This window comes from Serratia sp. 506_PEND, assembly GCF_001076875.1.
Lineage (GTDB): Bacteria > Pseudomonadota > Gammaproteobacteria > Enterobacterales > Enterobacteriaceae > Serratia > Serratia marcescens.
Genome location: NZ_JVEL01000036.1, coordinates 1 through 52,527 on the forward strand (window position 1 = coordinate 1; position 52,527 = coordinate 52,527).

The 52,527-nt window shown below is 60.4% G+C and carries 47 protein-coding genes and 1 pseudogene; 31 read left to right on the top strand and 17 right to left on the bottom strand.

The features are described from left to right. The 4 genes from leuD to leuA all read right to left on the bottom strand — a co-directional run. Positions 1 to 319: 3-isopropylmalate dehydratase small subunit (gene leuD / locus ADK28_RS00950; RefSeq protein ID WP_048794667.1), on the bottom strand; the 319-nt coding region annotated here is incomplete at its 3' end. Positions 320 to 328: 9 nt separating this feature from the next. Then, on the bottom strand, positions 329 to 1,729 hold the full coding sequence (gene leuC / locus ADK28_RS00955; RefSeq protein ID WP_033637093.1) for a 3-isopropylmalate dehydratase large subunit: 1,401 nt from the start codon (positions 1,727 to 1,729) through the stop codon (positions 329 to 331). A gap of 1 nt (position 1,730) precedes the next feature. Beyond that, entirely contained in the window at positions 1,731 to 2,822 is a 1,092-nt protein-coding gene (leuB, locus tag ADK28_RS00960; protein ID WP_048794652.1) for a 3-isopropylmalate dehydrogenase, read from the bottom strand. Positions 2,823 to 2,824: 2 nt separating this feature from the next. After that, complete coding sequence (gene leuA, locus ADK28_RS00965; RefSeq protein WP_016929098.1) at positions 2,825 to 4,399, bottom strand: 2-isopropylmalate synthase; 1,575 nt, start codon at positions 4,397 to 4,399, stop codon at positions 2,825 to 2,827. An 875-nt stretch (positions 4,400 to 5,274) separates the two neighbouring features. Between leuA and leuO the strand changes: the two genes are divergently transcribed. From leuO to cra, 5 genes are all read left to right on the top strand, one after another. Further along, entirely contained in the window at positions 5,275 to 6,222 is a 948-nt protein-coding gene (gene leuO, locus ADK28_RS00970; RefSeq protein WP_048794653.1) for a transcriptional regulator LeuO, read from the top strand. Positions 6,223 to 6,687: 465 nt separating this feature from the next. Next, positions 6,688 to 8,496 carry an AMP-dependent synthetase/ligase gene (locus tag ADK28_RS00975; RefSeq protein WP_033641253.1) on the top strand — a complete coding sequence of 603 codons (1,809 nt, stop codon included), beginning with the start codon at positions 6,688 to 6,690 and terminating at the stop codon, positions 8,494 to 8,496. Positions 8,497 to 8,812: 316 nt separating this feature from the next. After that, positions 8,813 to 10,531 (top strand): acetolactate synthase 3 large subunit, encoded by a 1,719-nt coding sequence (ilvI, locus tag ADK28_RS00980; RefSeq protein WP_033641254.1) that lies wholly within the window; start codon positions 8,813 to 8,815, stop codon positions 10,529 to 10,531. A gap of 2 nt (positions 10,532 to 10,533) precedes the next feature. Further along, positions 10,534 to 11,025, top strand: coding sequence for an acetolactate synthase small subunit (ilvN, locus tag ADK28_RS00985; RefSeq protein WP_004932806.1), 492 nt, complete (start codon positions 10,534 to 10,536; stop codon positions 11,023 to 11,025). 218 nt (positions 11,026 to 11,243) lie between these two features. Beyond that, positions 11,244 to 12,248, top strand: coding sequence for a catabolite repressor/activator (gene cra / locus ADK28_RS00990; RefSeq protein WP_016929094.1), 1,005 nt, complete (start codon positions 11,244 to 11,246; stop codon positions 12,246 to 12,248). Between the two features lie 39 nt (positions 12,249 to 12,287). On the opposite strand, the gene ADK28_RS00995 is transcribed toward cra, so the two are convergent. Next, the gene (locus ADK28_RS00995) at positions 12,288 to 12,728 is read right to left on the bottom strand and encodes an L-alanine exporter AlaE (RefSeq protein ID WP_004932798.1); all 441 of its coding nucleotides are present in this window, start codon (positions 12,726 to 12,728) and stop codon (positions 12,288 to 12,290) included. A gap of 861 nt (positions 12,729 to 13,589) precedes the next feature. On the opposite strand from ADK28_RS00995, the gene mraZ reads away from it, so the two are divergent. The 16 genes from mraZ (at position 13,590) to lpxC (ending at position 31,441) form a co-directional block, all read left to right on the top strand. Next, positions 13,590 to 14,048, top strand: coding sequence for a division/cell wall cluster transcriptional repressor MraZ (gene mraZ, locus ADK28_RS01000; RefSeq protein ID WP_004932796.1), 459 nt, complete (start codon positions 13,590 to 13,592; stop codon positions 14,046 to 14,048). A gap of 2 nt (positions 14,049 to 14,050) precedes the next feature. Continuing rightward, the gene (gene rsmH / locus ADK28_RS01005; protein WP_004932794.1) at positions 14,051 to 14,992 is read left to right on the top strand and encodes a 16S rRNA (cytosine(1402)-N(4))-methyltransferase RsmH; all 942 of its coding nucleotides are present in this window, start codon (positions 14,051 to 14,053) and stop codon (positions 14,990 to 14,992) included. Continuing rightward, positions 14,989 to 15,309, top strand: a complete 321-nt coding sequence (ftsL, locus tag ADK28_RS01010) for a cell division protein FtsL (RefSeq protein WP_015376645.1) — start codon at positions 14,989 to 14,991, stop codon at positions 15,307 to 15,309. Before rsmH ends, ftsL begins: the two co-directional genes overlap by 4 nt. Positions 15,310 to 15,351: 42 nt before the next feature. Further along, entirely contained in the window at positions 15,352 to 17,115 is a 1,764-nt protein-coding gene (locus ADK28_RS01015; protein WP_004932790.1) for a peptidoglycan glycosyltransferase FtsI, read from the top strand. After that, a complete protein-coding gene (gene murE, locus ADK28_RS01020; protein ID WP_048794654.1) occupies positions 17,102 to 18,589 on the top strand; it encodes a UDP-N-acetylmuramoyl-L-alanyl-D-glutamate--2,6-diaminopimelate ligase in 1,488 nt (495 codons plus the stop codon). The genes ADK28_RS01015 and murE overlap by 14 nt, the downstream gene beginning before the upstream one ends. Next, entirely contained in the window at positions 18,586 to 19,947 is a 1,362-nt protein-coding gene (gene murF / locus ADK28_RS01025; protein WP_048794655.1) for a UDP-N-acetylmuramoyl-tripeptide--D-alanyl-D-alanine ligase, read from the top strand. The genes murE and murF overlap by 4 nt, the downstream gene beginning before the upstream one ends. Beyond that, on the top strand, positions 19,941 to 21,023 hold the full coding sequence (gene mraY / locus ADK28_RS01030) for a phospho-N-acetylmuramoyl-pentapeptide-transferase (protein ID WP_004932782.1): 1,083 nt from the start codon (positions 19,941 to 19,943) through the stop codon (positions 21,021 to 21,023). Before murF ends, mraY begins: the two co-directional genes overlap by 7 nt. Before the next feature lie 2 nt (positions 21,024 to 21,025). Beyond that, positions 21,026 to 22,345, top strand: a complete 1,320-nt coding sequence (murD, locus tag ADK28_RS01035) for a UDP-N-acetylmuramoyl-L-alanine--D-glutamate ligase (protein WP_048794656.1) — start codon at positions 21,026 to 21,028, stop codon at positions 22,343 to 22,345. Continuing rightward, on the top strand, positions 22,342 to 23,544 hold the full coding sequence (gene ftsW / locus ADK28_RS01040; RefSeq protein WP_015376649.1) for a cell division protein FtsW: 1,203 nt from the start codon (positions 22,342 to 22,344) through the stop codon (positions 23,542 to 23,544). Before murD ends, ftsW begins: the two co-directional genes overlap by 4 nt. A gap of 3 nt (positions 23,545 to 23,547) precedes the next feature. Beyond that, positions 23,548 to 24,612 carry an undecaprenyldiphospho-muramoylpentapeptide beta-N-acetylglucosaminyltransferase gene (gene murG, locus ADK28_RS01045; RefSeq protein WP_028127853.1) on the top strand — a complete coding sequence of 355 codons (1,065 nt, stop codon included), beginning with the start codon at positions 23,548 to 23,550 and terminating at the stop codon, positions 24,610 to 24,612. 84 nt (positions 24,613 to 24,696) lie between these two features. Further along, positions 24,697 to 26,172 (top strand): UDP-N-acetylmuramate--L-alanine ligase, encoded by a 1,476-nt coding sequence (gene murC / locus ADK28_RS01050; protein WP_028127852.1) that lies wholly within the window; start codon positions 24,697 to 24,699, stop codon positions 26,170 to 26,172. Next, the gene (locus ADK28_RS01055) at positions 26,165 to 27,085 is read left to right on the top strand and encodes a D-alanine--D-alanine ligase (RefSeq protein ID WP_048794657.1); all 921 of its coding nucleotides are present in this window, start codon (positions 26,165 to 26,167) and stop codon (positions 27,083 to 27,085) included. Before murC ends, ADK28_RS01055 begins: the two co-directional genes overlap by 8 nt. 1 nt (position 27,086) lies before the next feature. Beyond that, entirely contained in the window at positions 27,087 to 27,938 is an 852-nt protein-coding gene (ftsQ, locus tag ADK28_RS01060) for a cell division protein FtsQ (protein WP_004932761.1), read from the top strand. Next, complete coding sequence (gene ftsA / locus ADK28_RS01065; protein WP_004932758.1) at positions 27,935 to 29,191, top strand: cell division protein FtsA; 1,257 nt, start codon at positions 27,935 to 27,937, stop codon at positions 29,189 to 29,191. The genes ftsQ and ftsA overlap by 4 nt, the downstream gene beginning before the upstream one ends. A gap of 74 nt (positions 29,192 to 29,265) precedes the next feature. Beyond that, positions 29,266 to 30,420, top strand: a complete 1,155-nt coding sequence (ftsZ, locus tag ADK28_RS01070; protein WP_004932757.1) for a cell division protein FtsZ — start codon at positions 29,266 to 29,268, stop codon at positions 30,418 to 30,420. Positions 30,421 to 30,523: 103 nt separating this feature from the next. Beyond that, complete coding sequence (gene lpxC / locus ADK28_RS01075) at positions 30,524 to 31,441, top strand: UDP-3-O-acyl-N-acetylglucosamine deacetylase (RefSeq protein ID WP_004932754.1); 918 nt, start codon at positions 30,524 to 30,526, stop codon at positions 31,439 to 31,441. A 99-nt stretch (positions 31,442 to 31,540) separates the two neighbouring features. On the opposite strand, the gene ADK28_RS01080 is transcribed toward lpxC, so the two are convergent. Beyond that, on the bottom strand, positions 31,541 to 32,056 hold the full coding sequence (locus tag ADK28_RS01080; RefSeq protein ID WP_004932751.1) for a DUF721 domain-containing protein: 516 nt from the start codon (positions 32,054 to 32,056) through the stop codon (positions 31,541 to 31,543). Between the two features lie 26 nt (positions 32,057 to 32,082). On the opposite strand from ADK28_RS01080, the gene secM reads away from it, so the two are divergent. The 3 genes from secM to mutT all read left to right on the top strand — a co-directional run bounded on the left by secM (position 32,083) and on the right by mutT (position 35,890). Further along, positions 32,083 to 32,613 carry a secA translation cis-regulator SecM gene (gene secM / locus ADK28_RS01085; protein WP_048794658.1) on the top strand — a complete coding sequence of 177 codons (531 nt, stop codon included), beginning with the start codon at positions 32,083 to 32,085 and terminating at the stop codon, positions 32,611 to 32,613. A gap of 82 nt (positions 32,614 to 32,695) precedes the next feature. Beyond that, positions 32,696 to 35,404, top strand: a complete 2,709-nt coding sequence (gene secA, locus ADK28_RS01090; RefSeq protein ID WP_033641260.1) for a preprotein translocase subunit SecA — start codon at positions 32,696 to 32,698, stop codon at positions 35,402 to 35,404. Positions 35,405 to 35,485: 81 nt separating this feature from the next. Further along, positions 35,486 to 35,890 carry an 8-oxo-dGTP diphosphatase MutT gene (gene mutT, locus ADK28_RS01095; protein ID WP_028127851.1) on the top strand — a complete coding sequence of 135 codons (405 nt, stop codon included), beginning with the start codon at positions 35,486 to 35,488 and terminating at the stop codon, positions 35,888 to 35,890. Between the two features lie 39 nt (positions 35,891 to 35,929). On the opposite strand, the gene yacG is transcribed toward mutT, so the two are convergent. Genes yacG through coaE form a run of 3 tightly spaced genes read right to left on the bottom strand, consistent with a single transcriptional unit; the run spans position 35,930 to position 37,545 of the window. Next, positions 35,930 to 36,121, bottom strand: coding sequence for a DNA gyrase inhibitor YacG (gene yacG, locus ADK28_RS01100; RefSeq protein WP_004932737.1), 192 nt, complete (start codon positions 36,119 to 36,121; stop codon positions 35,930 to 35,932). Between the two features lie 51 nt (positions 36,122 to 36,172). Then, a complete protein-coding gene (gene zapD / locus ADK28_RS01105; RefSeq protein WP_016929080.1) occupies positions 36,173 to 36,925 on the bottom strand; it encodes a cell division protein ZapD in 753 nt (250 codons plus the stop codon). Positions 36,926 to 36,930: 5 nt separating this feature from the next. Continuing rightward, a complete protein-coding gene (coaE, locus tag ADK28_RS01110; RefSeq protein WP_048794659.1) occupies positions 36,931 to 37,545 on the bottom strand; it encodes a dephospho-CoA kinase in 615 nt (204 codons plus the stop codon). Between the two features lie 362 nt (positions 37,546 to 37,907). Here coaE and ADK28_RS01115 point away from each other — a divergent pair, with 362 nt between their 5' ends. Next, positions 37,908 to 38,951 carry a GMP reductase gene (locus tag ADK28_RS01115; RefSeq protein ID WP_033641262.1) on the top strand — a complete coding sequence of 348 codons (1,044 nt, stop codon included), beginning with the start codon at positions 37,908 to 37,910 and terminating at the stop codon, positions 38,949 to 38,951. A gap of 52 nt (positions 38,952 to 39,003) precedes the next feature. On the opposite strand, the gene hofC is transcribed toward ADK28_RS01115, so the two are convergent. The 4 genes from hofC to nadC form a co-directional block, all read right to left on the bottom strand. Further along, positions 39,004 to 40,203, bottom strand: coding sequence for a protein transport protein HofC (hofC, locus tag ADK28_RS01120; protein ID WP_016929077.1), 1,200 nt, complete (start codon positions 40,201 to 40,203; stop codon positions 39,004 to 39,006). After that, entirely contained in the window at positions 40,200 to 41,642 is a 1,443-nt protein-coding gene (gene gspE, locus ADK28_RS01125; protein ID WP_048794660.1) for a type II secretion system protein GspE, read from the bottom strand. Before gspE ends, hofC begins: the two co-directional genes overlap by 4 nt. Positions 41,643 to 41,647: 5 nt before the next feature. Next, positions 41,648 to 42,085 carry a prepilin peptidase-dependent pilin gene (gene ppdD, locus ADK28_RS01130; RefSeq protein ID WP_048794661.1) on the bottom strand — a complete coding sequence of 146 codons (438 nt, stop codon included), beginning with the start codon at positions 42,083 to 42,085 and terminating at the stop codon, positions 41,648 to 41,650. A gap of 188 nt (positions 42,086 to 42,273) precedes the next feature. Continuing rightward, positions 42,274 to 43,164, bottom strand: coding sequence for a carboxylating nicotinate-nucleotide diphosphorylase (gene nadC / locus ADK28_RS01135; RefSeq protein WP_048794662.1), 891 nt, complete (start codon positions 43,162 to 43,164; stop codon positions 42,274 to 42,276). A gap of 84 nt (positions 43,165 to 43,248) precedes the next feature. Here nadC and ampD point away from each other — a divergent pair, with 84 nt between their 5' ends. Together ampD and ampE are read left to right on the top strand one after the other, a co-directional pair. Continuing rightward, the gene (gene ampD, locus ADK28_RS01140; RefSeq protein WP_033641266.1) at positions 43,249 to 43,845 is read left to right on the top strand and encodes a 1,6-anhydro-N-acetylmuramyl-L-alanine amidase AmpD; all 597 of its coding nucleotides are present in this window, start codon (positions 43,249 to 43,251) and stop codon (positions 43,843 to 43,845) included. Then, entirely contained in the window at positions 43,845 to 44,699 is an 855-nt protein-coding gene (ampE, locus tag ADK28_RS01145) for a beta-lactamase regulator AmpE (RefSeq protein WP_004932714.1), read from the top strand. The genes ampD and ampE overlap by 1 nt, the downstream gene beginning before the upstream one ends. Positions 44,700 to 44,760: 61 nt before the next feature. Here the strand turns inward: ampE and hemL are convergent, their stop codons facing one another. Next, positions 44,761 to 46,050 carry a glutamate-1-semialdehyde 2,1-aminomutase gene (hemL, locus tag ADK28_RS01150; RefSeq protein WP_048794663.1) on the bottom strand — a complete coding sequence of 430 codons (1,290 nt, stop codon included), beginning with the start codon at positions 46,048 to 46,050 and terminating at the stop codon, positions 44,761 to 44,763. A gap of 174 nt (positions 46,051 to 46,224) precedes the next feature. On the opposite strand from hemL, the gene clcA reads away from it, so the two are divergent. Together clcA and erpA are read left to right on the top strand one after the other, a co-directional pair. Further along, on the top strand, positions 46,225 to 47,664 hold the full coding sequence (gene clcA / locus ADK28_RS01155; protein WP_048794664.1) for a H(+)/Cl(-) exchange transporter ClcA: 1,440 nt from the start codon (positions 46,225 to 46,227) through the stop codon (positions 47,662 to 47,664). Between the two features lie 89 nt (positions 47,665 to 47,753). After that, positions 47,754 to 48,098 carry an iron-sulfur cluster insertion protein ErpA gene (erpA, locus tag ADK28_RS01160; RefSeq protein WP_033641269.1) on the top strand — a complete coding sequence of 115 codons (345 nt, stop codon included), beginning with the start codon at positions 47,754 to 47,756 and terminating at the stop codon, positions 48,096 to 48,098. A 126-nt stretch (positions 48,099 to 48,224) separates the two neighbouring features. Here erpA and ADK28_RS01165 read toward each other — a convergent pair whose 3' ends face one another. From ADK28_RS01165 to mtnN, 3 genes are read right to left on the bottom strand one after another with little or no spacing between them, the layout of a single operon-like run. Then, positions 48,225 to 48,839 (bottom strand): TRIC cation channel family protein, encoded by a 615-nt coding sequence (locus tag ADK28_RS01165; protein ID WP_048794665.1) that lies wholly within the window; start codon positions 48,837 to 48,839, stop codon positions 48,225 to 48,227. Beyond that, on the bottom strand, positions 48,839 to 49,624 hold the full coding sequence (btuF, locus tag ADK28_RS01170) for a vitamin B12 ABC transporter substrate-binding protein BtuF (protein WP_048794668.1): 786 nt from the start codon (positions 49,622 to 49,624) through the stop codon (positions 48,839 to 48,841). The genes ADK28_RS01165 and btuF overlap by 1 nt, the downstream gene beginning before the upstream one ends. A 22-nt stretch (positions 49,625 to 49,646) precedes the next feature. Beyond that, complete coding sequence (mtnN, locus tag ADK28_RS01175; RefSeq protein ID WP_004932702.1) at positions 49,647 to 50,348, bottom strand: 5'-methylthioadenosine/S-adenosylhomocysteine nucleosidase; 702 nt, start codon at positions 50,346 to 50,348, stop codon at positions 49,647 to 49,649. Between the two features lie 129 nt (positions 50,349 to 50,477). Here mtnN and dgt point away from each other — a divergent pair, with 129 nt between their 5' ends. Both dgt and ADK28_RS01185 read left to right on the top strand, forming a co-directional pair. Then, a complete protein-coding gene (gene dgt, locus ADK28_RS01180; protein WP_016929068.1) occupies positions 50,478 to 51,995 on the top strand; it encodes a dGTPase in 1,518 nt (505 codons plus the stop codon). A gap of 181 nt (positions 51,996 to 52,176) precedes the next feature. Beyond that, positions 52,177 to 52,527: pseudogene (locus ADK28_RS01185) on the top strand (serine endoprotease); the annotation flags it as partial.

Below are 52,527 nucleotides of genomic sequence, written 5' to 3' on the forward strand. Positions count from 1 at the left end.
CGGCGAAGCTCGGCGCGATCACCACTTTGAACCCGTAGTCGGTCAGCGCCCAGGGGGCGTGTTCGCGCGAAGAGCCGCAGCCGAAGTTTTCGCGCGCCAACAGGATGCTGGCGCCTTTATAGCGCGGTTTGTTCAGCACGAACGCCGGGTTCGGTTGCTGGCCGGCGTCGTCGAGGAAGCGCCAGTCGTTGAACAGGTGCTGGCCGAAACCGGTGCGGGTGACCTTCTGTAAAAACTGCTTGGGAATAATGGCGTCGGTGTCGACGTTGGCCGCATCCAAAGGCACCACTAAGCCGGTATGTTGAGTAAATTTAGCCACGTTAGCCCCTTAGTGAATATCACGGATGTCGGCGAAGTGACCGGCGACGGCGGCCGCGGCGGCCATCGCCGGGCTGACCAGGTGGGTGCGCCCGCCGCGGCCCTGACGCCCTTCGAAGTTACGGTTGCTGGTGGACGCGCAGCGCTCGCCCGGATTCAGACGGTCGTTGTTCATCGCCAGACACATTGAGCAACCCGGCAAACGCCATTCGAAACCGGCTTCGATAAAGATTTTGTCCAACCCTTCGGCTTCCGCCTGGGCCTTCACCGGGCCGGATCCCGGCACCACGATGGCCTGCACGCCGCTGGCGACCTTGCGCCCCTTGGCGATAGCCGCCGCCGCGCGCAGATCTTCGATGCGTGAGTTGGTGCAGGAGCCGATGAACACTTTGTCGATCGGCACGTCGGTCAATTTGATGCCCGGCTTCAAATCCATGTAGGCCAGCGCTTTCTCAGCGGAGGCGCGCTCGACCGGATCGCTGAACGATTCCGGCGCCGGGATCGCCTGATTGACGGCGATCACTTGGCCGGGATTGGTGCCCCAGGTGACCTGCGGCGCGATCTCTTCGGCGCGCAGCGTCACCACGGTATCGAACTGGGCGTCGGCGTCGGACTTCAGCGTGCGCCAATAGGCGACCGCCTGCTCCCAGTTTTCGCCGGTCGGTGCGAACTGACGCCCCTTCAGGTAGGCGAAGGTGGTGTCGTCCGGCGCGACCAACCCGGCTTTGGCACCCATTTCGATCGCCATGTTGCACAGGGTCATGCGGCCTTCCATGCTCAACGCTTCGATCGCCTTGCCGCAGAACTCCACCACGTGGCCGGTGCCGCCGGCGCTGCCGGTTTTGCCGATCACTGCCAGCACGATGTCTTTGGCGGTGATGCCCTCGGCGGCGTCGCCGGTGACTTCAATCTTCATGGTCTTGGCGCGGCCCTGTTTCAGGGTCTGGGTCGCCAGCACGTGTTCCACTTCGGAAGTGCCGATGCCGAACGCCAACGAGCCGAAAGCGCCGTGGGTGGCGGTGTGCGAGTCGCCGCAGACGATGGTCATGCCCGGCAGCGTCATGCCTTGCTCAGGCCCGATCACGTGCACGATGCCCTGGAACGGGTGATTCAGGTCATACAGCGAAACGCCGAATTCCGCGCAGTTCTTGATCAACTCCTGCATCTGGATGCGCGCCATTTCGCCGCTGGCGTTGATGTCTTTGGTTTGGGTCGACACGTTGTGATCCATGGTGGCGAAGGTTTTGCCGGGCTGGCGCACCTTGCGGCCCATGGCGCGCAGGCCGTCGAACGCCTGCGGCGAGGTGACTTCGTGCACCAGGTGACGGTCGATATACAGCAACGGCGTTTCGTTCGGCGCTTCGTGCACCACGTGGGCGTCGTACAGCTTCTGGTATAAGGTCTTGGCCATGTTATGCCCCCTGAGCTACAAAGCGGGCGATGATGTCGCCCATTTCATCGGTGCTGACGGCTTTGCCGTCACCGGCCAGATCGGCGGTGCGGTAGCCCTGTTCCAGCGCCTGGTTGATGGCGCGCTCCACGGCGTCGGCCGCTTCATCGGCGCCCAGGCTGTAACGCAGCAGCAGGGTGGCGGACAGGATCTGCGCAATCGGGTTGGCGATGCCTTTGCCTGCAATATCCGGCGCGGAACCGCCCGCCGGTTCGTACAGGCCGAAGCCTTGCTCATTCAGGCTGGCGGACGGCAGCATGCCCATCGAGCCGGTGATCATCGCGCACTCGTCGGACAGAATGTCGCCGAACAGATTGGAGCACAGCAGCACGTCGAACTGGGACGGATCCTTGATCAACTGCATGGTGGCGTTGTCGATATACATGTGCGACAGCGACACGTCCGGGTAATCCTTGGCGACCTGATTGACCACTTCACGCCACAGAATGGAGCTTTGCAGCACGTTGGCCTTGTCGATCGACGTCACTTTGTGGCGGCGCTTGCGGGCGGATTCGAAGGCGATGCGCGCGATGCGTTCAATCTCGAAACGGTGATACATCTCGGTATCGAAGGCGCGTTCCTGCATGCCCTGGCCTTCGCGGCCCTTCGGCTGGCCGAAATAGATGCCGCCGGTCAATTCGCGCACGCACAGAATGTCGAAGCCGCGGGCGGCGATGTCGGCGCGCAGCGGGCAGAATGCCTCCAACCCTTGATACAGGCGCGCCGGGCGCAGGTTGCTGAACAGTTTGAAGTGCTTGCGCAGCGGCAACAGCGCGCCGCGTTCCGGCTGCTCGGCCGGCGGCAGGTGTTCCCATTTCGGGCCGCCCACCGAGCCGAACAGGATGGCGTCGGCCTGCTCGCAGCCGGCGACGGTCGCCGCCGGCAGCGGGCTGCCGTGGCGATCGATGGCGATGCCGCCGACGTCGTACTCGGCGGTGGTGATGCGAATGTCAAAGCGTTGACGCACCGCGTCCAACACTTTGCGCGCCTGAGCCATTACTTCCGGGCCGATGCCGTCTCCGGGCAAGACGGCAATGTGATAAGTCTTCGTCATGTTCACACCGTTTCCTGATTATTTTGATGTTTGTTTTGCTGCAGGCGCTGCTTTTCTTTTTCTACCTGCTGTGAGCGCCAAATATTGTTCAACACGTGCACCATCGCCTTGGCGGAGGATTCGACGATGTCGGTCGCCAGACCCACGCCGTGGAAGCGGCGGCCGTTGTAAGAGACCACGATATCCACCTGGCCCAGCGCGTCGCGGCCATGGCCCTTGGCGGTCAACTGGTACTTCACCAGCTCGATCGGGTAGTCGGTGATGCGATTTATCGCCTGATAGACCGCATCGACCGGGCCGTTGCCGGTGGCGGCTTCAGCTTTCTCTTCGCCGCCGCAGATCAGTTTCACCGAGGCGGTGGCCATGATGCTGCTGCCGGACTGCACGCTGAAGTAACCCAGGCTGAAGTGCTCCGGCTCTTCCTGCTGTTTGTTGATGAAGGCCAGCGCCTCCAGATCGTAGTCGAATACCTGGCCCTTTTTGTCGGCCAGCTTTAGGAAGGCGGCGTACAGGCTATCCAGGTTGTAATCCTGTTCCTGGTAGCCCATCTCTTCCATGCGGTGTTTCACCGCCGCGCGGCCGGAGCGGGAGGTCAGGTTCAACTGCACGTCTTTCAGGCCGATCGACTGCGGGGTCATGATTTCGTAGTTTTCGCGGTTCTTCAGCACGCCGTCCTGGTGAATGCCGGAGGAATGGGCGAAGGCGTTGGAGCCGACGATCGCCTTGTTGGCCGGGATCGGCATGTTGCACAGCTGGCTGACGATCTGGCTGGTGCGGAAGATTTCCTGGTGATTGATGTTGGTGTGCACGTTCATGATGTCCTGGCGCACTTTAATCGCCATGATTACTTCTTCCAGCGAACAGTTGCCGGCGCGTTCACCAATGCCGTTCAGGGTGCCTTCCACCTGGCGGGCGCCGGCCTGCACCGCGGCGATGGAGTTGCCGACCGCCATGCCCAAATCGTCGTGGCAGTGCACGGAGATGATGGCTTTGTCGATGTTCGGCACGCGGTCATACAGGGTAGTGATGATGCCGCCGAACTGGTTCGGCGTGGTGTAGCCGACGGTGTCCGGGATATTGATGGTGGTGGCGCCGGCGTTGATGGCGGCTTCAACCACGCGACACAGATTGTCGATCGGCGTGCGGCCGGCGTCTTCACAGGAGAACTCCACGTCGTCGGTGTAGTTGCGGGCGCGTTTTACCGAGCGCACCGCCATCTCCAGCACTTCGTCGAACGAGCGCTTCAGCTTCGATTCGATGTGCAGGGTCGAGGTGGCCAGGAATACGTGGATGCGGAACGCTTCGGCGACGCGCAGCGCTTCGGCGGCCACGTCAATGTCTTTGTCCACGCAGCGGGCCAGGCCGCAGACGCGGCTGTTTTTGATCTGGCGCGCGATGGTTTGCACCGACTCGAAGTCGCCCGGCGAAGAGACCGGGAAGCCGACTTCCATCACGTCAACGCCCATTCTTTCCAGCGCCAGCGCAATCTGAATCTTCTCTTTTACGCTCAGGCTGGCCTGCAGCGCCTGCTCGCCATCACGCAGCGTGGTATCGAAAATAATGACTTGTTGGCTCATCGGTGCATTCCTTATCGTGTTGATTTCACGCTAAGCGGGCAAAAAAAAACCCGCGCAGTAGCGCGGGTTTCTTATGGGTGATCGGCTGAGTCAGTTCCGAACTTCGTCCATAGGCATACCGCGCAAACAAGATGCGTTAAGTAGTAGGCCTAGTAGACGGTGAGTACGGATCATAAGGGTTCAGCTTCTCTTAAATTGGGTGTCTGCCTAATTTGATACGTGATTGGCCTGGCGATGTCAACACCTGATTGAATGCGGGGACAATGTATCAGCCCATTAGCTAAACAGAGGATCATTCGGCAAAAAAACGACGCCTTAGAGAAAAAAATGGGACCAGTTTGCGTGCTGCTTAGCATAAACGAATCGAATATATACTGCGCTAATTGCTTCTGGATTTCGTTGCGTTAAGATTTGTGATGAAAAAAACAAGAGGGATTAATCACGGGGAGCAATGAAATAACATTTTCAATACAAATGGTTTAAATTGAACTCATATGAATAATTGATTGTTTTAGTCATAATATAACAAAATAATGCGTTTTTACACAAAGTGAGCGGTGTTTTTAGATGGTTTGATTGCTTATGATGTGTTTTTATAGTTTGTCTCATACAGTGCGGCGACGTTGTTCAATTGTATTAATCATTGTTGATACCTAATTATTAGTACTACCCAGGTGGCATTCTTCTCGCTGACGGGGGAAGCTGCTGACATGTATTCCATATACGACTTATATCGTGTCGATAACACGAGGTTTTTTTATCGGTTGATGACGGTAATGGCAGAATTTGTCGTGCAAAGATAAGACAATGCGGCGTTTCATTGTTTGTCGAGCATAAGGATTAGATTATCTACACAGGATTTAGTGGAGTGAAATATGGCTGAATATGATTCAGAAATCGCCATGGTCAAAGAGCCGGCGGACATTCATTTGCGCAGCGTCGATCTTAATTTACTGACGGTGTTTGACGCCGTGATGCAAATGCAAAATATTACGCGAGCCGCTAATTCGTTAGGGATGTCGCAGCCGGCGGTGAGCAATGCGGTAGCGCGCCTGAAGGTGATGTTCAACGACGAACTGTTCGTGCGCTGCGGCCGCGGGATCCAGCCCACCATGCGGGCCAGGCAGCTGTTCGGGCCGGTGCGGCAAGCGCTGCAGCTGGTGCAGAATGAGTTGCCGGGATCTGAGTTTGAGCCGCTGACCAGCACGCGAGCGTTCTCACTGTCGCTGTGCAGCCCGCTCGATTTGCGTCTGGGCGCCGGGATAATCAATCACGTCAAACAGATAGCGCCGCAGCTTAACCTGCAAATAAAGTCATACATTAACAATAATATTGAACATCAATTGCGTTATCAGGACGTCGAGTTTGTCATCGGCTACAGCCGTTTCGAGTCGGCGGAGTTTCGCAGCCTGGCGATGTTCGACGACGAATTAGTGCTGGCGGTTGCGCAGGCGCACCCGAGAATAGGCGAGGAGGTGACGCCGGAGCACATGCTGGCCGAGCAGCATGCTGCGGTTTCCCTGGAAAGTTTTGGATCGTTCAGTAAACCTTTTTATTTAGACGAGCCGATGCTGCGTGCCGTGACGCAGCAGTGCACGGATCTTTACAGCGTGTTGAATATGGTGTCGCAAACGGAAATGGTGGCGATTGCGCCCGCCTGGTTGGTGCGACAGCAGACGGAGGCGTTGAAAATAAAGACGGTTCCTTTATGTGGCAACGATAATAAAGCCACCTGCTACCTGTCCTGGCATGAATCTTCAGAGCGGGATAAAGGCCACCAGTGGATGAAATCTGTCCTGATTGAGGCGGGTAACCCAAAGTAAAGCGATAAAGATGGGAGCCATATAAAGATAATATTCAACTGAGCGTTTTTTTCTCATGATAAAAACTAAGAACTATCTGTGTTTTTATTAAGATGTTTCTTGGTTTTGCGGCGATAGAATAACTTATTATTAGGGTAAATTTGTTCATTTAGCGAAAACAATTAATATAAATTAATATTCTGATTTTTACTTTCCAGTTGGAATTTTAAACTAACTCGATGTGGCGGCCCGAACGGGCCGCGTTTTATGGCCGCCATCAAACCTTTTCCTTCCCGTTCTGTCCAACCCATGAAAGCGCGAAAGCCGGCTTCAGTTTTGGCTCACACTTCTACGCTGAAATCGCTTTTCCCCCTGCCTGAGAGTAGGTAGACTGCGCGGAAAAAAGTAAACACGTGTAAGCTGAGATGAGGGCCGCAAGGCGTCGTTCAGGCTTAACGGTATGATTCATTTCAGGCTTAGAGCACTATGATCACTAATCTGCTGCAATACCATTTGATCCATCGTATACAGCATCAAATTACCCACCGAGCCGATCGCACAGCATTTCGCCAATGGTCGCCCAACGGCGAGTTTCAACTGACCTGGGGAGCGGCGGCTGCCCGCATTGATCGCATTGCCGCCGGGCTGCTGGCGCTGGGCGCCGAAGTGCAAGAACGTATCGGTATCTTCGCCAATAACACGATGGCCTGGTCGTTGACCGATCTCGCGATCCTGCACCTGCGTGGCGTCAGCGTACCGCTCTATTCCACCAATACGCCGGCGCAGGCGGCCTTCGTCATCAATGACGCTGACATTCGCATCCTGTTCGTCGGCGAACAGGCGCAGTTGGACGCCGCCATCGCGCTGCGCGGCGTCTGTCCGCAACTGCGTCATATTATCGTGTTCGACGAGGATGCCGATCTGCGCGATTGCGAGATAGCCCAACACCTGAGCGCCTTCGAGCATGCCGTCGATCCGGCGGCTTTTATCGCTCAACGTCGGCAGCGTATTGAAGAGTGCGACCTGCAGGATCTCTTCACCCTGATCTATACCTCGGGCACCACCGGCGAGCCGAAAGGGGTGATGCTGGATTATCGCAACCTGGCGGCGCAGCTCTACCTGCATGATGAGAGACTGACGGTCGGCGAAGAGGATGTGTCGCTCAGTTTCCTGCCGCTGTCGCACGTGTTTGAGCGTGCCTGGAGCTTCTTTGTCATGCATTCCGGCGCGCAGAACGTTTTCCTGCCGAACACCGACTGGGTTCGGGAAGCGATGGGGCAGGTGCGGCCGACGTTAATGTGCGCGGTGCCGCGTTTCTACGAGAAGATTTTCAGCGCGGTGCATGAAAAAGTGGCGCGTGCCCCTTGGCTGCGCCGCGCGCTGTTCCACTGGGCGATCGTCTGCGGGGAGCGCAAGTTCCTGCAAGAGCGGGCCGGCAAACCGTTGGGCAAACTGTTCGAACTCTCTCACCGCTGGGCCGACAAGCTGGTATTGAGCAAGCTGCGCGGTATCCTCGGCGGTCGGGTGCGCTTCCTGCCGGCGGCGGGCGCCAAGCTGGATGACAATGTGATCCTGTTTTTCCAGGCGATGGGCGTCAACATCAAGTACGGTTACGGCATGACCGAAACCTGTGCGACCGTGTCCTGCTGGGAAGAAGGGCATTTCCGCTTCGGCTCTATCGGTAAACCGCTGCCGCAGGTCGAGGTGCGCATCGGTGAAGAAAATGAAATTCAGGTGCGCGGGCCGATCGTGATGCGCGGCTATTTCAACAAACCGTTGGAAACCGCCGCGACCTTTACCGCAGACGGCTGGCTGAAAACCGGCGACGCTGGGGCGATCGATGAAGAGGGCAATCTGTTCATCACCGAGCGCCTTAAGGATTTGATGAAAACCTCCGGCGGCAAATACATCGCGCCGCAGATGCTGGAAGGCACGTTGGCGCAGGACCGCTTTATCGAGCAGGTGGCGATCATCGCCGATGCGCGCAAGTTCGTTTCCGCGCTGATCGTGCCGTGCTTTGAGTCGCTGGAAGAGTACGCGAAGTCAGTCAACCTGAAGTATCAGGATCGCCTGGAGCTGCTGCGCAACGGCGAGATTCTCGCGATGTTCGAAAAGCGCCTGCGCGAGATGCAAAAGGAGCTGGCGCGCTTCGAACAGGTGAAGAAGTTCACTCTGCTGCCGGCGGCTTTTTCCATGGAGTTGGGGGAGCTGACGCCAACCCTGAAGCTGCGCCGCAAAGTGATCCTGCAGCGCTATCAGCGCGAAATCGACTCTATGTACCGGGAACAGGCCTGACGCCGCCGCCGGGCCATGTGCCCGGCGAAAAAAGCGGCATATCCTTCACCTGATTTAGTTCTGTAATTTTCCTCCTGTTCGAAACAATGCCTAGCCCAACACCCCTGAGGCTAGCGCATTGTTTTTATAAAGCTGCGATCTCCAGCCGCTTGGCAATAACCCCGCCGCCGTTAAGCCATTTTGCCGTTTGCCTGCCCCATATTCTGACGTTATGTTAATTCGATAGCGACAACCCATAAAAATTTAGGGGCATTGCCCCGCAGCAGGCGCTACGTTCCGGCGCCAGAGAAGAATAAGCAAGCCTGGAGGCAAACCCATGGAGATGTTGTCAGGAGCCGAGATGGTCGTCCGATCGTTGATCGATCAGGGCGTTAAACATGTATTCGGCTACCCCGGCGGGGCGGTGCTCGATATCTACGACGCCCTGCATACGGTCGGAGGGATCGATCATATTCTGGTGCGCCACGAGCAAGGTGCGGTGCACATGGCCGACGGTTACGCGCGCGCCACCGGCGAAGTGGGCGTGGTGCTGGTGACGTCCGGCCCCGGCGCCACCAACGCCATTACCGGTATCGCTACCGCTTATATGGACTCGATCCCGATGGTCGTCCTGTCGGGGCAGGTGCCCAGCTCGCTGATCGGCTACGACGCCTTTCAGGAGTGCGATATGGTGGGGATTTCTCGGCCGGTGGTGAAACACAGCTTCCTGGTAAAACGCACCGAAGACATCCCGGCGGTGTTGAAGAAGGCCTTTTACCTGGCCTCCAGCGGCCGCCCCGGCCCGGTGGTGATCGATCTGCCGAAAGACATCGTCGGCCCGGCGGTGCGGATGCCTTATGCCTACCCGCAGGACGTGAGCATGCGTTCTTATAACCCGACGGTGCAGGGCCATCGCGGGCAAATCAAACGCGCGTTGCAAACCATCCTGGCGGCCAAGAAGCCGGTGATGTATGTCGGCGGCGGCGCGATCAACGCCGGTTGCGAAGCCGAACTGCTGGCGTTGGCGGAGCAGCTGAACCTGCCGGTGACCAGCAGCCTGATGGGACTGGGCGCTTTCCCCGGCACCCATCGCCAGAGTGTCGGCATGCTCGGTATGCACGGCACTTATGAAGCCAACAAAACCATGCACCATGCCGACGTGATCTTTGCGGTCGGCGTGCGTTTCGACGATCGCACGACCAACAATCTGGCCAAATACTGCCCGGATGCCACCGTGCTGCATATCGATATCGATCCGACCTCGATCTCCAAAACGGTGGATGCCGATATTCCGATCGTCGGCGATGCCAAACAGGTGTTGGTGCAGATGCTGGAGCTGTTGGCGCAGGATGACAAGGCGCAGGATCACGATGCGTTGCGCGATTGGTGGCAGTCTATTGAACAGTGGCGCGCCCGCGACTGTTTGGGGTACGACAAAAACAGCGGCACCATCAAGCCGCAGGCGGTGATCGAAACCCTGCATCGCCTGACCAAAGGCGACGCCTATGTGACCTCCGACGTGGGGCAGCACCAGATGTTCGCCGCGCTCTATTACCCGTTCGACAAACCGCGCCGTTGGATCAACTCCGGCGGCCTCGGCACCATGGGCTTCGGCCTGCCGGCGGCATTGGGCGTCAAGCTGGCGCTGCCGGAGGAAACCGTGGTGTGCGTCACCGGCGACGGCAGCATCCAGATGAACATTCAGGAGCTGTCCACCGCGCTGCAATATAACCTGCCGGTGGTGGTGGTGAACCTCAACAACCGCTATCTGGGCATGGTCAAGCAGTGGCAGGACATGATTTATTCCGGCCGCCACTCGCAGTCTTACATGGATTCGCTGCCGGACTTCGTCAAGCTGGCCGAGGCTTACGGCCATGTCGGCATCGCCATCCGCACGCCGGATGAGCTGGAAAGCAAGCTGGCGCAGGCGCTGGCGGAAAAAGAGCGGCTGGTGTTCGTCGACGTGACCGTCGATGAAACCGAACATGTTTACCCGATGCAGATCCGCGGCGGAAGCATGGACGAAATGTGGCTTAGCAAAACGGAGAGGACCTGACCATGCGCCGTATTTTATCTGTCTTGCTGGAAAACGAATCCGGCGCCCTCTCGCGCGTGGTGGGGTTGTTCTCCCAGCGCGGTTACAACATCGAGAGCCTGACGGTGGCGCCGACCGACGATCCGACGCTGTCGCGCATGACTATCCAGACCGTCGGCGACGAGAAAGTGCTGGAGCAGATTGAGAAGCAGTTGCACAAGCTGGTGGACGTGCTGCGCGTTAGCGAGCTGGTGCAGGGCGCCCACGTCGAGCGCGAGATCATGCTGGTGAAGCTGCAGGCCAGCGGCTACGGCCGTGAAGAGGTGAAGCGCTGCGCCGACATTTTCCGCGGCCAGATCGTTGATGTGACGGCGACGCTGTATACGGTGCAGCTGGCCGGCACCAGCGATAAACTGGACGCCTTCCTGAGCGCGGTGCGTGAAGTGGCGGAGATCGTGGAAGTGGCGCGTTCCGGCGTGGTCGGCGTGTCGCGCGGCGACAAAATCATGCGCTGAGCGTGGTCTGGCGGCGAATAATTCGGGGCGCGGCGTGGCTGCGCCCTTTGTTTTTCGGTATTTTTTGCCCGATTGCTGGCACCTTTCGGCAAAAGCGGTTGCTAGGTAGTGTTTTCTGCTGTTAGATCGCAGAGGCTGGATTGAATAACCGTACGGGATGCCATGGTTAATCCGAGCACAGCCTTCACTTCTATTTTCAGCGTCATTAAGGGGTTAATGTGAAACTGGATGAAATCGCGCGTCTCGCGGGCGTTTCGCGCACGACGGCCAGTTATGTCATCAACGGCAAGGCGAAGCAGTATCGTGTCAGCGATAAAACCGTCGAGAAAGTGATGGCCGTGGTTAGGGAGCACAACTATCACCCGAATGCCGTCGCGGCAGGGCTGCGCGCCGGGCGCACCCGTTCTATCGGCCTGGTGATCCCGGATCTGGAAAATACCAGCTATACCCGTATCGCCAACTACCTGGAGCGTCAGGCGCGCCAGCGTGGTTATCAATTGCTGATCGCCTGTTCCGAAGATCAGCCGGACAACGAAATGCGCTGTATCGAGCATTTGCTGCAGCGTCAGGTGGACGCCATCATCGTTTCCACCGCCTTGCCGCCGGAGCACCCCTTCTATCAACGCTGGGCCAACGATCCGCTGCCGATCATCGCGCTGGACCGCGCGTTGGATCGCGAACATTTCATCAGCGTCGTCGGGGCCGACGAGGAAGATGCCTTTGCGCTGGCGCAGGAGCTGCGCACCTTCCCGGCTGAATCGGTGCTGTATCTGGGCGCCTTGCCGGAGCTTTCGGTCAGCTTCCTGCGTGAGCAGGGCTTCCGCCGGGCCTGGCAAGAGGATCCCCGCCACGTCGATTACCTGTATGCCAACAGCTATGAGCGTGAAGCCGCCGGCGCGCTGTTTGCCGAATGGCTGAAGACGCACCCGATGCCGCAGGCGCTGTTCACCACCTCGTTCTCGCTGTTGCAGGGCGTGATGGACGTGACGCTGAAGCAACGCGGCCGTTTGCCGACCGATCTGGCGATTGCCACCTTCGGCGACCATGAACTGTTGGATTTCCTGGAGTGCCCGGTGCTCGCGGTGGCGCAGCGCCATCGTGACGTGGCCGAACGCGTGCTGGAGCTGGTGTTGGCCAGCCTGGACGAACCGCGTAAACCCAAGCCGGGATTGACGCGTATTCGCCGCAATCTGTTCCGCCGCGGCAGCCTGAGCCGCAAGTAGTTTGCCTAGCAGGAGCCCCCGCGTTGGCGGGCTCCTGGTTTAGACGTAGTCCGCCACCCGGAACAGCCGCCGGCAGTATTCCAGGAAATAGCCATACACCACGCCCATCGCCATGGAGACCAGCGCATTGCTGGTTACCGCCGCCAGCATTTGTTGGCCGTCGGCGCCTACGCTCCATAGAATGGCGGCATAAACCGGCGACTGGAAGCTGACGTAGGCCAGCAGATCGGCGAGGTTGCGCAGCAGGAACTGGCCGCGCGGGCAGCGGCGCGCCGTGCGGATAAACAGATCGCGATAGCGGCCGTAAGGCCAGGCGATCAGGATGTTGACCGGGATCGACAGCAGGCGCGAAGAGAGGGATTGCTGGAAGCTCATGCCTGAGATCAATACTTCTATCGCCATGCCGGCGATAAAGCAGTACACCACCAGTGCGAACGTATCGGCAGCGGCGCTACGCCAGTGAGTCGCGGGCGAAAGCATGCGTCATCCCCTTTGGTTAAAATTCTGTTAATTTATTAATTGTTGGATGTTAAGGCTGGTTTTTGCCTTTTTTATAGTGTACTAATCTGAATTGTCTTTTTTAACTAGGTTTATATTTTTATTTTTAACATTTGTTCGCTTTTTGTCCCGTAGAACTGGGGCATAGGATGGGGCGGAGAGATTAAAATCGGCGTTTTTAAATAAATCGATTAAAAACATAAGGTTGCGATTTTTCGTTTTTGAAGGGGATTTTTTCCGGCAAAAATTGTGGAAATAAAGGTGTAAGAAAATGAAACCATAATTGTAAACAGGTATTTTGGGAATAATCTTACCAAATTGATTTGAATCGAAATTACTTCTGCTCGTAATATCCGAGCCATTTATTTTTATCGCGCCCTCATCACGGCGGCGCAAATTGAAGTAAAATAGCGCCCGGCTTTACGGTGAATAACGATTGAGCGTTATTAACTCAAAGGGTTATGGCCTTATTCCGCGATCGGTTCGCCTGGCGCCGAGCCTTGGCGGGCGCGGCTCGCCAGCGGTTACAGCCCTGAGATTGCCGAGCTGAAAAATGAGACATGGCTTGCAGAAGGAAGTAATGAGTTAATTAATCGCCAGTTCGTCAGGTTTTTAATCAGATTCTTTCCGCTTAGAAAATTCTCTCCGTTTATCATGGTGTTAATTTTTAATCGTCGAATAATCAGAGTTTCTTTCGCGAGTCAGCTCCCAAAATGACCAGAGAAATATTGCCAAAGCGCTGGCGCTCTGGCTTGACAAGGTTTTCATACCCTCCGTAAACTCCATTGTGTGGGAATTTGTGGGGTAAAGTGGTGAAAACGGTCACTAAGGGGTAGCTCAGGAATGTTCCGTGGAGCGACGATGGTCAACCTCGACAGCAAAGGGCGGCTCGCCGTACCTACCCGATATCGGGAATTGCTCAACGAGGAATCGCAAGGCCAAATGGTCTGTACCATTGACCTCCATCAGCCCTGCCTGCTGCTTTATCCTTTGCCCGAATGGGAAATTATTGAACAAAAATTATCACGTCTGTCGAGCATGAATCCCGCCGAGCGCCGCGTTCAGCGCCTGCTGCTGGGGCATGCCAGTGAGTGTCAGATGGATAGTGCCGGTCGTTTGCTGTTAGCCAGTACGCTGCGGCAACACGCCGGGCTCACGAAAGAAGTGATGCTGGTCGGTCAGTTCAACAAGTTTGAACTGTGGGATGAACAGACCTGGTATCAACAAGTCAAGGATGATATTGACGCTGAACAGTCGACTCAGGAACCGTTGTCTGAGCGGCTACAGGACTTGTCGCTATAAGCATGTTGGAAAACTATAAACACACCACCGTCCTGCTGGACGAAGCCGTCAACGGCCTCAACATCCGCAGCAACGGCATATATATCGACGGTACTTTTGGTCGCGGTGGCCATTCTCGTCTGATTCTGTCCCAACTGGGGCCGGAAGGGCGCTTGCTGGCGATTGACCGTGACCCTCAGGCGATTGCAGCCGCCAAATCTATTGAAGATCCTCGTTTTACCATCGTACACGGCCCATTTTCCGAGTTGTCGCACTATGTGCGGGAGCGCGAGCTGGTGGGCAAGATCGACGGCGTTCTGCTCGATCTGGGCGTTTCCTCGCCGCAGCTTGACGACGCGGAGCGCGGATTCTCCTTTATGCGCGACGGTCCGCTGGACATGCGCATGGATCCGTCCACCGGCCTGTCCGCCGCCGAATGGCTGATGAAGGCCGAAGCGGACGATATCGCCTGGGTGCTGAAAACCTTTGGCGAAGAGCGTTTTGCCAAGCGCATCGCGCGCGCCATCGTGGAAAGAAACCGCGTGGAGCCGATGACGCGCACCAAAGAGCTGGCGGATCTGATCGCCGATGCCAGCCCGTTCCGTGAAAAGCACAAGCATCCGGCGACGCGCAGCTTCCAGGCGATCCGCATCTATATCAACAGCGAGCTGGAAGAGATCGAGCGTGCGCTCGACGGCGCGCTGGAAGTGCTGGCCCCGCAGGGCCGTTTGTCGATCATCAGCTTCCACTCGCTGGAAGACCGCATCGTCAAACGCTTTATGCGTCACCACAGCCGCGGCGCTCAGGTGCCGGCGGGCATTCCGTTGACCGAAGAGCAGCTGCGCGGCATGGGCGGCCGGACGCTGAAAGCGCTGGGCAAAATGATGCCGTCGGAAGCGGAAGTGGCGGACAACCCGCGTGCGCGCAGCTCGGTGCTGCGTATTGCTGAGAGGATGCCCGCGTGATCGGCAACGAACGTCACGGTTTGGTCGGGGTGATTGGCGGCGATCTGCTGCGCAATGCCAAGATCCCCCTGATTTTACTGATTGCGTCACTGGTTTCCGCGATTTTCGTGGTGACTACCGCGCACCGCACCCGCCTGCTGACCGCCGAGCGCGAACAGTTGGTTCTGGAGCGCGATGCGCTGGATATCGAGTGGCGCAACCTGATTTTAGAAGAGAACGCCCTCGGCGATCACAGCCGGGTTGAACGTATCGCGACAGAAAAACTGCAGATGCAACACGTTGATCCATCGCAGGAAAATATCATCGTTAAACAATGAATGGTTTAACCGGAATAATGACACGGAGTAGAAAGGAAACGCATGAAAGCAGCGCGCCCCGGTAAGTTGAGACGCCAGGAAGATCAGGCCAGCTTTGTCAGCTGGCGTTTTGCGTTGCTGTGCGGCTGCATTTTGCTGGCGATGGTTGGCCTGATGTTGCGCGTCGCGTACCTGCAGGTCATCAACCCCGATCGTCTGGTGAAAGAAGGCGACATGCGTTCGCTGCGCGTGCAGGAAGTGCCGACCGCGCGCGGCATGATCAGCGATCGCGCCGGCCGTCCATTGGCGGTCAGTGTGCCGGTGAATGCGGTGTGGGCCGATCCGAAAGAGCTGAACGAGCGCGGCGGCATCACGCTGGACAGCCGCTGGAAAGCGCTTTCCGATGCGCTGAACATCCCGCTGGACCAGCTTTCCAACCGCATCAACGCCAACCCGAAAGGGCGCTTCGTTTATCTGGCGCGCCAGGTTAACCCGGCGATCGGCGATTACATTCACAAACTCAAGCTGCCGGGGATCTACCTGCGGCAGGAGTCGCGCCGTTACTACCCGGCGGGGCAGGTGACGTCGCATATCATCGGCGTGACCAACATCGACGGGCAAGGTATCGAAGGCGTCGAGAAGAGCTTCGACCGCTGGCTGACCGGGCAACCGGGCGAGAGAACGGTGCGTAAGGACCGCTTCGGCCGGGTGATCGAAGATATCTCCTCCGTCGACAGTCAGGCGGCGCACAACCTGGTGCTGAGCGTCGATGAGCGCCTGCAGGCGCTGGTGTATCGCGAGCTGAACAACGCGGTGGCGTTCAACAAGGCCGAATCGGGCACTGCGGTGCTGATCGACGTGAACACCGGCGAAGTGCTGGCGATGGCCAACAGCCCGTCTTACAACCCGAACAACATGGCCGGTACGCCGAAAGAAACCATGCGTAACCGCGCCATCACCGATATTTTTGAACCCGGTTCAACCGTGAAGCCGATGGTGGTGATGACCGCGCTGCAAAACGGCGTGGTGAGAGAAAACAGCGTGCTGAACACCATCCCGTACCGCATTCAGGGCCACGAGATCAAAGACGTGGCGCGGTACTCGGAGCTGTCATTGACCGGGATCTTGCAGAAGTCGAGTAACGTCGGTGTTTCAAAGCTGGCGTTAGCGATGCCGTCCTCAGCGTTAGTAGATACTTACTCTCGTTTTGGGCTGGGAAAAGCGACCAATTTGGGGCTGGTCGGAGAAAGCAGTGGCATATACCCAAAAAAACAACGGTGGTCTGACATAGAGAGGGCCACCTTCTCTTTCGGCTACGGGCTGATGGTAACTCCGTTACAGTTGGCGCGAGTCTATGCAACGATCGGCAGCCTGGGCGTGTATCGCCCATTGTCGATCACCAAGGTTGACCCTCCGGTCGCCGGCGAACGCGTTTTCCCTGAACCTCTGGTGCGCACCGTGGTGCACATGATGGAAAGCGTGGCCTTGCCGGGCGGCGGCGGCGTGAAAGCCGCCATCAAGGGATACCGTATCGCCATCAAAACCGGTACCGCGAAAAAAGTGGGCCCGGACGGCAAATACGTCAACCGATACATCGCTTATACCGCCGGCGTCGCGCCGGCAAGTAACCCCCGTTTTGCCCTGGTGGTCGTCATCAACGATCCGCAGGGTGGGAAATACTATGGTGGCGCAATCTCCGCGCCGGTGTTCGGCGCCATCATGGGCGGCGTATTGCGCACCATGAACGTCGAGCCTGACGCGTTGCCCACCGGTGACAAAAGCGAATTAGTGATTAACAAGAAAGAGGGTTCAGGTGGCAGATCGTAATTTGCGCGACTTACTCGCCCCGTGGGTGCCGACGGCACCCGGGCGCGCGCTGCGGGAAATGACATTAGACAGCCGCGTGGCGGCTGCCGGGGATCTGTTTGTCGCCGTGGTCGGCCATCAAACGGATGGACGCCGCTATATTCCGCAGGCCATCGCGCAGGGCGTCGACGCTGTGATCGCCGAGGCTGACGGTCAGGCCGAAGACGGCGCCATCGTTGAGATGCACGGCGTGCCGGTGATCTACCTGAGCCAACTGAACCAGCGCCTTTCCGCGCTGGCCGGGCGTTTTTACCATCAGCCGGGCGAGCGTCTGCGCCTGGTCGGGGTGACCGGCACCAACGGCAAAACCACCACCACGCAACTGCTGGCGCAGTGGAGCCAACTGCTGGGCGAAACCAGCGCGGTAATGGGCACCGTCGGCAACGGCCTGCTGGGCCAGGTGTGTCCGACGGAGAATACCACCGGTTCTGCGGTGGATGTTCAACACGTATTAAACGAGTTGGCGGAACAGGGCGCGACCTTCGCCGCGATGGAAGTCTCATCCCACGGTCTGGTGCAACACCGAGTGGCGGCGCTGCCGTTCGCTGCGGCGGTTTTCACCAACCTGAGCCGCGATCACCTGGATTATCACGGTGACATGGCCAATTACGAAGCGGCCAAGTGGTCGCTGTTCGCCGCCCACAACGTGGGGCAGGCGATCATCAACGCTGACGATGAAGTCGGCCAGCGCTGGCTGAGCAAGCTGCCGGATGCGGTAGCGGTGACGATGCAGGACAACCTGCAGCCGGGCTGCCACGGCCGCTGGCTGAAAACCACGGCGGTCGACTATCACGACAACGGCGCCACGGTTCGTTTCAGCTCCAGCTGGGGCGACGGCGAGATCGAAAGCCGCCTGATGGGCGCTTTCAACGTCAGCAACCTGCTGTTGGCCTTGGCGACGCTGCTGTCGTTGGGCTACCCGCTGGAGGCGCTGGTGGAAACCGGCAGCCGTCTGCAGCCGGTCTGCGGCCGCATGGAAGTGTTTAACGCGCCGGGCAAACCGACGGTCGTGGTGGATTACGCCCACACGCCGGATGCGCTGGAGAAAGCGCTGGAAGCCGCGCGCCTGCACTGCCAGGGGCAGCTGTGGTGCGTGTTCGGCTGCGGCGGCGATCGCGACAAGGGCAAACGTCCGCTGATGGGCGGCATCGCCGAGCAGTTCGCCGATCGCGTGGTGATCACCGATGACAACCCGCGGACCGAAGAGCCGCGCGCGATTATCAACGACATCCTGACCGGATTGCTGGACGCCGGGCAGGCGCTGGTGATCCACGGCCGCGCCGAAGCGGTGACCAGCGCCATCATGCAGGCGCAGGAGCAGGATGTGGTGTTGGTGGCGGGCAAAGGCCACGAAGATTATCAGCTGGTGGGCAACCGCCGTCTGGATTATTCCGACCGCACGACGGTCGCACGGCTGCTGGGGGTGCTGGCATGATCCCTGTCTCTCTTCAGACACTGGCTGAGGTATTGAGCGCTGAACTGATCGGCGCCGATTGCCAAATTGTCGAGGTGACGACAGACACCCGCAAGGTGACCGCCGGTTGCCTGTTTGTAGCGCTGAAAGGCGAGCGTTTCGACGCTCACGACTTCGCGGCGGATGCCGTAGCCGCAGGCGCCGGGGCGTTGCTGGTCAGTAAGCGCTTATTGGTGGACGCGCCGCAGCTGGTGGTGAAAGACACCCGTCTGGCGCTGGGGCAGCTTGGCGCCTGGGTGCGTCAACAGGTGCCTGCGCGCGTGGTGGCCCTGACCGGCTCCTCGGGCAAGACATCGGTGAAAGAAATGACCGCCGCCATTCTGCGGGAATGCGGCGAAGTGCTGTATACCGCCGGCAACTTCAATAACGACATCGGCGTGCCGCTGACGCTGTTGCGTCTGGAGCCGCAGCATGATTTTGCCGTGATAGAGCTGGGCGCTAACCACATTGGCGAAATTGCTTACACCACCGCATTGACGCGTCCGCAGACCGCTTTGGTGAACAACCTGGCGGCGGCGCACCTGGAAGGCTTCGGCTCGCTGGCCGGCGTCGCCCAGGCGAAAGGTGAAATCTTTACCGGCCTGCCGGCCGACGGCGTGGCGATCATCAACGCCGATAACAACGACTGGCCGCACTGGCAGAGCATGCTGGGCGGCAAAACCGTCTGGCGCTTCTCGCCGCAGGCGGCCGAAGGCGTGGACTTCTTCGCGGACGACGTGCGGGTGAACGGCGCAGGCACGCAGTTTACGCTGCACAGCCCGTTCGGCACCGCCCAGATCGCGCTGCCGCTGCCGGGGCGCCACAACGTGGCCAACGCGCTGGCGGCCACGGCGCTGGCGATGTCGGTGGGCGCCACCCTTGAAGCGGTGCGTCAGGGGTTGAAGCAATTGCAGGCGGTGCCGGGGCGTTTGTTCCCGGTGGCGCTGGCCGAAGACAAGCTTCTGCTGGATGACAGCTATAACGCCAACGTCGGGTCGATGACCGCGGCGGCGCAGGTGCTGGCGGAAATGCCGGGCTATCGCGTGATGGTGGTCGGCGATATGGCCGAGCTGGGCGCAGAAGCGGAAGAGTGCCACCGTCAGGTGGGTGAAGCCGCCCGTCTGGCTGGGGTCGACAAAGTGATCAGCGTCGGCGGGTTGAGCCGCGTGCTGAGCGAAGCCTCCGGCAATGGCGAACATTATCAGGACAAGACTGCAGTGATCGCGCGCGTGGCGGAATTACTGTCGGAACATGCGGTCATCACCGTGTTAATCAAAGGTTCACGTAGTGCCGCAATGGAGCAGGTAGTACGCGCGTTACAGGAGAAAGCACCATGTTAGTTTGGCTGGCCGAGCATTTGGTCAAGTATTACTCAGGCTTCAACGTCTTTTCTTATCTGACGTTCCGAGCCATTGTCAGCCTGCTGACCGCGCTGTTCCTGTCGCTGTGGATGGGCCCGCGGGTGATCAAGCGTCTGCAAGAAATGTCCTTCGGGCAGGTAGTGCGTAACGACGGCCCCGAGTCGCACTTCAGCAAGCGCGGCACGCCGACCATGGGCGGTATCATGATCCTGACCTCCATCACCATTTCGGTGCTGATGTGGGCCTACCCGTCCAACCCGTATGTCTGGTGCGTGCTGTTTGTGCTGGTGGGTTACGGCATCGTCGGTTTCGTCGACGACTACCGCAAGGTGGTGCGTAAGGACACCAAAGGGCTGATCGCCCGCTGGAAGTATTTCTGGCAGTCGGTGATTGCGCTGATTGTCGCATTCGCCATGTACGCCGTAGGAAAAGACACGCCAGCCACCGAGCTGGTTGTGCCGTTCTTTAAGGACGTGATGCCGCAGTTGGGCTTGCTGTACATCCTGCTGGCCTATTTCGTCATCGTCGGCACCAGCAACGCGGTCAACCTGACCGATGGCCTGGACGGCCTGGCGATTATGCCGACGGTATTCGTGGCGGCCGGTTTCGCGCTGGTAGCCTGGGCGACCGGTAACATGAACTTCGCCAACTACCTGCATATTCCGTATCTGCGTCATGCCGGTGAGTTGGTGATCGTCTGCACCGCCATCGTCGGCGCCGGCCTCGGGTTCCTGTGGTTCAATACCTACCCGGCTCAGGTGTTTATGGGCGACGTCGGTTCGCTGGCGCTGGGCGGCGCGCTGGGCACCATCGCGGTGCTGCTGCGCCAAGAGTTCTTGTTGGTGATCATGGGCGGCGTGTTCGTGGTAGAGACGCTGTCGGTGATCCTGCAGGTGGGGTCGTTCAAGCTGCGCGGACAACGCATTTTCCGCATGGCGCCGATTCACCACCACTATGAATTGAAAGGCTGGCCGGAACCGCGCGTGATCGTGCGCTTCTGGATCATTTCGCTGATGCTGGTGCTGATTGGCCTGGCAACGCTGAAGGTGCGTTAATCATGGCAGACTATCAGGGTAGAAAAGTCGTCATCATCGGGTTGGGCCTCACCGGCCTGTCCTGTGTCGATTTCTTCATGGCGCGCGGCGTGACGCCGCGCGTGATGGATACCCGTATCGCGCCGCCAGGGTTGGACAAACTGCCTGAAAGCGTGGAGCGCCATCTGGGCGATCTGAACCAGGACTGGCTGCTGGCGGCGGATCTGATCGTCGCCAGCCCGGGCGTCGCGCTGGCGACCCCGGCATTGAGCGCCGCGGCGGAAGCCGGCGTGGAAATCGTCGGCGACGTCGAACTGTTCTGCCGCGAGGCGCAGGCGCCGATCGTGGCGATCACCGGCTCCAACGGCAAGAGCACCGTCACCACCCTGGTGGGCGAGATGGCGAAAGCTGCCGGTTGGGTGGTGGGCGTGGGCGGCAATATCGGCCTGCCGGCGCTGAGCCTGTTGCGTCAGGAATGTCAGCTTTACGTGCTGGAGTTGTCCAGCTTCCAGCTGGAAACGACGCATAGCCTGCGGGCGGCGGCGGCGACCATCCTGAACGTGACCGAAGATCATATGGATCGCTATCCGTTCGGCCTGCAGCAGTATCGCGGCGCCAAGCTGCGCGTGTATGAAAACGCCGCCGTGTGCGTGGTGAACGCGGACGATGCGCTGACCATGCCGGTGCGCGGCGCCGACGAGCGCTGCGTCAGCTTCGGCGCCGACGTTGGCGACTATCACCTGAACCGTCAGCAGGGGGAAACCTGGCTGCGGGTGCGCGGTGACAAGGTGCTGAATACGCGCGAGATGAAACTGACCGGCCGCCACAACTACACCAACGCCCTGGCGGCGCTGGCGTTGGCGGATGCGGTCAATATCCCGCGCGCGTCCAGCCTGAAGGCGCTGACCACCTTCACCGGCCTGGCGCACCGTTTCCAGCTGGCCTGGGAGAACAACGGCGTGCGTTGGATCAACGATTCCAAAGCCACCAACGTCGGCAGCACCGAAGCGGCGCTGAACGGCCTGCAGGTGGACGGCACGCTGCATCTGCTGCTGGGCGGCGACGGCAAGTCCGCCGATTTCTCGCCGCTGGCGCGCTATCTGCAGGGCGACAACGTGCGTCTGTATTGCTTTGGCCGCGACGGCGCCCAGCTGGCGCAGCTGCGGCCGGAAGTGGCGACGCTGACCGAGACCATGGAGCAGGCGATGCGCACCATCGCCGGCCGCGTACAGCCCGGCGATATGGTGTTGTTGTCGCCGGCCTGCGCCAGTCTCGATCAGTTCCGTAATTTTGAAGTGCGCGGCGATGAGTTCGCTCGCCTGGCGCAGGAGCTTGGCGGATGAAACTACGCTTGCCGAACTTCGGGCTGACAGAACGGCTGAAAGACTGGGTGACCGGCGCGCGCGACAACGACGCGGTCAACATGGTGCTGTACGATCGCACCCTGCTGTGGCTGACCTTCGGGTTGGCGATCATCGGCTTCGTGATGGTGACTTCGGCGTCGATGCCGATCGGCCAACGCCTGGCGGACGATCCGTTCCTGTTCGCCAAACGTGATGCGTTGTACCTCGGCCTGGCGTTCGGTCTGTCGCTGGTGACGCTGCGCATCCCGATGGAAGTTTGGCAGCGCTACAGCAACGTAATGCTGCTGATGTCGATCGTGATGCTGCTGATCGTGCTGGTGGTGGGGAGCTCGGTAAACGGGGCCTCGCGTTGGATCGCGCTCGGCCCGCTGCGTATTCAGCCCGCAGAGCTGTCTAAGCTGTCGCTGTTCTGCTACCTGGCGAGCTATTTGGTGCGCAAGGTGGAAGAGGTGCGCAGCAACTTCTGGGGCTTCTGTAAGCCGATGGGCGTGATGGTGGTGCTGGCGGTGCTGCTGCTGGCGCAGCCGGACCTCGGTACCGTGGTGGTGCTGTTCATCACCACGCTGGCGATGCTGTTCCTGGCCGGCGCGAAAATGTGGCAGTTCCTGGCGATCATCGGCTCCGGCGTGTTCGCCGTGGTGCTGCTGATTATCGCGGAACCGTACCGTATGCGCCGCGTGACCTCGTTCTGGAACCCGTGGGCCGACCCGTTCGGCAGCGGCTACCAGTTGACCCAGTCACTGATGGCATTCGGCCGCGGTGAGTTCTGGGGGCAGGGGCTCGGCAACTCGGTGCAGAAACTGGAGTATTTGCCGGAAGCGCATACCGACTTCATCTTCTCCATTTTGGGTGAAGAACTGGGCTATATCGGTGTGGTTTTAGCCCTGTTAATGGTATTCTTCGTCGCTTTTCGCGCGATGTCCATCGGGCGCCGCGCGCTGGAGATCGACCAACGCTTCTCCGGCTTCCTGGCCTGCGCGATCGGCGTGTGGTTCAGCTTCCAGGCGCTGGTTAACGTCGGCGCCGCCGCGGGCATGCTGCCGACCAAAGGTCTGACGCTGCCGCTGATCAGTTACGGCGGCTCGAGCTTGCTGATTATGTCGACGGCGATCGTGCTGTTGCTGCGAATTGATTATGAAACGCGCCTGACCAAGGCTCAGGCGTTTGTGAAGAGGTAAGGGATGAGCGGGAAACCTAAGCGTTTAATGGTGATGGCAGGCGGTACCGGCGGGCACGTGTTCCCGGGGCTGGCGGTCGCGCATCATCTGATGGCGCAGGGCTGGCAGGTGCGCTGGCTCGGAACCGCAGACCGAATGGAAGCCGATCTGGTGCCGAAGCACGGGATCGAGATTGATTTTATCCGCATCTCCGGCCTGCGCGGCAAGGGCCTGAAGGCCCAGTTGACGGCGCCGCTGCGGATCTGGCAGGCGGTGCGGCAGGCGAAAGCCATTATGCGCAGCTATCAGCCGGATGTGGTGCTGGGGATGGGCGGTTACGTTTCCGGCCCCGGCGGCCTGGCGGCCTGGCAGTGCGGCATCCCGGTGGTGCTGCACGAGCAGAACGGCATCGCCGGCTTGACCAACCGCTGGCTGGCGCGCATCGCCGCCAAAGTGATGCAGGCCTTCCCCGGCGCGTTCCCGAACGCCGAGGTGGTGGGCAACCCGGTGCGTACCGACGTGTTGGCGCTGCCGTTGCCGGCGGAGCGGTTGCAAGGGCGCGAAGGCCCGATCCGTGTGTTGGTGATTGGCGGAAGTCAGGGCGCGCGCGTGCTGAATCAGACAGTTCCTGAAGTCGCGGCGCGTTTGGGCGATAGAATTACGCTCTGGCATCAGGTTGGCAAGGGCGCGCTGGAAACGGTGCTGCGCGACTACGAGAGGGTAGGGCAGACGCAGCACAAGGTGACCGAGTTCATCGACGACATGGCCGCCGCCTATGCCTGGGCCGACGTGGTGGTCTGCCGCTCCGGCGCGTTGACCGTCAGCGAAATCGCGGCGGCGGGGCTGCCGGCGATCTTCGTGCCGTTCATGCACAAGGATCGTCAACAGTACTGGAACGCACGCCCGCTGGAAGAAGCCGGCGCGGCGAAGATTATCGAACAGCCGCAGTTCAACGCCGATGTGGTGGCCGAACTGCTGGCGAGCTGGGATCGCAAGACGCTGCTGGCCATGGCCGAGAAAGCGCGCGCGGTCGCCATTCCGGACGCCACCGAGCGCGTGGCGGCGGAGCTGGTGCGGCTCGCCAGGTAACGAGTGCAGGGGTTCGGCGCGCCGAACCTGAATAAAAGCAATGTGATGTAGGGCCGGGGTACCGGATCCGGATTAGAGAGAGTGATGAATACACAACAACTGGCGAAACTACGTACTATCGTGCCCGAGATGCGTCGCGTCCGGCACATTCACTTTGTCGGCATCGGTGGTGCCGGCATGGGTGGTATCGCCGAAGTGTTGGCAAACGAAGGGTATCAGATCAGCGGCTCCGACCTGGCGCCGAATCCGGTGACCCAACAGTTGAGCGCGCTCGGGGCGACGATTTACTTCAATCACCGTCCGGAAAACGTGCTGGATGCGAGCGTGGTGGTGGTGTCTACCGCCATCTCCGCCGACAACCCGGAGATCGTCGCCGCTCGTGAAGCGCGCATCCCGGTGATCCGCCGCGCTGAAATGCTGGCGGAGCTGATGCGTTTTCGCCACGGCATTGCTATCGCCGGCACGCACGGCAAAACCACCACCACGGCGATGGTCTCGAGCATTTATGCCGAAGCCCGCCTGGACCCGACCTTCGTCAATGGCGGGCTGGTGAAGGCGGCAGGCACCCACGCACGACTGGGGTCCAGCCGTTATCTGATCGCGGAAGCGGATGAGAGCGATGCGTCGTTCCTGCACCTGCAGCCGATGGTGGCCGTGGTCACCAACATCGAAGCCGACCATATGGACACTTACCAGGGCGACTTCGAGAACCTGAAGCAGACGTTTATCAATTTCTTGCACAACCTGCCGTTCTACGGCCGTGCGGTGATGTGCATCGACGATCCGGTAGTGCGCGAGCTGTTGCCGCGCGTGGGTCGCCATATCACCACTTACGGCTTCAGTGAAGATGCCGATGTGCGCATCGAAGACTACCGGCAGATTGGGCCGCAGGGGCACTTTACCCTGAGCCGTCAGGACAAGCCGTTGCTGACGGTGACGCTGAACGCGCCGGGCCGCCACAATGCGTTGAACGCGGCGGCGGCGGTAGCGGTAGCGACCGAAGAAGGCATCGACGACGAAGATATCCTGCGCGCGCTGGCGGGTTTCCAGGGGACCGGGCGCCGCTTCGATTTCCTCGGCGAGTTCCCGCTGGAGCCGGTCAACGGCAAAGCGGGCAGCGCGATGCTGGTGGACGACTACGGCCACCATCCGACCGAAGTGGACGCCACGCTGAAGGCGGCGCGCGCCGGTTGGCCGGACAAGCGTCTGGTGATGATCTTCCAGCCGCACCGCTACACGCGTACTCGCGATCTGTACGACGATTTCGCCAACGTGTTGTCGCAGGTGGATGTGCTGCTGATGCTCGACGTGTACGCCGCCGGCGAAGCGCCGATCCCGGGCGCGGACAGCCGCTCGCTGTGCCGCACCATCCGCAGCCGCGGCAAGCTGGATCCGATCCTGGTTTCCGATGCCGATAGCGTGCCGGAAACGCTGGCGCAGCTGCTGCAGGATGAAGACCTGGTGCTGGTGCAGGGCGCCGGTAACGTGGGCAAAATCGCCCGTAAACTGGCCGAGCTGAAGCTGCAGCCGCCGAAGAAAGAGGAGGAGCACCATGGCTGATAAAGTTGCAGTTCTGCTGGGCGGCACCTCCGCTGAACGTGACGTTTCTCTGCAATCCGGCGCCGCGGTGCTGGCCGGGTTGCGCGAAGCCGGTATCGATGCGCATGGCGTCGATACCCGCGATTTCCCGGTGACCCAACTGAAAGAGCAGGGGTTCACCAAAGTGTTTATCGCGCTGCACGGCCGCGGCGGCGAGGATGGCACTCTGCAGGGGCTGCTGGAGTTCCTCGAGCTGCCTTATACCGGCAGCGGCGTGATGGCCTCGGCGCTGACCATGGACAAATGGCGCACCAAGATGGTGTGGCAGTCGATGGGCTTGCCGGTGGCGCCTTACGTGGCGTTGAATCGCCAGCTGTACTTCGGCGCCGAAAAAGCGGCGCTGCTGGCGCGCGTGGCGGATCTCGGTCTGCCGCTGATCGTCAAGCCGAGCCGTGAAGGCTCCAGCGTCGGCATGAGCAAGGTCACCGAGAGCGCTGCGTTGGAAGCGGCGTTGGAAGAAGCCTTCCGCCATGACGACGATGTGTTGGTGGAGAAGTGGTTGAGCGGGCCGGAATACACCGTGGCGATGCTGGGCGACCAGGTGCTGCCGTCGATCCGCATCCAGCCGGCCGGCGTGTTTTACGACTACCAGGCCAAGTACATTTCGGACGATACGCAGTACTTCTGCCCGAGCGGTTTGAGCGCCGAGCAGGAAGCCGAGATGGCGGCATTGGCGCTGCGCGCCTACCGCGGTCTGGACTGCAGCGGCTGGGGCCGCGTCGACGTGATGCAAGACAGCGATGGCAGCTTCTATTTGCTTGAGGTGAACACCTCTCCGGGCATGACCAGTCATAGCCTGGTGCCGATGGCAGCGCGCCAGTTTGGATTAAGCTTCTCGCAGCTAGTGGCGAGAATTTTGGAGTTGGCCGACTGATATGTCGCAAGCTGCCCTGAATGCGCGCGATCGCGAGGTGGATAACGGCCCGCGCCGCAGCAATGGAACCCAGTTGGCGGGAATGATTTTCCTGCTGATGGTGTTGGGAACGGTCGTGTGGAGCGGTTGGGCGGTGCTTGGCTGGATGAAAGACGCCAGCCGCCTGCCGCTCTCAAGGCTGGTGGTGACCGGCGAACGCCACTACACCACCAACGATGATATTCGTCAGGCGATCCTGGCGCTGGGCGCACCCGGCACCTTTATGACGCAGGATGTGGACGTCATCCAGCAGCAGATCGAACGTCTGCCGTGGATCAAGCAGGCCAGCGTGCGCAAACAATGGCCGGATGAGCTGAAGATCCATCTGGTGGAGTACGTCCCGGTGGCGCGCTGGAACGATTTGCACATGGTGGACGCCGAGGGCAAAGCGTTCAGCGTGCCGGCGGAGCGGGCGGGCAAGCAGAAGTTGCCGCTGCTCTACGGGCCGGAAGGGAGCGAGCAGGATGTGCTGGAGGGCTATCGGGCGATGAGCGCCACGTTGGCGGCCAGCAAATATACGCTGAAAATGGCGGCGATGACCGCGCGCCATTCCTGGCAGCTGGCGCTGGACAACGATGTTCGGCTTGAGCTGGGGCGCGATGACCGCAACGGGCGTTTGCAGCGGTTTATCGAGCTTTACCCGGTATTGCAACAGCAGGGCCAGGCGGAGAGCAAGCGTGTCAGCTATGTCGATCTGCGCTACGAGTCCGGCGCTTCGGTGGGGTGGGCTCCGGTGTTGGTCGATCCGCAGGCGCTTGGCGGTCAGCAAAACAGTAATCAGCAACAGAATCAGGCACAGGCAAAACAACAATGATCAAGTCGACGGACAGAAAACTGGTAGTTGGACTGGAGATCGGTACTGCAAAAGTCTCCGCGTTGGTAGGGGAAGTTCTGCCCGATGGCATGGTCAACATTATCGGGGTGGGCAGCTGCCCGTCTCGCGGCATGGATAAGGGTGGCGTAAACGACCTGGAGTCGGTGGTGAAGTGCGTACAGCGCGCCATCGATCAGGCCGAGCTGATGGCGGACTGCCAGATCTCGTCGGTGTATCTGGCGCTGTCGGGCAAGCACATCAGCTGCCAGAACGAAATCGGCATGGTGCCGATCTCGGAAGAGGAAGTGACGCAGGACGACGTGGAGAACGTGGTGCATACCGCCAAATCGGTGCGCGTGCGCGACGAACACCGCATCCTGCATGTGATTCCTCAGGAATACGCCATCGATTATCAGGAAGGCATCAAAAACCCGGTTGGGCTGTCCGGCGTGCGCATGCAGGCCAAGGTGCATCTGATTACCTGCCATAACGATATGGCGAAGAACATCGTCAAGGCCGTGGAACGTTGCGGCCTGAAAGTTGACCAACTTATTTTCGCCGGTCTGGCCGCGAGCTACGCGGTGCTGACCGAAGATGAACGCGAACTCGGCGTTTGCGTGGTGGATATCGGCGGCGGCACCATGGATATGGCGGTGTACACCGGCGGCGCGCTGCGCCACACCAAAGTGATCCCTTACGCCGGGAACGTGGTCACCAGCGACATCGCTTACGCCTTTGGCACGCCGCCGACCGACGCGGAAGCGATTAAAGTTCGACACGGTTGTGCGCTTGGGTCGATTGTTAGCAAGGATGAGAATGTAGAGGTGCCTAGCGTCGGGGGACGTCCTCCGCGCAGTCTGCAAAGACAGACGCTGGCTGAAGTCATTGAGCCACGCTACACCGAACTGTTGAATCTGGTTAACGATGAAATTTTGCAATTGCAGGAGCAACTGCGTCAGCAAGGGGTGAAGCATCATCTGGCGGCAGGTATCGTGCTGACCGGTGGCGCCGCCCAGATTGATGGCCTGGCAGCCTGTGCGCAACGGGTGTTCCACACTCAGGTACGCATCGGCCAACCCTTGAACATCACGGGTCTGACGGATTATGCGCAGGAGCCTTACTACTCGACGGCGGTAGGTTTGCTGCACTATGGAAAAGAGTCTCATCTGAGCGGTGAGACGGAAGTAGAAAAACGCGCCTCGGTGGGCAATTGGTTTAAACGCATCAATAGCTGGCTGAGAAAAGAGTTTTAATGTTTCAACAAAGAGATCATGCTGAGTAATCTTTTTATGATCTCGCAGCGACAGGCACAAAACGGAGAGAAACTATGTTTGAACCAATGGAACTAACCAATGACGCGGTGATTAAAGTCATCGGCGTCGGCGGCGGCGGTGGCAACGCCGTTGAACACATGGTGCGCGAGCGCATCGAAGGTGTTGAATTCTTCGCTGTGAACACGGACGCCCAGGCGCTCCGCAAAACGGCGGTTGGCCAAACCATCCAGATTGGTAGCGGTATTACCAAAGGTCTGGGTGCGGGCGCGAACCCTGAGGTGGGTCGCAATTCAGCGGAAGAAGACCGCGAAGCCCTGCGCGCAGCGCTGGACGGCGCAGACATGGTCTTCATCGCAGCCGGCATGGGCGGCGGTACCGGTACCGGTGCGGCGCCAGTGGTGGCTGAAGTGGCTAAAGATTTGGGTATTCTGACCGTGGCCGTGGTGACCAAGCCTTTCAACTTCGAAGGCAAGAAGCGCATGGCATTCGCGGAGCAGGGTATCGCTGAGCTGTCCAAACACGTGGACTCGCTGATCACCATCCCGAACGACAAGCTGTTGAAAGTGCTGGGACGCGGGATCTCTCTGCTGGACGCGTTCGGCGCGGCCAACGACGTGCTGAAAGGCGCGGTGCAGGGTATCGCCGAGCTGATCACCCGTCCGGGCCTGATGAACGTCGACTTCGCCGACGTGCGCACCGTGATGTCCGAAATGGGCTACGCGATGATGGGTTCCGGCGTGGCTTGCGGTGAAGACCGCGCCGAAGAAGCGGCCGAAATGGCGATCTCCAGCCCGCTGCTGGAAGACATCGACCTGTCCGGCGCGCGCGGCGTGCTGGTCAACATTACCGCTGGCTTCGATCTGCGTCTGGATGAGTTCGAAACCGTGGGTAACACCATCCGTGCGTTCGCTTCCGACAACGCTACCGTGGTTATCGGTACCTCGCTGGATCCGGAAATGAACGACGAACTGCGCGTCACCGTGGTTGCAACCGGTATCGGTATGGACAAGCGTCCAGAAATCACTCTGGTGACCAATAAGCAGGCCAGCCAGCCAGTGATGGATCACCGTTATCAGCAGCACGGCATGTCGCCTCTGCCGCAGGAAGTGAAACCTGCCGCCAAGGTGGTCAACGACCAAGCTGCGCAGCCGAATAAAGAGCCCGACTATCTTGATATTCCAGCCTTCCTGCGTAAACAGGCAGACTAAGAATATCCTGAGAATTTGGAATCTCCGCTCTTTGTGCTAAACTGTCCCGCCGGCCATGCTGTATGCTTGGCTGGTAGGATGGATAACATTGCGAGATAAAACGATGATCAAACAAAGGACATTAAAACGTATTGTTCAGGCGACTGGCGTCGGTTTGCATACCGGCAAGAAAGTCACGCTGACAATGCGCCCAGCGCCGGCTAATACCGGGGTCATCTATCGTCGCACTGACTTGAATCCACCGGTTGATTTTCCGGCTGATGCAAAATCCGTGCGTGATACCATGCTCTGTACTTGCCTGGTGAATGAGCATGACGTGCGTATTTCGACCGTTGAGCACCTCAACGCCGCGCTGGCTGGGCTGGGCATCGACAACATCGTCATTGAAGTCGACGCCGCTGAAATCCCAATCATGGACGGCAGCGCCAGTCCGTTCGTGTTCTTGCTGCTGGATGCCGGCATCGAAGAGCTGAACTCGGCGAAGAAATTCCTGCGTCTGAAAGAGACCGTACGCGTTGAAGACGGCGACAAATGGGCCGAGCTGTCCCCGCACAACGGGTTCCGCCTGGACTTCACCATCGACTTCAACCACCCGGCTATCGACGCCAGCTCTCAGCGCTACCGTCTTGATTTCTCGGCTGAGTCGTTCGTGCGTCAAATCAGCCGCGCGCGCACCTTCGGGTTCATGCGCGACATTGAATACCTGCAGTCCCGCGGCCTGGCCCTGGGCGGCAGCTTCGATTGCGCCATCGTGGTAGATGACTACCGCGTGCTGAACGAAGACGGTCTGCGTTTCGAAGACGAATTCGTACGTCACAAAATGCTGGACGCCATCGGCGACCTGTTCATGTGCGGCCACAACATCATTGGCGCGTTCACCGCGTTCAAGTCTGGCCACGCGCTGAACAACAAACTGCTGCAGGCCGTACTGGCCAAGCAGGAAGCGTGGGAATACGTGACCTTCCAGGACGAAGCCGAAATGCCGTTGGCATTCAAGGCGCCGTCTACCGTATTGGCGTAAGGTTCGAATTCCTCGCCTGCGAATAACGGCAGGCGCATCCCCTGAGAGCCTGATCATTCAGGCTCATGATGTCGGCTGTTTTGCAGTTTGTGTCGCTGATTACTTATCACGACTGGTTGTGTTGGTACCCTCTCCGGCCAATGCAGCCAGCCGTTCCAATATCTTGCGCAGTTTCTCCGGGCTACGGCTCGCCAACCCTCTCAGCTCTTCCGCACTTTCCAGACTCAAATGCCGCATCGGCACGGGTTTTTCCGGCGCTTTCTCTGCGTTTTGCACCTGGTTGCTGCCTTTCGCCATCAAGGCCGGATTAATCCTGATGTCGATCGACGACAATGATGGTAGAATTTGCGCTCGTAGTGCAGACAGCAAAGCGGGTTGTTCGTAGCGCAAGCGCATCATCCAACTGGCATTTGCCGTTTCGAGCACTAAAATACCCTGTCGGAAATTCGCGACGCGGCACCAGGGATGCAGGGGAGCGGGCAACAGGCCCTTCACTGCACGGTTAAGCTTGAGCAGCGCCACCGCGCGTTGCTGGACGTTATGCAGCGGCCCTTTGCTGCCGGCAGACGCGTCGTCGAACAGGACATCTAATAATTGTGGACGGCTATCGCGCATAATGGGCTCCGGCGGATTATAAACTCGTGATCGGTATTCTAAATCGTTGGCGACAATTTGGCAGACGTTATTTCTGGCCCCATCTCCTGTTAGGGATGGTTGCGGCCACGCTTGGCGCGTCTTCCAATTTGTCCGGCGCTCCCGATCAGGCCGCACTGCCGAATACGTCGTCCAGCCTTAACCGGCAAAATTCGGCCAACGGCACCTTCACCAGCCTGGCCCTGCTGCAGGACGCGCACCGCCGCCCTACCTTCAGCGTAGATTATTGGCAGCAGCATGCACTGCGCACCGTCATTCGTCACCTCTCTTTCGCGCTGGCGCCGCAGGCGGTTTATGCGCGGGTACAGGAGAGCGAAGCCGAAGCGGAACCGCCTTTGCAGGTAGCGCAACTGGCGCTGCTGTCTACCCTCAATGCGCTGCTGACGCACGAGCCGAAGCCGCCGACCATCATTCGCCACACTCACCTTGAGGTGCTGCCCACGCTGGCGCGCCACCAGACCGGCCTGTGGGTGGCGCAGGTGCAGGGCATTCGCGCCGGGCCCGCCGCCCTCGTCTGATCTCGCCCTTCGGGCACAAAAACCATAAATAATAGCAAGTTGACTGCCGTGTTCGGCGGTCATGACAGAGATATCAAACATCATGTTAGTGAAATTATTAACCAAAGTTTTTGGCAGCCGTAACGATCGTACCCTGCGCCGCATGCGCAAAGTGGTTGAGCAGATCAACCGCATGGAACCGGACATGGAAAAACTGTCCGATGACGAGCTGAAAGCGAAAACCAACGAGTTCCGCGCACGCCTGGAGAAAGGCGAGTCGCTGGACAGCCTGATCCCTGAAGCCTTCGCCGTGGTGCGCGAGGCGAGCAAGCGCGTGTTCGGCATGCGTCACTTCGACGTGCAGCTGCTGGGCGGCATGGTGCTGAACGACCGCTGCATCGCGGAGATGCGCACCGGTGAAGGTAAAACCCTGACCGCGACGCTGCCGGCCTACCTGAACGCCCTGAGCGGCCGCGGCGTGCACGTCGTGACCGTCAACGACTATCTGGCGCAGCGTGACGCCGAAAACAACCGTCCGCTGTTCGAGTTCCTCGGCCTGAGCATCGGCATCAACCTGCCGGGCATGCCGGCGCCGGCCAAGCGCGAAGCTTACGCCGCCGACATCACCTACGGTACCAACAACGAATACGGCTTCGACTACCTGCGCGACAACATGGCGTTCAGCCCGGAAGAGCGCGTGCAGCGCAAACTGCACTATGCGCTGGTGGATGAGGTGGACTCCATCCTGATCGATGAAGCGCGTACGCCGCTGATCATCTCCGGCCCGGCCGAAGACAGCTCTGAGATGTACATCAAGGTCAACAAGCTGATCCCTAAACTGATCCGCCAGGAAAAAGAAGACTCCGACACCTTCAAGGGTGAAGGGCACTTCTCGGTGGACGAGAAGGCGCGTCAGGTCCACCTGACCGAACGCGGTCTGATCCTGATCGAAGAGATGCTGGTGGACGCCGGCATCATGGATGAAGGCGAATCGCTGTACTCGCCGACCAACATCATGCTGATGCACCACGTTACCGCCGCGCTGCGCGCCCACGTGCTGTTCACCCGCGACGTGGACTACATCGTGAAAGACGGCGAAGTGATCATCGTCGATGAACACACCGGCCGTACCATGCAGGGCCGCCGTTGGTCCGACGGTCTGCACCAGGCGGTGGAAGCCAAAGAAGGCGTGGAGATCCAGAACGAGAACCAGACGCTGGCTTCGATCACCTTCCAGAACTACTTCCGTCTGTACGAGAAGCTGGCCGGGATGACCGGTACCGCCGATACCGAAGCCTTCGAATTCAGCTCGATCTACAAGCTGGACACGATCGTGGTGCCAACCAACCGTCCGATGATCCGTAAGGATATGCCGGATCTGGTGTACATGACCGAGAAAGAGAAGATCGGCGCCATCATTGAAGACATCCGCGAGCGTACCGCCAAAGGCCAACCGGTGCTGGTGGGTACCATCTCAATCGAGAAATCCGAAGTGGTGTCCCGTGAGCTGACCAAAGCGGGCATCGACCACAAGGTGCTGAATGCCAAATTCCACGCCATGGAAGCGGACATCGTCGCACAGGCCGGCCAAAGCGGTGCGGTGACCATCGCTACCAACATGGCGGGCCGTGGTACCGATATCGTGCTGGGCGGCAGCTGGCAGGCCGAAGTGGCGCTGCTGGAAGAACCGACCGAAGAGCAGATCGAAGCTATCAAAGCCGCCTGGAAAGAGCGCCACGACGCGGTGCTGGCGGCGGGCGGCCTGCATATTATCGGCACCGAGCGCCATGAATCACGCCGTATCGATAACCAGCTGCGCGGCCGTTCCGGTCGTCAGGGTGACGCCGGTTCATCCCGCTTCTACCTGTCGATGGAAGATGCCCTGATGCGTATCTTCGCCTCGGATCGCGTGTCCGGCATGATGCGTAAACTGGGTATGAAAGAAGGCGAAGCGATTGAGCACCCGTGGGTGACCAAGGCGATCGCCAATGCTCAGCGCAAGGTAGAGAGCCGCAACTTCGACATCCGTAAGCAGCTGCTGGAATACGACGACGTCGCCAACGATCAACGCCGCGCCATCTACAGCCAACGCAACGAATTGCTGGACGTGTCCGACGTGAGCGAAACCATCGCCAGCATCCGCGAGGACGTGTTCAAGAGCACCATCGACAACTACATCACGCCGCAGTCGCTGGAAGAAGAGTGGGACATTCAGGGGCTGGAAGAGCGCCTGAAGAACGACTTCGATCTGGAGATGCCGATCGCCCAGTGGCTGGACAAAGAGCCGGAGCTGCACGAAGAGACGCTGCGCGAACGCATTCTGGAGAACGCCAAAGAGCAGTATCAGCGTAAGGAAGAAGTGGTCGGCAGCGAGATGATGCGCAACTTCGAGAAGGGCGTGATGCTGCAGACGCTGGATTCTCTGTGGAAAGAGCATCTGGCGGCGATGGACTACCTGCGCCAGGGTATCCACCTGCGCGGTTACGCGCAGAAGGATCCGAAGCAGGAGTACAAGCGTGAATCCTTCAACATGTTCGCCACCATGCTGGAATCGCTGAAATATGAAGTGATCAGCGTGCTGAGCAAGGTACAGGTGCGGATGCCGGAAGAGGTGGAAGCGCTGGAACAGCAGCGCCGTGAAGAGGCCGAGCGTCTGGCGCAGCAGCAACAGCTGAGCCACCACGACGAGAACGCGCTGGCGACTGAAGATCCGAACGCGCCGGCGACCGCCGAGCGTAAAGTGGGCCGCAACGATCCTTGCCCATGCGGTTCCGGCAAGAAATACAAGCAGTGCCACGGTCGCCTGCAGTAATGCCGGCCGCGGTTGACCGATAACACCCAGGGGTTCAGCTTGCTGAGCCCCTGTTTTTTTGACACCCATCAGGAGGGTGAGATGAAACATCTGAATATCGCCGTGGGCATCATCCGTAATGCTCAGCGGGAAATTTTTATTACCCGCCGCGCCGCTGACGCGCACATGGCCGGATTCTGGGAGTTTCCCGGCGGCAAGATCGAACAGGGTGAAACGCCGGAACAGGCGTTGAGCCGCGAGCTGCGGGAAGAGACCGGTATCGAAGCCGAACGCGCCGAACTGCTGGAGGTGGTGGAGCACCGCTTCAGCGATCGTATCGTGACGCTGAATTTTTATCTGGTAGAAGCCTGGGCGGGTGAGCCGTTTGGCCGTGAGGGGCAACCGATGCGCTGGGTAAAACAGGCGGATCTGCGTGAAGACGAGTTCCCGGAAGCCAATGTCGGCATTATTCAACTGCTGGTGGCGCAGGCGAACGCCGCGCAATAACAAGGTTGGCCTGGCGTCCGCCAGGCCAATAGCGGGCGATCAGCGATCGTCCATTTCACTCCAGTCTTCGCTTTCCGACAGATCGCTGTTGCTCGGAATGCGCTTCTCTTCATCGGCCCACTCGCCGAGATCGATCAGCTGGCAGCGTTTGCTGCAAAACGGCCGGAATGGGCTGACTTCACCCCAAACCACGCCGGTGCCACAGGTTGGGCATTTTACTACGGTCGTCATAACGGTTCCTTACGCCTTCTGTCAGTGCTGAGAAGGCTTTCTTTCACAAGTTCAACAACAGGCCAGTTCGAACGTCAGGCGTTCAGGCACCGCGCCATTTTCGCTATCCAGCGGCAGGAAACGAATGGCATAGCGCGTCTTATGGCCGGAAATCTGCGGATAAAGCTGCGGCGCCAGATGGAGGCGCAAGCGCAGCAGATCCGCCCCTTCGGCGTTGTCCTGGAAAAAACCGTTCAGGCTGATTTGATTGCGGAACGGCCCGGATTGGCGGATCAGATCCAACACCATGATCAGCGCCTGGTTCAGCGGATCCAGCGACTGCAGCCAGGCGGCGACGTCGGCATCGCGATCCTGCTGCGGCGCGTGCATCCACATGTGCAGGGTCGGCAGATCGAAGCTGCAGCAGCCGCCGGGAATATTCAGCCGCTGACGCACCAGGCCGATCAGCCGGTCTTCGCGCAGCGCCTGGCCGAGGCGCGGCGCCGCCATCAGCGCCGATGAGCGCGACTTCAGCTGACCGCGCAGCTGGTCGATCAGCGCCATATCCACGCCCGGCACATCGGCCCAGGCCAACAGTTTCTGCTGCTGGCGTTCCAACTCTTTGAGCAGTTCGGTGCGTACTTCGCCGCGCTCCAGCACGTCCAGCAAGTCGGAGACGGTGCGAAAGAAGGTGAGGGCGATGGCGGTCTCGCTCAGGGCGCGTTGGCCGTGCAGCTGTTGCAGCAGGAATTCGATGCGCAGCCAGGTGCGCATTTTTTCGTTCAGCGGGTGTTCAAAGAGAACGGTTGGGGAAACATCACTCATGCAGTTTAATCCTGTTGGGGCGCTGTTGCCGCCAGTTCAAGGTAGCGACGATGCAGTGCGGCGACCTGTGGCTCTATCCCCTGAGCGGCACCGCTGTTGTCAATAATGTCATCCGCCACGGCGAGGCGCTGCTGGCGCGTGGCCTGGGCGGCGAGAATGCTCTGCGCTTGCTCACGGCTGACGCCGTCGCGCGCGATGGTGCGAGTCAGCTGGGTTTCGGCGTCGACGTCGATCACCAGCACCCGATCGGCGCGATCCTGCAGACCGTTTTCCACCAGCAGCGGCACCACCCATAGCGCGTACGGGCTGGTGGCCTGCGCCAGTTGGCGCTGGGTTTCACGGTGTATCAGCGGGTGCAGCAGCTGGTTCAGCCAGGTTTTGTCATCGGGATGGCTGAAGATGCGCTGACGCAGCGCAGCGCGGTTCAACGCGCCGTCCGGCAGCAACATTTCATTACCAAATCGTTCGGCGATCGCGGCCAAGGCAGGGGTGCCCGGCTCGACGACCTGACGGGCGATCACGTCGGCGTCGACAAGGGTTGCGCCGTGGCGCGCAAAGGCGTTCGCGACGGTCGTCTTGCCGCTGCCTATGCCCCCGGTCAACGCAACAATGTAGGCCATGGTGTTAGGTGCATCCGATGTTCATAAAAAAATAATAGTCGAATCATAAAGCGATCGCGCAGAAGTGCAAGTCGGCAGGCGGCGCTTGCGCATCGGCACCGATCGGGTGGCGAGAAAAAACGCAGCGGCACGGCAAAAATGAGCGGGCAATCACACTGCGATTATGCAGGTAAATTTGTCGGATTGTAGCGTAAATAAAGGCGAATTCGCAGTCTTGTTCGGCGATTATTAGCGCGTATTATAACGTCACTGGAACTGGCATTAATCTCGCCGCCGTCTTTTTGCGCCACTGGAAAGCCGTCGGGCAGAGGTTCGAATATCCTCCTTGCGATCCGTCGCCATTAACCAGGAAATCATAAGTCATGCGTATTGAAGAAGATTTGAAGTTGGGCTTTAAAGACGTGTTGATCCGCCCTAAGCGCTCCACGCTGAAAAGCCGCTCCGAGGTTGAACTGGAACGTCAGTTTGCCTTCAAGCATTCAGGTTGCAGCTGGTCCGGCGTGCCGATTATCGCGGCCAACATGGACACGGTGGGCACCTTCCGCATGGCCGAGGCCCTGGCTTCTTTCGACGTTCTCACCGCCGTACACAAACATTACAGCGTCGAGCAATGGGCTGACTTCGTGCAGCGCATGCCGGAATCGGTGCTGCGCCACGTGATGGTCTCCACCGGCACCTCCGAAGCCGACTTCGCCAAAATGCAGCAGATCCTGGCCCTGTCTCCGGCGCTGAAATTCATCTGTATCGACGTGGCCAACGGCTACTCTGAACACTTTGTCGCCTTCCTGCAGAAAGCGCGCGAAGCCTGCCCGGATCACGTCATCTGCGCAGGTAACGTGGTCACCGGCGAGATGGTGGAAGAGTTGATCCTCTCCGGCGCCGACATCGTTAAAGTCGGCATCGGCCCGGGGTCGGTATGCACCACCCGCGTGAAGACCGGCGTGGGCTACCCGCAGCTGTCGGCGGTGATCGAATGCGCCGACGCGGCCCATGGGTTGGGCGGCCAAATCGTCAGCGACGGCGGCTGCTCGGTGCCGGGCGATGTCGCCAAAGCCTTCGGCGGCGGCGCGGACTTCGTGATGCTGGGCGGCATGCTGGCCGGCCACGACGAGTGCGAAGGCACCGTGGTGGAAGAGAACGGCGAGAAGTTCATGCTGTTCTACGGCATGAGCTCCGAGTCGGCGATGAAGCGCCACGTCGGTGGCGTAGCGGAGTATCGCGCGGCCGAAGGGAAAACCGTCAAGCTGCCGCTGCGGGGCGAGGTGGAGTTTACCGTGCGCGATATCCTCGGCGGCCTGCGTTCCGCCTGCACCTACGTCGGCGCCGAGCGTCTGAAAGAGCTGACCAAGCGCACCACCTTTATCCGCGTGGCGGAGCAGGAAAACCGCGTCTTCGGCAGCAAATAAGCCGCAGCTTGCATTCGGGCGCCGCGCACCGCGGCGCCCGCTATCCTCTTCTTTATCCCAGCACGCTGCCCAGTTGAAAGATAGGCAGATACATGGCGATCACCAAAGCGCCGACAATCCCGCCCACCACCAGCATCAGCAGCGGCTCCAGCGTTTGCGCCAGCGTATCGGCCAGCTCGTGCGTCTGCCGTTCATACCACTGCGCCAACTTATCCAGCAAGGCGTCCAGCGAACCGGACTCCTCGCCCACCCGCACCAGCTGCCGGCACAGTGGCGGAAACAGCGGTTGCAGACCCAGGGCCTGATGAAACGCTTCGCCTTCGGCGATCTGCCGTTGCACCTGCTCCAGCGCCTGCCGGTACAGCAGATGATCCGCCGCCAGCGCCGCCGCGTTCAAGCCTTCCACCAGCGTCAGCCCCGCGCGTTGGGTCATGGTCAGGATACGAAACGTTTGGCTCAGCGCGCCGCCGTTCACCAGCCGGGCAATCAGCGGCAGGCGCAGCAAGGCGGCCTGTTCGCGTTGGCGCCACGGAGGGCGCGGATGCAACCAGCGGAAGTAGCCGAACAGCGACGCGCCGAGCAGCAGCGCCAAATAGGGGCCAACGGCGATCAGCAGCGCGGACAGCCCCAATAACCCTTGGGTAAACCAGGGCAGCGGCGCATCGAACGACTGATAAACCTTGGCAAATTCCGGCAGCACCATCACCAGCATCAGCACGCTGACCAGCAGCGCCACCGCACAGATGAAAAGGGGATACCGCAGCGCTTTGGTCACTTTGCGGCGTAGCAGGTGCTGAGCCTCCTGCTGTTGCGCCAACTGCAGGCAGCAGCGATCGAGGTTGCCGGTCAGTTCGCCGATGGCGATCAGTTGGCGATAGATCGGTGGAAAAACGCCTGGTTGCGCGGCAAGGCTTTCGGAGAGCGGCTGCCCTTCGCGCACCTGTTCTGCCAACAGGCGCAACAGGCAACGCCAGGCTGCCGAAGGGTGCTCTGCCGCCAGAAGCTGCAGCGTATTGACCAGCGGCAGCCCGGCCTGCAACAAGGTAGCGAGCTGGCGGGTGAAGTGGATTAAGGGTTCTCCGCGCCATTGGCCGGGCGTGACGCGTTTGCCGTGCCCGATCCGCCAAGGTTGCAGGCCTTGTTCGATCAGCAACCTGCTCACCTGCCGTTTTTCATCGCTCATCAGTTCGCCGCGGCGTAAGGCGCCCTGAGCGTCGAAGGCCTGCCACAGAAACAACCGGCGCGCTTTCATGGCGTGGTTACGCCGAGCCGGACGACGTCGATGACGCGGTACAGTTCTTCCAGCGAGGTCGTGCCTTCGGCGGCCAGTGCCAGACCCGCCTGCAGCAGCGAAAGCTGCCCCTGTTCGCGGGCGATATCCGCCAGCAGACTGGGAGCGGCGTTCGCCAGCAATGCTGCCTGAATTTCCGGCGTAATGGCCAACAGTTCATACACGCCGATGCGCCCATAGTAGCCGCCGAAGCAGTGCTCGCAGCCGTCGGCACGCCAGGCGGTCAGCGGTTCCGGCCAGATCGCGGTGGGAAAATGCGTCGGCTGGCTGTGCGGGTAGCGGCAGTGGCGACACAGCCTGCGCACCAGCCGCTGGGCGACGACCAGCTTCAGGCAGCCGGCGAGCAGGTAGCCGGGGATACCCATGTGCATCAGCCGCGTCAGGGTCTCGCCGGTGGAGTTGGTATGCAGCGTCGACAGCACCAAGTGGCCGGTTTGCGCGGCCTTGACCGCGATCTCGGCGGTTTCCGCATCGCGGATCTCGCCGATCATGATGACGTCCGGATCCTGGCGCAGCAGGGCGCGCAGCACTCGGGCGAAGTTCAGCTCGGTTTTGGCGTTGATCTGGGTCTGATTAATGCCGAACAGCGGGATCTCGACCGGATCCTCGACGCTGCACAGGTTGCTTTGCGCATCGTTCAACTGGCGCATACCGCTGTACAGCGTTACCGTCTTGCCGCTGCCGGTCGGGCCGGTCACCAGGATCAAACCTTGCGGGCAGGTTAACGCCGCCGCGTAGCGCGCCAGATCCGTCCGGCTCATGCCCAGTTGATCCAGCGGCAGCTCTTGCTGCTCGCCCTGCTGAACGCGCAGCACCACCTTTTCGCCGTGCAACGTCGGCAGGGTGGCGATACGCATGGCATAGCGCGCGCTGTCCAGCGTCAGGCTGAGCTGCCCGTCCTGAGGCTGACGGCGCTCGGCGATATCCAACTGGCCGAGGATCTTCAGCCGGGCTATGAGGCGCGCGGTCAGCTGCGGCGGCGGTGAGGCGAGGGTTTGCAGCACGCCGTCGATGCGCAGGCGAATGCGAAAATGCTGCCGAAAGGGCTCGAAGTGGATGTCCGAGGCGCGGCGCTGAATGGCCAGGCGCAGCGTCTGGTTGATGAACTGTACCACCGGCGCATCGCCGTCGTCGGGGTAGGCGATGTCGGTCGTGTCCTCTTCGGCCGTCAATGGCGCCGGGAGCGGCTCGTGGTGCTGGTTCAGCGCCATCTCCAGCCTGGCCGCCGGCCATTGTTCCAAATGGATGCGCTTGCCGGTGGCGAAACGCAGCGCCGCCAGCAGCCCCTGCGGCGCTTCTTCGCTGAGCGCGACCGTCAGGGTGGTCGGGTCTTCGCTCAGCGCCAGCGCCTGATAGCGCCGGCACAGGGCGTGAACCTCTTCGCTGATTTGCGCATTCATCGCCGTTACTCCGCCGCGTTGTCGAAGCGGAAGACTTCCTGGCACACCTCAACCAGCGTCGCGTTTTCGCTGCTGCACAGCCGGGTCCAGCGGGTCAGTCCATCGGCGTTCGACTTGGGGGTTAATGCCACCGCCAGGCCCTGCAGCGTTTGGCTGCCGGTCAGCGTGATCACGCCTTTGACGACTTTCACCCCGCTGACATAGCGCGACGTGCCGCCGGTGGGAATGCCTTTGCTGCCGGCCTTGCAGCCGGCGGGCGTGCCTTCGTCCAGCACGCACAGCTCGACCGCCATTTTATACGGCGCCATGGTTTGCAGCATGTCGGTCATCGCCGCTTTCTGGATGTAGCGCTGGTAGGCGGGAATGCCGATGGCGCTGAGGATGGCGATGATGGCGATCACCACCATCAGTTCTATCAGGGTAAAGCCGCGTTGCGTTTCCATGCGTTGTTTCCTCCATTGGGGGTGGAAGACAACGGTAGCGGCTTGCTCGGGGGCACGGCGAGGGGCTTTTGTGCGTTTCTCGGCGCGCCTCCATCAGTAATGATGTGGTTTGCAGCGATGAAAAAAACGGTGAGAGGGGGTTCGCAATTTTACGGTGACGCCCCCGGCGGCGGCCGGGGGCGAGGGGATCATTTGAAGCGCATCGACAGATCGAGTGCAGTGATGTGCTTGGTCAGCGCGCCGACCGAAATGTAATCCACGCCGGTGTCGGCGAAGGTGCGCAGCGTCTCACTGGTGACGTTGCCGGACACTTCCAGCTGGGCGCGGCCCTGGGTTTGGGCGACCGCCTGACGCATCATCTCGACGCTGAAGTTGTCCAGCATGATGATGTCGGCGCCGGCATCCAGCGCCTGCTGCAGTTCATCGAGCGATTCGACTTCCACTTCCACCGGCACGTCGGCGTGCAGCCAGAAGGCTTTTTCCACCGCGTTTTTGATCGAGCCGGAGGCGATGATGTGGTTTTCCTTGATCAGGAAGGCATCGGACAGCCCCAGCCGGTGGTTGCTCCCGCCCCCGCACAGCACGGCGTATTTCAGCGCGGTGCGCAGGCCGGGCAAGGTTTTGCGGGTATCGAGCAGGCGAGTCCGGGTCCCTTCCAGCAGGGCCACGTAGCGGCTGACCTCGGTCGCCACGCCGGAGAGCGTCTGCACGAAGTTCAGCGCGGTGCGCTCGCCGGTCAGCATCACCCGCGCCGGGCCGCGCAGCCGGCAGAGCGGTTGGTTCGGCGTCAAACGGTCGCCGTCCGCCACCAGCCACTCCACCTGCACCTGATTGCCCAACTGAATAAAGACTTCGTTCAGCCAGCGGCGGCCACAGAACACGCCGGCTTCGCGGGTGATGACGGTGGCTTCGGCCTGTTTGTCTGCCGGTAACAATTGCGCGGTAATATCGCGCCCGGCGTCGACTTCCCCCCCCAGGTCTTCGCGCAGCGCCTGGGCGACGGCATAGGGAATATCACTTTCAATTCGTTCAAGAAACTCGGTGCGGCGACTGTCGGCACTGTAGCGGCGTGTCGGCATGGAAAACTCCGAAATGGACGGTTAGATCGTAGGGGAACATGCTACTCTGTTGCAGGAATAAGTACCACCGCAGAGAGGTGTCTGATGCAGTTGGAAAATGGCTGGATTGTCGGGGTGACGCGAGTGCTCTCGCCGCACTGCGATCGGCGCCCGGATGACGAGCCGCCCTCGCTGTTGGTCATCCACAACATCAGCTTGCCGCCCGGCGAATTCGGTGGCCCCTATATCGACCAGCTGTTCACCGGCACGCTCGACCCTGCGCAGCACCCTTATTTCGCCGATATCCATCAGCTGCGGGTGTCGGCGCATTGCCTGATTCGCCGCGGCGGAGAGATCGTGCAGTATGTGCCCTTCGACCAACGCGCCTGGCACGCGGGCGTTTCCCTGTATCAGGGGCGCGATCGGTGCAATGATTTCTCCATCGGCATCGAGCTGGAAGGGACTGACCAGTTGCCCTACACCGAGGCGCAATATCGCACGCTGCAGGCGGTCACCGTGCTGCTGGCCGAACATTATCCACCGCTGGCGGCCCATATCGCCGGGCATTGCGATATCGCCCCCGGCCGCAAGACCGATCCCGGGCCGGCGTTCGATTGGGATCGCTATCTGGCATCTCTGGAACAACGCGGCGCGCCCGCCGACGCTATGCTTGAGACAAGAAAAAGGGAGAGGAATCGCTAATGACGCTGTTTACGCTGTTGCTGGTTTTGGCCTGGGAACGCCTGTTCAAGCTGGGAGAGCACTGGCAGCTGGATCATCGCCTCGAAGTGGTATTTCAGCGGCTGCATCGGGTTTCGCTGGCGCAGACACTGGCGATGACCGCCGCCTGGATGGTGATCGTCTGGGGCGTTCTGTGGCTGTCGCACGGGCTGTTCTTCGGCGTAGTGACGCTGCTGCTGTGGATCGTCATCGATCTGCTGTGTGTCGGCGCCGGCATCAAGCGCAAACACTACCGCGCCTACCTGAAAGCGGCGCGGCAGGGGGATATCCACGCCAGCGATCAGATGGCGGAAGAGCTGGCGTTGATCCACGGCTTGCCGGTGGACTGCAGCGAAGAGCTGCGCCTGCGCGAGCTGCAAAACGCGCTGCTGTGGATTAACTTCCGTTATTACCTGGCGCCGCTGTTCTGGTTCGTGGTCTTTGGGCCGTACGGGCCGATCGCGTTGGCGGGGTATGCCTTCCTGCGCGCCTATCAAACCTGGCTGGCGCGCCACAATACGCCGCTGGAGCGTTCGCAATCGGGCATCGATCACCTGTTGAACTGGCTGGACTGGATCCCGGTGCGTTTGGCCGGGGTGGCCTATGCGCTGTTCGGCCACGGCGAACGCGCGTTGCCGGCCTGGTTCGCCTCGCTGGGGGATCGGCATTCGTCGTCGTATCAGGTGCTGACGCGGCTGGCCCAGTTCTCGCTGGCGCGCGATCCGCATATGGATCCGGTGCAAACGCCGCGGGCGGCGGTGACGCTGGCGCGCAAGGTGACGATGATCATCGTGGTGGTGGTGGCGCTGTTGACCATTTACGGCACGCTGCTTTAAGCCGCTGAGAAAAACAAAACGGGCGCCGAGGCGCCCGTTTTGTTTGGCCATTCGGCCGGGATTACAGCTTGGCGAAGCAGCGACGCGCGGCGTCGATGGTGCGCTGGATGTCTTCCTTGCTGTGCGCCACGGACATGAAGCCCGCTTCGAAGGCGGACGGCGCAAGATACACCCCTTCTTCCAGCATCAGGTGGAAGAAACGCTTGAAGCGTTCCACGTCGCACTGCATCACGTCCTGGTAGCAGGTGACCGCCGGCGCGTCGGTGAAGAACAGGCCGAACATGCCACCAACGTTGTTGACCACCAGCGGAATATTCTCCTCCTGCGCCGCGTGCAGCAGGCCAGCGGCCAGCATCTCGGTCAGTTCGGTCAGCGTCTGGTGCACGCCTACCTGTGAGACTTCGGTCAAACAAGCGTAGCCCGCCGCCATGGCGATCGGGTTGCCGGACAGGGTGCCGGCCTGGTAGACCGGGCCGGTGGGCGCCAGCGCGTCCATCACCTCGCGACGGCCGCCGAAGGCGCCCACCGGCATGCCGCCGCCGATGATTTTGCCGAGGCAGGTCAGATCCGGCTCGACGCCGTAATAGGATTGCGCGCCGGCCAGCGCGACGCGGAAGCCGGTCATCACTTCGTCGATGATCAAGAGCGCGCCGTACTTGTCGCACAGGGCGCGCAGGCCCGGCAGGAATTCCGGCAGCGGCGGCACGCAGTTCATGTTGCCGGCGACCGGCTCGACGATAATACAGGCGATCTCGGACGGGTACTGTTCGAAGGCGGCGCGCACCGAATCCAGATCGTTATAGGTGCAGGTCAGAGTGTGCTTGGCGAAGTCGGCCGGCACGCCCGGTGAGTTCGGCTGGCCGAGGGTCAGCGCGCCGGAGCCGGCTTTCACCAGCAGGCAGTCGGCGTGGCCGTGATAGCAGCCTTCGAACTTGATGATTTTATCGCGGTTGGTGTAGCCGCGCGCCAGGCGGATGGCGCTCATGGTGGCTTCGGTGCCCGAGTTCACCATGCGCACCATATCCATCGTCGGCACCAGCTCGGTGACCAACTGCGCAATTTTGACTTCCATCTCGGTCGGCGCGCCGAAGCTCAGGCCGCGCTGCGCCGCTTCGATCACCGCGTCGCGGATCGCCGGGTGGTTATGTCCCAGCACCATCGGCCCCCAGGAACCGACATAGTCGATATAGGCCTTGCCGTCGGCATCGAACAGGTAAGCCCCGTCTGCCCGCTCGATAAACAGCGGCACACCGCCCACGCCGGTGAATGCACGCACCGGAGAGTTTACCCCGCCGGGGATCAACTGTTGCGCCTGGGCGTACAGACTTTCGGACTTGCTGTGTAGGCTCATAAATCGGCTCCTGGATTCTCTTTTGAATGATTTGACCGCGCTATTCTAGAGGAGAGCGCCGCGTTATGAAACGATCACAGTCAGATACCATTAACGGCAGCGTCCGCCGCCAGGTTGGGGTAGAATTATCGCCCTGCCTATTTGTATTACAAATTACCTGACGAATCACTCGCGATGACAGAATCACAATCACAGCCAGTCGGGACATTGAGCCCGCGTCTGCGCCGCAGCGATGCGGTGCGACAGTTTATTCGCCGCGATAAAACCCCGGTGGCGATCCTGGTGATGGCCGCGCTGGTGGGGGCGCTGGCCGGTTTGCTCGGCGTGGCCTTCGATAAAGCGGTGGAGTGGGTGCAGCAGCAGCGGTTGGCTTCGCTGGCGCAGGTCGCCGACTCCTGGCTTCTGGTGTGGCCCCTGGCGTTTATCCTGTCCGCCGCGCTGGCGGCGCTGGGCTATTACCTGGTGCGGCGCTTTGCGCCTGAGGCGGGCGGCTCGGGCATTCCGGAAATCGAAGGCGCGCTGGAAGAGCTGCGGCCGGTACGCTGGTGGCGCGTGATCCCGGTAAAATTCATCGGCGGTATGGGCACGCTGGGGGCGGGCATGGTGCTGGGGCGCGAAGGGCCCACGGTGCAAATGGGCGGCAACGTCGGGCGCATGGTATTGGACGCGCTGCGCATTCGCGGCGCCGAGGCGCGTCATACGTTGCTGGCGACCGGGGCCGCCGCCGGGTTGTCCGCCGCGTTCAACGCGCCGCTGGCCGGCATCTTGTTCATCATCGAAGAGATGCGGCCGCAGTTCCGCTACAACCTGATCTCGATTAAAGCGGTGTTTATCGGCGTTATCATGTCGAGCGTGGTGTTCCAGCTGTTTAACGGCCAGGGGGCGGTGATCGCGGTCGACAAACTTTCTTCGGCGCCCATCAATACCCTGTGGCTCTATCTGGTGTTGGGGGCAATCTTCGGCGCGGTGGGCGTGGGGTTCAACGCGCTGATCTTCCGCACCCAAGACATGTTCGCGCGCCTGCACGGCGGCAGAATGCGCAATGTCTTGCTGATGGGCGGGCTGCTCGGCGGCGTGTGCGGCATTCTGGGGCTGATCCAGCCGGAGGCGGCGGGCGGCGGCTTTGGGCTGATCCCGATCGCCGCGGCGGGCAATTACAGCGTCGGCATGTTGATGTTCATTTTCATTACCCGAATATTCACCACGTTGCTGTGCTTCGGTTCCGGCGCGCCGGGCGGCATCTTTGCGCCGATGCTGGCGCTGGGCACGCTGTTCGGCACCGCCTTCGGGCTGGCGGGGGCGCATTTGTTCCCGCAGTACGGCATCGAGGCGGGCACCTTCGCCATCGCCGGCATGGGGGCGCTGTTCGCCGCCACGGTGCGCGCCCCGCTGACCGGCATCGTGTTGGTGCTGGAAATGACCGACAACTACCAGCTGATTTTACCGATGATCATCACCTGCCTCGGCGCTACGGTGGTGGCGCAGCTGCTCGGCGGCAAGCCGCTGTATTCGTCGATCCTGGCGCGCACGCTGCAAAAGCAGGAGGCGCAGCTGGCGCGGGAAGCGGCGGAGAAAACAAGTAAAGAAAATACAACAAATGCGGTGAATACTTGAACGCAACACTCAGGTATCGGATAATCGTTAATATTAATCAGGCAGCCATAGTCGCGATCTGATGCTGAACAATGTTGGGAGTAAAGAGTATGAGTGATCAAACGGCACTGCCCCTGCAATTTACCGAGGCAGCAGCAAACAAGGTCAAGTACCTGATTGCTGACGAAGAAAATCCGAACCTGAAGTTGCGGGTTTACATTACCGGCGGCGGCTGCAGCGGATTCCAGTACGGCTTCACTTTTGACGACAAGGTCAACGATGGCGACATGACCATCGAGAAGCAGGGCGTGGCGCTGGTGGTCGATCCAATGAGCCTGCAGTATCTGGTCGGCGGTTCGGTGGACTACACCGAAGGGCTGGAAGGATCGCGCTTTGTGGTGACCAACCCGAATGCCAAAACCACCTGCGGTTGCGGTTCGTCGTTCAGCATTTGAGTTTGCCTGTCAGAACATCAACCCGCTCGCCTTACGGCCGGCGGGTTTTTTTATGCCTACCCTTCCACGAGGATCACTTCCGTGCCGTTCTCCTGCGCCGGACGGCCGCGAGTGATGCGCGGCTGCTCAGCGTTCGAGAATAAAGGCGGGCAGCTTGAGATGCCAGCGAATGGCCGCCAGCCGAATGGTCAGGGTGATGAGCATGCCCAGCATCATGGCCTGTTGCAGCGGCATGTTGAAGGTGTAGAACGCCGTAGCGTGCACGATGCCGCCGATGATGCAGGCGGTGGCGTAAATTTCGGTGCGCAGGATCATCGGGATCTCGCGCGCCAGCACGTCGCGGATAATGCCGCCGCCGACGCCGGTGATCACCCCCATGCAGATCGCCACCAGCGGGCCGGTGCCGGCCGCGAAGGCCTTGTTGACGCCGATGCCGACGAACACCGCCAGCCCGACGGCGTCCAGCACCGGCAGCACCCACTTCGGCAGGCGGCGCGGCTGGCGCACCAGCAGCAGCGTCAAGACGCAGGTGATCATCGCCACAACCAGATCGGTGGGATCCTTGACCCAAAATACCGGGCCGTTGGCCAGCGCCATGTCGCGGATGGTGCCGCCGCCGACCGCGGTGACCACGCCCAATACCAGCACGCCGAATGGATCCATGCGCAGCTTGCCGGCCAATAGCACGCCGGAGACGGCGAACACCGCCGTGCCGAGAATATCCAACCAGAACACCAGCATCAGCGGATCTCCGCCAGCTGGCGGCACAGCTGCTGCGCCGCCAACAGGATGCGCGGCCCGCCGCGATTGAACCAGTCTTCGTTCAGCGCGATCACCGGCACCTGCAGCTGCGGCGCCCAGAAGGCTTTCACATTGGCGGCCTCTTTCTCGCCGCCGGTGATGACGATGGCCTGCGGCTGACGCGCCAGCACCTGCTCGCGGCTGATCTGCGGCCAAGGGGTGCGGCTGTCGGCGAAGACGTTCTGCCCGCCGCACAGCGCCAGCACCTGGCTTTGCAATGTGGCGCCGGAGCTGGTGAACAGCGGCTGGGTGCCGAACTGCAGCAGCACGCGCCGTGGCGAGTTAGCGGCGTACTGTTGCTTGAGAGCGGCGAACTGGCGGCGAAGGCCGTCCGCCGCCTGATGCGCCTGCTCCGGGTGCGGGCTATAGCGCGCCAGCTTATCCAGCAAGCCGGCGATCCCTTCGAGATTGTCGGCGTCCGCATAGAAGATCGGGATGCCGAACGCGGCGAGCTGATCCAACGCGCGTTGTGGATTACCGCCGCGCCAGGCGAGGATCAGATCCGGCTTGAGCGCCAGCACCCGCTCCAGATTGATGCCCTGCCAGGAGGCTACCTGCTCCAGCCTGGCGGCCTGCGGCGGGTAATCGGAATAGGCGCTCGCCGCCACCAGCACATCGCCCATGCCGGCGGCATAGGCGAGTTCGGTGGCGTTGGGCGCCAGGCTAATCACCCGCTGGGCGGCGCCGACCGGCGGGGCCAGCCAGAGCGCCAACAGACAGAGCATCGAGGTGAAGCGCAGTCTCACATCAACCGCGCTTGGCCAGGGTTTGCAGCATGGCGTTGACCATCAGCGTGGACTGCTTGGCCGCTACCACCAGGAACTCGTCAAAGCTCATGTGCGATTCGCTGTCGGCGACGTCGGAAATGGCGCGCACCACCACGAACGGCGTGCCGAACAGATGGCAGACGTGGGCGATCGCCGCGGCTTCCATTTCCACGGCGGCGACGCGCGGGAAGGTGGCGCGGATGCGCGCCAGCGGCTCGGCGCCGTTGATGAAGGCGTCACCGCTGCAGATCAGGCCACGCACCGCGTGCAGATCCAGCTGTTTGATGCAGCTTTCCGCCAGCGCGATCAGCGCATCATCGGCGACGAACGCCGCCGGGCAGCCGGCCATTTGGCCCGGCTCGTAGCCGAAGGCGGTGACGTCGGCGTCGTGGTAGCGCACTTCTTCCGACACCACGATGTCGCCCACGCGCAGCGTGCTGGCCAGGCCGCCGGCGGAGCCGGTATTGATCACCACGTCGGGGCTGCAGTGCTCCAGCAACAGGGTGGTGCCCATGGCCGCAGAGACTTTGCCGATGCCGGATTTCAGCAGGGCCACGTCAACGCCGCCGATCTGGCCGGTGTAGATTTCGCAGCCCGCGCGCTGGATGGTTTGACGGTTTTCGATTTGATCGCGCAGCAGGGTGACTTCCTGCTCCATTGCGCCGATGATGCCTACTTTCATAAATAACACTCGCTGATTGGCCGTGAGAATTGCGGCATAGTCTATCATGGCTGTGTATCAGAGATAATGCGTTGCATCCGCTGCCGGGAATTGTTATCACGGGGGCAGGGCGCAACGGCGGAGAAACAGATGTCCGGGATCGACTTCAAGCAAAAAATCAGCTTCCAACGGCCTTTCAGCAAACCGATCGAGGCTGAGGAAGAGTACGACATCGTGCGGCAGTTCGAGAGCGATCGCGGGCGCATCGTCAACTCGGCCGCCATTCGCCGTCTGCAGCAAAAAACCCAGGTGTTTCCGCTGGAGCGCAACGCGGCGGTGCGCAGCCGCCTGACGCACTCGATGGAGGTGCAGCAGGTCGGGCGCCATATCGCCAAAGAGATCCTCAACCGCTTCAAACAGGCGGGGAAGATCGACGAACTCGGCCTGACCCGGCTGCTCGATCCGTTTGAAAGCATCGTGGAAATGGCCTGCCTGATGCACGACATCGGCAATCCGCCGTTCGGTCATTTCGGCGAATCGGCGATCAATGACTGGTTCGCCCAGCGGCTCGATCCCGCCAGCTGCGGCAGCGAGCCGGGCAGCCACGATCGCTGCCAGGTGGCGACGCTGCGCCTGCATGAAGGGGAGAGCGATCTGAACCGGCTGCGCAGCCGGATCCGTCAGGATCTCAGCCACTTCGAGGGCAACGCCCAGGCGATCCGCATGGTGTACAGCCTGCTCAAGCTCAACCTGACCTACGCGCAGGTCGGCTGCATTTTGAAATACACCCGCCCGGCCTACTGGGCGAGCGACATCCCCGCCAGCCACAGTTACCTGATGAAAAAGCCCGGCTACTATCTGGCGGAAGAAGCCTTCGTCGATCGGCTGCGGCGTGAGCTGCATATGGGCGAGTTCGATCGTTTCCCGCTGACCTACATTATGGAGGCCGCCGACGATATCTCGTACTGCGTGGCCGATCTGGAAGACGCGGTGGAGAAGAGCATTTTCACCGTCGAGCAGCTGTATCAGCACCTGATTCAGGAATGGGGCGAGGTGGCGCCGGGCGATCTGTTCGACAAGACCGTCGCCAGCGCGTTTCGCAAGATCGATCGCGGCGGCGCGCGGCGCAGCGCGGAAGATCAGTTCTTCATGTATCTGCGGGTGTTTACCGTGGCGCGGCTGGTGCCGCACGCGGCGCAGCGCTTTATCGACAATCTGGACGCGGTTTATCAGGGCAGCTTCAATCAGGCGCTGCTGGAGGATTCCAGCCCGGCCTACCGGCTGCTGAAAATATTTAAAAATGTGGCGTTCAAGCACGTGTTCAACCACCCGGAGGTCGAGCAGCTCGAGCTGCAAGGTTACCGGGTGATCAGCGGCCTGCTGGACATTTACAGCCCGCTGTTGGCGATGTCGCTGGCGGACTTCACCCTGCTGGTGCGTGAGGACAGCCACCGCGCGTACCCGATCGAAACGCGTCTGTTCCACAAGCTGTCCACCAAGCATCGGCTGGCGTATGCGGAGGCGGTAGAAGGGCTGCAGCATTTATCGCCGGAGCAGCAAGCCATTCGGGAATATTATTTCCGCGCGCGTTTATTGCAGGACTATATCAGCGGAATGACCGACCTTTATGCCTATGATGAATATCGTCGATTAATGGCGGCGGAATAATTAAGCTGAGGAATAATTATCAGCAATTCCAACCGGTTGGCTGTCTTGATTTTTGTAAAGACGGACAATATTTGTTTACTATTGCCAATCATCTGTGCCGGAACTTCAGGCTATTAATTAACTCTGAATAAGCACGCAAGACGGCCATTCTTTTTTGAACGACTTTATAAGAGACACACAGATGAAAAAAACCGCATTAGTTCTGAGCGCATTGGCATTCAGCATCGGCATGGCGATGGGCCCGGTGACGGCCAGCGCCGCTGAAACCGCCTCTTCCTCCACCCAACAGCTGCCGAGCCTGGCGCCGATGCTGGAAAAGGTGATGCCTTCCGTGGTGAGCATTAACGTTGAGGGCAGCACCACGGTCAACACGCCGCGCATGCCGCAGCAGTTCCAACAGTTCTTCGGTGAAGATTCGCCGTTCTGCCAGGACGGTTCGCCGTTCCAGGGCTCGCCGATGTGTCAGGGCGGTGAACAGCCTGGGCCGGATGGCCAGCCGCAGGGCACGCAGCAGAAATTCCAGGCGCTGGGC

What these genes read in the sequence shown, in the direction of transcription:
- yacG (WP_004932737.1), bottom strand. Translation starts at nt 36,121, where the DNA reads ATGACGACCGTAGTAAAATGCCCAACCTGTGGCACCGGCGTGGTTTGG.
- ftsW (WP_015376649.1), top strand. Translation starts at nt 22,342, where the DNA reads ATGAAACTACGCTTGCCGAACTTCGGGCTGACAGAACGGCTGAAAGAC.
- mraZ (WP_004932796.1), top strand. Translation starts at nt 13,590, where the DNA reads ATGTTCCGTGGAGCGACGATGGTCAACCTCGACAGCAAAGGGCGGCTC.
- leuC (WP_033637093.1), bottom strand. Translation starts at nt 1,729, where the DNA reads ATGGCCAAGACCTTATACCAGAAGCTGTACGACGCCCACGTGGTGCAC.
- murG (WP_028127853.1), top strand. Translation starts at nt 23,548, where the DNA reads ATGAGCGGGAAACCTAAGCGTTTAATGGTGATGGCAGGCGGTACCGGC.
- mraY (WP_004932782.1), top strand. Translation starts at nt 19,941, where the DNA reads ATGTTAGTTTGGCTGGCCGAGCATTTGGTCAAGTATTACTCAGGCTTC.
- lpxC (WP_004932754.1), top strand. Translation starts at nt 30,524, where the DNA reads ATGATCAAACAAAGGACATTAAAACGTATTGTTCAGGCGACTGGCGTC.
- leuB (WP_048794652.1), bottom strand. Translation starts at nt 2,822, where the DNA reads ATGACGAAGACTTATCACATTGCCGTCTTGCCCGGAGACGGCATCGGC.
- ppdD (WP_048794661.1), bottom strand. Translation starts at nt 42,085, where the DNA reads ATGGAAACGCAACGCGGCTTTACCCTGATAGAACTGATGGTGGTGATC.
- ADK28_RS01115 (WP_033641262.1), top strand. Translation starts at nt 37,908, where the DNA reads ATGCGTATTGAAGAAGATTTGAAGTTGGGCTTTAAAGACGTGTTGATC.
- ADK28_RS01055 (WP_048794657.1), top strand. Translation starts at nt 26,165, where the DNA reads ATGGCTGATAAAGTTGCAGTTCTGCTGGGCGGCACCTCCGCTGAACGT.
- nadC (WP_048794662.1), bottom strand. Translation starts at nt 43,164, where the DNA reads ATGCCGACACGCCGCTACAGTGCCGACAGTCGCCGCACCGAGTTTCTT.
- ADK28_RS01015 (WP_004932790.1), top strand. Translation starts at nt 15,352, where the DNA reads ATGAAAGCAGCGCGCCCCGGTAAGTTGAGACGCCAGGAAGATCAGGCC.
- ftsA (WP_004932758.1), top strand. Translation starts at nt 27,935, where the DNA reads ATGATCAAGTCGACGGACAGAAAACTGGTAGTTGGACTGGAGATCGGT.
- erpA (WP_033641269.1), top strand. Translation starts at nt 47,754, where the DNA reads ATGAGTGATCAAACGGCACTGCCCCTGCAATTTACCGAGGCAGCAGCA.
- ADK28_RS01165 (WP_048794665.1), bottom strand. Translation starts at nt 48,839, where the DNA reads ATGCTGGTGTTCTGGTTGGATATTCTCGGCACGGCGGTGTTCGCCGTC.
- ADK28_RS00995 (WP_004932798.1), bottom strand. Translation starts at nt 12,728, where the DNA reads ATGCTTTCGCCCGCGACTCACTGGCGTAGCGCCGCTGCCGATACGTTC.
- ilvN (WP_004932806.1), top strand. Translation starts at nt 10,534, where the DNA reads ATGCGCCGTATTTTATCTGTCTTGCTGGAAAACGAATCCGGCGCCCTC.
- ampE (WP_004932714.1), top strand. Translation starts at nt 43,845, where the DNA reads ATGACGCTGTTTACGCTGTTGCTGGTTTTGGCCTGGGAACGCCTGTTC.
- dgt (WP_016929068.1), top strand. Translation starts at nt 50,478, where the DNA reads ATGTCCGGGATCGACTTCAAGCAAAAAATCAGCTTCCAACGGCCTTTC.
- btuF (WP_048794668.1), bottom strand. Translation starts at nt 49,624, where the DNA reads ATGCTCTGTCTGTTGGCGCTCTGGCTGGCCCCGCCGGTCGGCGCCGCC.
- gspE (WP_048794660.1), bottom strand. Translation starts at nt 41,642, where the DNA reads ATGAATGCGCAAATCAGCGAAGAGGTTCACGCCCTGTGCCGGCGCTAT.
- ADK28_RS01080 (WP_004932751.1), bottom strand. Translation starts at nt 32,056, where the DNA reads ATGCGCGATAGCCGTCCACAATTATTAGATGTCCTGTTCGACGACGCG.
- rsmH (WP_004932794.1), top strand. Translation starts at nt 14,051, where the DNA reads ATGTTGGAAAACTATAAACACACCACCGTCCTGCTGGACGAAGCCGTC.
- leuO (WP_048794653.1), top strand. Translation starts at nt 5,275, where the DNA reads ATGGCTGAATATGATTCAGAAATCGCCATGGTCAAAGAGCCGGCGGAC.
- leuA (WP_016929098.1), bottom strand. Translation starts at nt 4,399, where the DNA reads ATGAGCCAACAAGTCATTATTTTCGATACCACGCTGCGTGATGGCGAG.
- secA (WP_033641260.1), top strand. Translation starts at nt 32,696, where the DNA reads ATGTTAGTGAAATTATTAACCAAAGTTTTTGGCAGCCGTAACGATCGT.
- ftsQ (WP_004932761.1), top strand. Translation starts at nt 27,087, where the DNA reads ATGTCGCAAGCTGCCCTGAATGCGCGCGATCGCGAGGTGGATAACGGC.
- ilvI (WP_033641254.1), top strand. Translation starts at nt 8,813, where the DNA reads ATGGAGATGTTGTCAGGAGCCGAGATGGTCGTCCGATCGTTGATCGAT.
- murD (WP_048794656.1), top strand. Translation starts at nt 21,026, where the DNA reads ATGGCAGACTATCAGGGTAGAAAAGTCGTCATCATCGGGTTGGGCCTC.
- mtnN (WP_004932702.1), bottom strand. Translation starts at nt 50,348, where the DNA reads ATGAAAGTAGGCATCATCGGCGCAATGGAGCAGGAAGTCACCCTGCTG.
- ADK28_RS00975 (WP_033641253.1), top strand. Translation starts at nt 6,688, where the DNA reads ATGATCACTAATCTGCTGCAATACCATTTGATCCATCGTATACAGCAT.
- murC (WP_028127852.1), top strand. Translation starts at nt 24,697, where the DNA reads ATGAATACACAACAACTGGCGAAACTACGTACTATCGTGCCCGAGATG.
- coaE (WP_048794659.1), bottom strand. Translation starts at nt 37,545, where the DNA reads ATGGCCTACATTGTTGCGTTGACCGGGGGCATAGGCAGCGGCAAGACG.
- clcA (WP_048794664.1), top strand. Translation starts at nt 46,225, where the DNA reads ATGACAGAATCACAATCACAGCCAGTCGGGACATTGAGCCCGCGTCTG.
- mutT (WP_028127851.1), top strand. Translation starts at nt 35,486, where the DNA reads ATGAAACATCTGAATATCGCCGTGGGCATCATCCGTAATGCTCAGCGG.
- ampD (WP_033641266.1), top strand. Translation starts at nt 43,249, where the DNA reads ATGCAGTTGGAAAATGGCTGGATTGTCGGGGTGACGCGAGTGCTCTCG.
- murF (WP_048794655.1), top strand. Translation starts at nt 18,586, where the DNA reads ATGATCCCTGTCTCTCTTCAGACACTGGCTGAGGTATTGAGCGCTGAA.
- ftsZ (WP_004932757.1), top strand. Translation starts at nt 29,266, where the DNA reads ATGTTTGAACCAATGGAACTAACCAATGACGCGGTGATTAAAGTCATC.
- hemL (WP_048794663.1), bottom strand. Translation starts at nt 46,050, where the DNA reads ATGAGCCTACACAGCAAGTCCGAAAGTCTGTACGCCCAGGCGCAACAG.
- hofC (WP_016929077.1), bottom strand. Translation starts at nt 40,203, where the DNA reads ATGAAAGCGCGCCGGTTGTTTCTGTGGCAGGCCTTCGACGCTCAGGGC.
- zapD (WP_016929080.1), bottom strand. Translation starts at nt 36,925, where the DNA reads ATGAGTGATGTTTCCCCAACCGTTCTCTTTGAACACCCGCTGAACGAA.